Below are 57,481 nucleotides of genomic sequence, written 5' to 3' on the forward strand. Positions count from 1 at the left end.
ATTTTCTGCCGCTATGGCGGAGGTGGTACAGGCGCTGAGCACCAAGGGTAGGACAAGACGGAAAGATTTATTATGCATATTTATGATTTCCCAGAGGTCGAAACGTAGGCCGGATAAGGCGTTCACGCCTCCATCCGGCACCAGCACTGAACTGCCCGATGGCGCTACGCTTATCGGGCCTACAACACACGGTTAATACGCCGCGACTTCTCGCGCCATTTCCCGCGTGTACTGGCGGCTAGCGTTGACCAACATTTGCGTATACGGCGTTTGCGCCTCGCCGTTAACCAACGCATCCACCGTTAAGGTTTCCAGAATTTTGCCGTACTGCATCACCGCCACCTTCTGGCACAGATGGGCAATCACCCCGAGATCGTGGGTCACCATCAGATAGGTCAGATTTGACTCTTTTTGCAGCTCAGCCAGCAGGTTTAAGATCTCCGCCTGCACCGAGACATCCAACGCCGAGGTCGGTTCATCAAGCAGCAGCACCTGCGGTTCAAGGATCAGCGCGCGGGCAATCGCCACCCGCTGGCGCTGGCCCCCGGAAAGCTGGTGCGGATAGCGATTGCGGAACGCCCGATTGAGCCCCACGCGGTCTAGCAGCGTATTAATGCGCCGGTCGCGATCGTTGATGCCGTGGATTTGCAGCGGCTCTTCCAGAATGTCGCCAATAGTGTGGCGCGGATGCAACGAACCGTAGGGATCTTGAAATACCATCTGCACTTTACGACAGCGTTCGCGGCTAATCTGGCTCGCCAATCGCTGGCCGTTGATCGCAAGCTCCCCTTGCCAGTGGTTAAACAGTCCCGCAAGGCACTTCAACACCGTGGTTTTCCCGGAGCCAGACTCCCCGACCAAACCGTAAATTTCACCCGGCTGAACGTGGAAATTTACGTCATACAGCACCTGGTTACGTTTGTCGCCTTCGCCAAAAACCAGGTTCAGGTTTTTCACTTCAATCATCGTGCGCTCCTTATTCCGTCAACCAACTAGCCTGACGCTGCAGCACCGGCAATACCGGACGGCGGTGTTGCATATCCGGCAGCGCGCTGATAAGCCCCTGCGTATACGGATGCTGCGCGTTATCGAGATCACAAGCAGCGATGGACTCCACCACTCGCCCGGCGTACATCACCAGCACCCGGTCGCAAAAGCTGCGAACTAAGTTGATGTCGTGGCTGATAAAAATCAGTCCCAAGCCTCGTGATTTCACCAGATCGTCGAGCAAGCCCAGCACCTGCAGGCGTACCGAAACATCCAGCGCGGAAGTCGGTTCATCGGCAATCAACAGCTCCGGGTCGGTAATCAGCATCATCGCTATCATGATGCGTTGGCCCTGCCCGCCGGATATCTCGTGCGGGTAAAGGTTGTAAACGCGCTCAGGATCGCGAATGCGCACCACGTCGAGCATCTCTAGCGCTTTGGCTTTTGCCTCAGCTTTATGTCCCGGATGGTGGGTGAGCCATGCTTCGGCAATCTGGTCACCCACGCGCACTACCGGGTTCAGCGAGTATTTCGGGTCCTGCATAATCATCGAAATGCGCTTACCGCGAATGGTGCGCATCTGCGCCTCGCTGGCGTTTAGCAGGTCGATATCACCAAACTGCATCCGGCTGGCGTCAATGCGTGCTTTTTTCGGATGCAGGTGCAGTAGCGCGCGCCCGACGGTGGATTTCCCTGAGCCGGATTCGCCGACGATCGCCAGCTTCTCACGCCCTAACTGGAAGGAGACACCGCGCACCGCGTGGGTGACCGCACTGCCATTGACGAACTCGACGTTTAAATCGCGCACGTCGAGCAGCGGTGCAGCATTATTCGCTGCGAGGATCGAGGATGTCACGTAGGCCATCTCCTAAGAAGTTGAACGCCAAGCTGTTGATAAGAATCGCCAGCCCCGGAATTGTCACGACCCACCAGCACTCCATCATGTAGGTGCGACCGCTCGATATCATCGCCCCCCACTCCGGCTCCGGCGGCTGTGCACCAAGGCCCAAGAATCCAAGCCCAGCGGCAGTCAGAATGATCCCCGCCATATTCATGGTGATACGAATGATCACCGACGGCAGGCACAGTGGCACAATGTGGCGCCACAGCACGCGCGCCGGTGACGCGCCTTGCAGACGCACGGCGGAGATAAAATCAGCCTGACGCAACGAAAGGGTTTCAGCACGTGCCAGGCGGGCAATTGGCGGCCAGGCGGTAAGGGTGATGGCGATAACCACATGCTCAAGCCCCGGCCCTAAGGCCGCAACAAACGCCAGTGCCAGCACTAGGCTTGGGAAGGAGATAAAGATATCGGTTACGCGCATCAGCACCATATCGACTTTGCCGCCGAAGTAGCCAGCACATACGCCAAGCAGCAAGCCTAACGGCCCGACGGTAACCGACACCAGCAGCACGATGTACAGCGTAATACGCGAGCCGTACACCAAACGGCTGAAGATATCGCGGCCAAACTCATCGGTGCCGAACCAGTGCAGCGCATTCGGCGCGATGAGCGCATTATTTAAGTCCTGCACCAGCGGTTGATACGGCGCAATCCACGGGGCAAAAATCGCGACCACAATCAGCAGGAAGATAATTCCCCCGCCGATAGCGGTCAGCGGATTACGCGCCATCTTGCCAATAAAACCGCCCGCTCGCGTTAAGCCGCGCAGCAGACGCTGGCGGCCTTCGCCAGCCCCGCCCGCAAGCGATGTATCCAGAGAAACCGTCATGATTTTGTCCTCGGATCGAAGAATTGATACAGCATGTCGGAGAGCAGATTGAGCATCACAAAGATAACCCCCACCAGCAGCACGCAGCCCATCACCGCATTCATATCGCCCAGCAGTAAGCTGCCGGTGAGATAAGAACCAAAGCCCGGCCACGAGAAGACGGTTTCAATCAGTACCGCCCCTTCCAGCAGCGAACCGTAGGCCAGCGCCACCACCGTCAGAAGCTGTACCAGAATGTTGCGGAAGGCGTGATTCCAGATAACCTGCCGTTCGGTTAACCCTTTCACCCGCGCGGTGATGATGAACTCCTGCGACAGCTGCGCCAGCATAAAGCTGCGGGTCATACGGCTGATGTAGGCCAGCGAGTGGAAGCCGAGCAGTGCCGAGGGCAGAATCAAATGGTTAATCGCATTCCAGAACACCTCGCTGTTGCCCGCCAGCAGCGCATCGACGGTCATCAGCCCGGTGCGACGCGGAACAATGCCGTCCAGCCCCAAATCAACACGACCGGCTCCACCAACCCAGCCAAGCCAGGCGTAGAACACTAAAAGCCCCATCATCCCGACCCAGAAAATCGGCGTTGAATAGCCAGCTAGGCTGATAATGCGCACCACGTAATCGGAAATGCTGTTACGCCGCGCCGCCGCCAGCACGCCCAGCGGAATGCCGAGACCTGCACCGACGATAATCGCCATCGTCGCCAGCTCCATGGTGGCCGGGAAGACGCGAATGATATCGTCCAGCACCGGTTTCCCCGTCAGTAACGCATTGCCTAAGTCGCCGTGCAGCAGATTGACGAAATAGATACCGAACTGCGTCATCAGCGACTGATCAAATCCCAACTGGTGATAGACCTGCTGATAGGTGCTGTGGTCAGCGTCTGGGCCGACAATCGCCAGCACCGGGTCGATAGGCATCACGCGACCGATAAAGAAGGTCAGCAGCAGCAGGCCGAACAACGTAATCGCCACCTGCATCAACCGTTTTGAAAAGCGCCGGGTACGAGAGCCGGGCGCGAGAATGGCCGTACTCATCCTTTATCTCCTTCGCTGACTTTGTAGACTTCCCGCAGGAAGGTGCTGGCCGACGGATGCGGTATGTAGTCTTTCACTTCATTGCGCACCACGACCGAATCCACCATCTGCGAGACAGGAACCATCGCCGGGATCAGCAGGTCAAACCGCGTCTGAATCTCCTGATAATCAGCAACCTGTTTTTGCGGGTCACGCTCTAAGAGCGCGCTATCGATCATCTCGTTGAGCTGTTTGTCGTAAAACCCTGTACGCCAGCCTTGGAAGTTAGTGAGCTTTGCCGCGTCGCTGTTGTCCGGGTTGTAAACCAGCGCACGTAAGCTGGAGTGCGGGTGCGGTTCCATGCCGCTGCCGCCGCGCCCCACAAGCATGTCAAACTTACGTTCCCGCATCGCGCCGTAGATCTGGTTGCCGGTGCCGGTGATGATTTTGGCGTTGATCCCCGCCTGCATCAGCGTCGACTGCACGGCGATGGCGATATTGAGGAACGGCTGATCGGAAAGCACGCGCAGCGTTGTGTCAAAACCGTCAGGGTATCCCGCCTCCGCCAGCAGTTTTTTCGCTCGCGGCAGATCGAAGGTGTAGCCAGGGTCCGGCAGCGTTGACGGCATTCCTGCTTTGATAGGCCGCTGGTGCAGCACGCCATAGCCCGGCATCAGCGCTTTATTGATGCCCTGATAATCAATCAGGTAGCGCACGGCCTCACGCACTTTTGGGTTGGCAAAGTGCGCTTCTTTCATGCTCATCGCCACGTAGTACATCGTGCCGCGCTGCACCGCATCGACGGTCAGCGCGGGGTCTTTACGCAGGGCGTTGATATCGGAAACCGCCATATTGTTGGCGATATCGAGGTCACCCTTTTCAATCATCAGACGCAGCGTCTGCGACTCCTGGAAATGGCGCAGCACCACGCGGCTCATCTTCGGTTCGCCGCGCCAATAGTCCGGGTTACGCTTCATGCGCAGCACATCTTTTGCCTGCCAGGTTTCCAGCATAAACGGCCCAGAACCGGCCTCGTGAGTGGTCAGCCAGCGGTTGCCCCAGTCGTTATCCTGCTCATGGCTCTGCACGGTTTTACTGTCTAGGACGCCGAGGTTGCCGAGCGCGCCCAGCGAGTAAATCACCAACTGCGGGTCGTTGGCTTTTGGCAGGACAATTTGCACCGTGTAGTCGTCCAGCGCGGTGACCTGTTTATCGACGTTCTTCTTACTAAAGCCGTAGGATTTCCACACCGAGGCCTGCGCCAAGTTAAGGTGCAGAATACGTCGCATCGACCACACCACATCAGCGGCGGTCAGCGAATTGCCGGAGTGAAACTTAACGTTATTGTGTAGATGGAAGGTCAGCGTTGTGCCGTCCGGGCTGATATCCCAAGACTTGGCGAGCGCCGGTTTGACGTTGGTCAGTTGCTTTGGGTCGAGCTCCACCAGTGAATCGTAGAGATTGACCACAATTCCCACCACTTCGTTACCGGTCATCGCGGCCGGGTCGAGGGTCAGGAGATTGTTCATGTTCATGCCGATAATGAGCTGGTCGGGCGGCGTTTTCGCCAGTACCGATCCGCTCCCCATCGCCAAGGTGAGCGCGAGCAAACACGCTCCCAGTAAGGAGGTATTTTTCATTTATAATTTGCCTGTACTGTAGGGTACATGTTGCCGGATGGCAGCGTTTACGCCTTATCCGGCCTACCGGGCCTTGAACCCGATTAGCGTAACGCCATCGGCATTATTATTTTTTGTCAGTCGTGGCTGACGGTGTTGGCTTCGATAAAGGCAAAATTGATGTCTTCGCCCAGTCCCGGACGTTGTGACAGATGCACAAACCCATCGGCATCCATCGGGTCGACGATGCTGTTCAGGTAGGCCGCTGGCTGGTCGTAGTCGAGGAACGGGTGCAGCAGGCCGCGCTCGTACCAGCGACAGTTACGAATCGCACCAATCACCGCCAGACTCGCCGCGCCGTTACCGTGCACTTCGCAATCCATACCAAACGACTCCGCCAGCGCCGCAACCTTCATGGTTGGCGTAATGCCGCCGACACCGTTGGCACCTGCACGTAGGATGTCGCATGCCCCAGCTTTAACCCAGTCGGCGCGGCTGTGATGCTTACCACCAAAACTCTCCGGCCCAATAATCGGAATCGACAGGTTTTCTGCAAGCCAGGCGTAAGACGACATGCTGTCCTCTTCCATTGGCTCTTCAAACCACGCGAAGTCGAGTTTTTCCAGCTCTTTACCTATCCACAGTGCTTCGGTGCGGCTGTACCAGTGGTAGCCGTCAATCATCAGGTCGATATCTGGCCCAACCGCTTCACGCACCGCGGCGCAGGCTTTGATATCCATTTTCGGGTTCGGCGCAAAGGAGACCGGTGGCATCCAGGTGTGCAGCTTAATGGCCTTGTAACCGCGCGCCACCAAGGTCTCGGCAAACGCAGCGTACTCTTGCGGCGTCGAAAGTCCGCCCTCTAAGTCATCGCCACACATGGTGCTGCCATAGGCCGGCACTTTATCGCGATAGCCGCCCAGCAGTTTGTAGACCGGCATATTGAGCTTACGCCCGGCCAAATCCCACAGCGCCTGTTCGACAAACGACAGTGCACGCTCGGTGAGCTGATGCGCACTGCCGCGCTGCCAATGCACCAGATCCTGCCAGATTCGTTCACGGTTGAATGGGTCCTGACCGACCAGCACTTTGCGGAAAAAGGTATTCACCACAAACGGGCGCACGATTTCCGGTGGCGCAAAGGAGTAGCCTTTGGTGCCATCATCGGCGGTAATCGTCAGCATCGCCATTTTCGCCAAGCTCTCCGGCCCTGGATGGGAGTGTCCGGCGCTGTCGGAAACGCGGCGTGTGGGATGCTGGAAAACGGTGACATTTACAGATTCAATTTTCATTATGTGTCCTTAGTACAACATTCGAAATGGCGCTTTTTACACCACAATCCTGTGTCTAACACCGAACTGACAAGATGGTTTCAAGGAATTGAAAAGGCGTTTCATGACTAATCTAAGCACAAAATTGCACCGCTTCCACGGACAAATTCCGCTAACACCGGGCTGTTTTTTGTGCAAGCGCACAACAGGACGTGATGTTTTTCACAAAAGGGGGATGAACTGTGAAGAGGATCGGCCCCCGCTGCCGAACGGCTGCGGGGGCGAATATTTACGCGAAGGTCACTTTGCTATCGAGGTAAACATCCTGCACGGCATTAATCAGCGCAACGCCGTCCGCCATCGATTTTTTAAATGCTTTACGGCCAAGGATAAGCCCCATGCCACCTGCGCGTTTGTTGATTACCGCCGTGCGCACGGCATCGGCGAGATCGGTTTCGCCGCCGGCGGCACCACCGGAGTTAATCAGCCCCGCGCGGCCCATATAGCAGTTCGCCAACTGGTAACGCACTAGGTCAATCGGGTTATCGGTGGTTAACTTGCTGTACACGCGGTCGTCGGTATAGCCGAAGTTGACCGCCTTGTAGCCGCCGTTGTTTTCCGCCATTTTCTGCTTAACGATATCCGCGCCGATGGTGGCTGCCAGATGGTTCGCCTGACCGGTAAGGTCTGCGGAGACGTGATAATCCACGCCATCTTTTTTAAACGCTGGGTTACGCAGGTAGGCCCACAATACGGTGACGAGGCCCAGTTCGTGCGCCCGCTCAAAGGCGGCAGAAATCTCTTCAATCTGGCGCCTAGACTCTTCCGAGCCAAAATAGATGGTCGCCCCAACCGCCACCGCGCCCATATTGAACGCCTGCTCGACGCTCGCGTACAGCGTCTGATCGAAGGTATTGGGGTAGCTCAGGGTTTCGTTGTGGTTGAGTTTGACGAGGAAAGGAATGCGGTGCGCATAGCGGCGCGATACCGATGCCAGTACGCCGTAGGTGGAGGCCACGCAGTTACAGCCGGCTTCAATCGCCAGCTCAACAATATTCTTCGGATCAAAATACAGCGGGTTGGCGGCAAACGACGCCCCGGCTGAGTGCTCAACGCCTTGGTCGACCGGCAGAATCGACAAATAGCCGGTCCCGGCTAAACGTCCGGTATTATAGAGCGTCTGCATATTTCGTAGTACGGCAGGTGGACGGTTGTTATCCGTCATCACCCTATCAACGTAGTCGTGCCCGGGTAAATAGAGCTGGTCGGCTGGAATGGTCATACAACGATGCTGTAAGAGTGTGTCGGCATCTTTGCCAAGCAGCTGCGCAATATCAGTCATAGCTATGCTCCCGTGAGCCGACATCATGTCGGCGTGAATTTCCCGCCCCGAATTTTTGGGCACGGTAAGTCTGGTCCCGGATACGGGATTTTTCCATTCTGCGGGCATCTTTAAGTGCAATCTGCTGGCACGATTCATGGACGGCAAAGTGTTACAGCGGTCAAACTTTCACCCCAAAGGTATTTAAAAGGTATTATACAATGGTATTGTCTATACGTACCTTACCTGTCATGAAGGATTTAAAGATGAAAACTACAGCAAAGCTGTCGTTCATGATGTTCGTTGAGTGGTTTATCTGGGGCGCGTGGTTTGTTCCCCTGTGGCTGTGGCTCAGCAAAAGCGGATTCACCGCCGGTGAAATCGGCTGGTCGTACGCCTGTACCGCTATCGCTGCGATCCTCTCGCCAATCCTGGTTGGCTCGCTGACCGACCGCTTCTTCTCGGCACAAAAAGTGCTGGCGGTGTTGATGTTCGTCGGCGCAATCCTGATGTACTTCGCCGCCCAGCAGACCACCTTCAGCAGCTTCTTCCCGCTGCTGCTGGCCTATTCCCTTACCTACATGCCAACTATCGCGCTGACCAACAGTATCGCCTTTGCCAACGTGCCGGACGTCGAACGTGATTTCCCGCGTATTCGAGTGATGGGCACCATTGGCTGGATTGCCTCGGGTCTGGTCTGTGGCTTCCTGCCACAAATGATGGGCTATAGCGATATTTCGCCAACCAACATTCCGCTGCTGATCACCGCGGGAAGCTCGCTGCTGCTGGGTATTTTTGCCTTTGCGCTGCCCGATACGCCGCCGAAAAGCACCAGCCGGATGAGCCTGAAAGTGATGCTGGGATTGGATGCCTTGATCCTGCTGCGCGATAAAAACTTCCTCGTCTTTTTCTTCTGCTCTTTCCTGTTCGCTATGCCGTTGGCCTTCTACTACATTTTTGCCAACGGCTATCTCACCGAAGTGGGAATGCACAACGCCACCGGCTGGATGACGCTCGGTCAGTTCTCTGAAATCTTCTTTATGCTGGCGCTGCCGTTCTTCACCAAACGCTTTGGCATTAAAAAGGTATTGCTGCTTGGTCTTATCACCGCGGCAATCCGCTACGGCTTCTTCGTTTATGGCGGCGCGGAACAATACTTCACCTACGCGCTCTTGTTCCTCGGCATTCTGCTGCATGGCGTGAGCTACGACTTCTACTACGTCACCGCCTATATCTACGTTGATAAAAAAGCCCCCGCACATATGCGTACCGCCGCACAGGGCTTGATTACGCTCTGCTGCCAGGGGTTCGGCAGCCTACTGGGCTACCGTCTGGGAGGCGTGATGATGGAAAAGATATTCGCTTATAAAGAGCCGGTGAACGGGCTGACCTTCAACTGGGCGGGAATGTGGGGTTTCGGCGCCATCATGATTGCCGTTATCGCCGTGTTGTTTATGATTTTCTTTCGCGAATCGGATAAAGAAATTACCGCAATTGCGGTGCCAGACTCTCCATCCGATGCTGCGCTGACACAAGGGGAAGTAAAATGAAAACGCAACGAATTCTCGGGGCACTGTATGGCCAAGCTTTAGGCGATGCGATGGGCATGCCATCGGAACTGTGGCCGCGCACGCGGGTGCAGGCGCACTTTGGCTGGATTGACCGTTTTCTGCCGGGGCCGGCGGAAAACAATGCCGCCTGCTACTTTCAGCGCGCCGAATTCACCGATGATACCTCGATGGCGCTGTGTCTGGCGGATGCCATCATTGAACGTAAAGGGGCTATCGACCCGGATCTGATTGGTCGCAACATCCTGGCTTGGGCAGAAGGTTTTGATGCTTTCAATAAAAACGTGCTCGGCCCAACGTCAAAAATTGCCCTCAATGCCATTCGCGAAGGCAAACCGGTGAGCGAACTTCAAAACAACGGCGTGACCAACGGCGCGGCAATGCGCGTCTCGCCGCTCGGCTGCCTGCTGCCGCCAACCGACCTCGATGCGTTTATTGACGACGTGGCGCTAGCCTCCAGCCCTACGCATAAGTCCGACCTCGCTGTTGCAGGTGCAGTAGTGATAGCGTGGGCCATATCAAAAGCCATCGACGGTGAAAGCTGGCAATTCATTGTCGATGCGCTGCCCGCCGTAGCCCGCCACGCTCAGCAAAAGCGGATAACCACCTTCAGCGCCTCACTTGCCTCTCGCTTGGAGCTCGCGCTGCAGGTCGTGCGTCAAGCGCCCGGCAGCGAATCCGCCAGTGAGCAGCTTTACCAACTGGTTGGCGCGGGAACCAGCACCATTGAGTCGGTTCCCTGTGCAATTGCAATGGTCGAACTGGCTCAGGGCTGCCCGAATCGCTGCGCTGTGCTGTGCGCAAACCTCGGCGGCGACACCGATACCATCGGCGCGATGGCGACCGCCATTTGCGGCGCGCTGGGCGGCATTTCGTCCATCGACCTCGCGCTAAAACAGCAGCTTGATGAGGTAAATCAGCTCGACTTTAACCGCTACGCCAACGCGCTGGCCCAGTACCGTGAGCAACGGGAGGCCTCATGAACCTAGCGAGCCTGCACAACCAGCGGCCAATCACCGTCGTCGGCGCGGCGGTCATTGATGTGATTGCCGACGCCTACGCGCTGCCATGGCGTGGCTGCGATATCGAATTGCAGCAACAGAGCGTTAACATCGGCGGCTGCGCACTGAACATCGCCGTGGCGTTAAAACGTCTGGGAATACAGGCCGACAACGCGCTGCCGATTGGCCAAGGCATGTGGGCGGAGATTATCCGTAATAATCTACGTAAAGAAGGGCTAGTGAGCCGCATTGACGGAGTGAGCGGCGATAACGGCTGGTGTTTGGCGCTGGTCGAACCGGACGGTGAACGCACGTTTATGTCCTTCAGCGGCGTTGAAAATCAGTGGAACGCCGACTGGTTGGCACAGTTGAACATCGCCCCGCATAGCCTGCTGTCGCTATCGGGGTATCAGTTGGCCTCGTCATGTGGCGAGGTGCTGGTGAGCTGGCTGGAAAGCCTGAATGACGTGACGCCGTTTATCGATTTCGGCCCGCGCATTGCCGATATTCCTGAATCATTAATGCAGCGAATTATGGCCCGCAGACCTATCGTGTCGCTTAATCGTCAGGAAGCGGAAGACGCGGCGCGACGTTTTAGTCTCCCGACCACCACCGAAGCGTTCGGCAAAGCGTGGTTAGAGGTGTTTTCCACACCGCTTATCGTGCGCCATGACAAAGAAGGCGCATGGTACTTTAGCGCCCAGGAGCAGGGTCTCACCGCACCGTTTACCACCGTGGTGGTGGACACTATTGGCGCCGGAGACAGCCATGCTGGTGGCACGCTGGCCGGGCTGGCATCCGGCTGGACGCTTGGAGAATCGGTACGGCTCGGCAACGCCGTTGCCTCTTGGGTGGTAGGCCATCGCGGAGGAGACTGTAGCCCAACGCGCGAAGAATTACTCCTCGCTCACAAAGACATATAGATCGCTACGGCAGTGGCTGATGCTGTATTCAATCGGCCGCTGCTGCTGGTCAAGCGCCACCTGCTTGATGACCAATACCGGGATTTTATCATCCATACGAATGTGCGACTGAAACTCCGCGTCCGGCATCCGGGCGCTAACCCGCGAGCGGGTATGCTGCGGATAAATATGCTGGCTGCGGAAATAGTCGTACAGCGACACGCCAATCACATCCACATCATGAATAAGCTGAGCGGGAACCCAGGATTCTTCAATGGAAACCGCTTCGTCATCGACATAACGAATACGTTTTAGCAAAAAGACATCGCTTTGCGGAGCGACGGCGAGTTGTGTCGCCACCTCTTCCGGGCAGGGAACAACGCGTTTGTTGACCCACAGCGTGTCGGGCTTTTTCCCCCTTAACACCACTTGCTGGGAAAACCCGTGCGCCGCTTTGAGCGAGTATTCAAAGATGTTATTTATTTGCGTGCCGTAGCCGCGCGCACGGGTGACTACACCCTCATCTTCCAGCGTCTGCATTGCTTTGCGCACGGTGATCCGCGACACACCGGTAAGCTGGCTCAGGTCACGCTCGCCGGGCAGAATATTGCCGTGCTCTAGCACGCCGCTGCGCACGGCGTTCTTCACCGTCTCGGCAAATTTCAGATACAGCGGCGTATTATCCGCCGCAGCAATGCGCTCATTGAGTTGTGCTACCAGCCGGGTATGCGCTTGTTCCATCGTGGATTTCCTGGTGAAAGGTCTGGCGAAAGTACTGATTTGAAGTATACGTTCCGCCCGACGCGAAGACTACCACCAGTCGTGGAAATGGTGCACCGGGCCAATCCCGCCACCGACCTCCAGCGTGTCCGCCTGCGCCAGCGCCTCTGACAGCCAGGCTTTTGCCACCGGCACCGTTTCCTGCCAACTGGCATGGCGTGGCCTTAATGCCGCAAGTGCCGCTGATAACGTACAACCGGTGCCGTGGGTATTTTTGGTCATCACTCGCGGCGCGGTAAAGCGCATTTCACCAGCGGCGGTAAACAGCCAGTCCGGGCTTTCAGCGTCATCAAGATGCCCGCCTTTCATCAGCACCGCTTCACAGCCTAACGCACGTAGCGCACGCCCCTGCTCAAGCATTTCCCGCTCGTTGCGAGCATGCGGTGCATCGAGCAGCGCAGCGGCTTCCGGCAAATTAGGGGTAATCAACGACACCTGCGGCAACAGGCGCTGACGCAGCGTCTCGACCGCCGAGGACGACAGCAGCGGGTCGCCGCTTTTCGCCAGCATCACCGTATCCAGCACCACGTTCTGAATCCGGTAGCGTGCCAACCGTTCGGCTACCGCTTCGACAATATCCGTCTCTGCCAGCATGCCAATTTTGGTGGTGTCGATGCGCACATCGCTAAAAACCGAGTCTAGCTGTGCAGCGACAAAATCAGGTTCAATACGATACACCGACTGCACGCCGCGCGTATTTTGCGCCACCAGCGCGGTAATCACTGAACAGCCGTAAGCACCCAGCGCGGAGAAGGTTTTCAAATCGGCCTGGATGCCCGCACCGCCGCTGGGATCGGTGCCGGCAATGGTCAATGCATTAATACGTTTCATGCATTCACCTCCATGTGCTGCGCATGCAGCGCGTCGACGAAAGCGGGGATGAAGCTCCCCGGTCCGCGCCCCTCGGCGGCCTGCGCCCCGGCATGTTTCATCATCGCGCAGGCGGCGGCCACATTGTGCAAACGCTCACCCGGCAGGGCACAGCAGGCCGCCACCACTGCCGACAGCGCACAACCGGTACCCACCACTCGCGTCATCAGCGGGCTGCCGCCGTGTACGGCAAGCGTTTGTTGCCCATCGGTGATGTAATCCACCTCGCCACTCACCGCAACAACCGCCCCGCTTTCGCGAGCCAGCCACTGTGCCGCAGGCAACGCGGCGGCTGCCGTATCCGTGCTGTCAACGCCCCTACCGCCGGAGCTCGCACCGGCCAAGGCCATAATCTCTGAAGCATTGCCGCGTATAGCCGCCGGATGCAGATGCACAAGTTCACGGCAGAATTCACTGCGCAGACTGAGCGCCCCAACCGCCACCGGATCAAGCGTCCACGGAGTTCCGGCGCGGTTAGCGGCATCTACCGCCGCGCGCATCGCCTGCGCTCGTGGCTGGGTTAGCGTCCCAACGTTGACCAGCAGCGCGCTGGCAATCGCGGAAAACTGTGCGGCTTCACCGGCGTCAATCACCATCGCAGGCGACGCGCCCAGCGCGAGCAGTACGTTGGCGGTGAAAGTCTGCACCACGTCGTTGGTCATACAGTGGACAAGAGGGGCATGTTGTTGGAGGAGATGTGCGGTGCGCGTGCGATGCGCAGAATTTAGCAGGTCGGCTTGCATGGTTTGCTCCTGCCTAACGCGAAGAAGCAAGACCTGACGGTCGCTGACTTCCCTACGCTGGCATTATCCAGATCAGGTGGTACGGGTATTTCTCAGCCTTCACTAGGAAGGGCACCCCGAGTCATTTAAATCATTATTAAAGCGTTGCGATTAACATTCCGCTTTTTTGGATCATGCCAGCCGCAGAGCTGACAAACAAGCCTTAAATCTGCTCTGCGCCCCACGCCGTGTTTCAGTTCTTGATCTCTAACCCCATCGATACCTACCGATGAAATCGCCGCTGCTCTTTGCCATTTTTGGCAAAATACATCGCCTGGTCTGCGTATTCGAGCAGGTGGCGCTCGTCATTACCATCTTGCGGATAGTGTGCTGTGCCGATACTGGGCACGATGCTCAAACGGTGACCGTCTAGATTAAACGGCGAGTTAAAAGCCTCATCGATTTTCTCGACGACCAGGGCGGCATATTCCGGTGATGCCCTGCCCTGAATCAAAACCACAAACTCATCGCCGCCAACGCGCGCGACGGTATCCGACTCGCGTACGCACCGTTTGAGGCGCACTGCGGTTTCTTGCAGCAGTAAATCGCCAATGCCGTGACCCAGCGTATCGTTAACCTGTTTAAATTTGTCGAGATCGATGAACAGCACGGAGAGCTGCTGTTGCTCGCGGCGTGCGGTGGCAAGCGCCACTTTTAGGCGGTCGTACAACAGCCCACGGTTGGGTAAGTCGGTCAGTTGATCGTATTGCGCCATATGCTGCAACCGCGCCTGCATCTGCTGGCGTTCAATAACCGTCGCAATTTGCGTTGAAACAAACTGCAGCAACTCTTGATCCTGCTCGTTGTAGCACACCCCGCCCGGATAGCTTTTCACCATCAGCACGCCAATGGTGCCCTTATGTGATTTTAGCGGCACGCCCAGCCAGCAAAATGGATTCATGCCAAAAGAGATGTGCAGCTCTTCCAGACGGTCAACCATCGTCTCTGGCGTAAGCAGCAGCGGCTGACCGCTATGGATAACCTCAGCGTAAAACGTACCCGGAAGAAGAGAAAAAGGGTCCGGCGTCTGCTCAAACTCATCTACATGATAAGGGAAGCTCAACTGGTTTGTTTCATCGTCATAGAGCGTGACCGAAAAGTTATCGACAGGCAGGAGCGTGCCGACGATCGCGTGAATGCGCTGAAACAGCTTGAGCAAATCTTCGGCGGTATGTGCGGCTTCGGAGATGGAATAGAGTGCAGATTGTATCGATTCGGAACGTTTACGCTCGGTGATATCACGCGCCACGCCAATGCGTAACTGGTCGGCCGGTGACCAGCGCGCCGACCACATGATATTGACGACGTGTCCATTCTTATGGACGTAGCGGTTCTCAAAATGGAATTGCGGATTGCCCGACATGACTTCCACTACCGAGTTTCGGGTGATTTCCCGATCTTCCGGTAGCATCATGTCAAACATGTTTGTGCCGATAATTTCTTGCGGTGTATAACCGAAAATACGCTCGCATGACGCGCTCGCATAAACGATATTGGCATCAGCATCAACGGCAAAAACAGCATCCAGCATGAGATCGATAAAACTGCTCAACGGGGCGTGAGAATTCGATTCCATAGAGATATTCAAAGCCTGAATATAAAAGAGAGTACGACTTCAAAAGACTTCCGTCGCCCATTAGCGCTACTGGCCATGCTCTGCACTACCGGTTAAAGATAGTACAGGTTTAGGTCACGATACAATGAAAAGAGTCACATAGCGGGTCAATCATCAGGCCCCCAAATGAAAGCCTGATAGGTGAAAGGGAATACGTCGTGCGGTTATTGCGCCTGATAAATCCGTTTACCCTCAAACATGGTCCACACCACCTTCGCATCCCGCAATTTTTCGATGCTCGGCATCGGCTTTGGCAATGCGCGGGAAAGCGCGACGGAATTGGCGATCTCTGCCAACGTGGGATTCAGATGAAGGGTTTGGCTGATGTAGTCCATCGCCTTAAAGACAGGCTTGCGATGATCCTGTTGCAGAGTAGGCATCTCGGGGCCGCCTAGCTATGACATAAAAGTAGACAGCCAGTATGCCAAATAATTTTATACTCATCATGGGTAAATCAAACTCTCAAACTAATATTTAATTATTAATTAACAACAATAAATTAGGAATAATCTGTTTCCCTGCTTAATTCTTTCATACGAAGCCTTCCCGCCTTCGTCGCATTGCGATTAAATAACGATCAAAGAAAAATAAAATATAATTAAATCAATGTACTCCGTCATATAACTGCCGCCAAAAATCATCTTGGTCGCATGATAGCCAACACGCAAATCAATCGAGGGAGAATAAGTCAACTTATTGTTTTTAAACACAAATAACAATAAAAACACTTTTCAAACAAGACACTATCGCTTTCGATTTCCGACATGATCTAAGTCAATATTAATATAATCAACTTAGTTGATAGTTGCCTCGTGCAATAAAAAGCAAACAGTTTAAGTTTGCCGCACGCATAAATAGCTAATATTCAAAATTGTTATTTGCTTAAAAAAAGCAAAAACACTTGGCAATGTTCAGTAATAAATAAGGTCAATGATGAAAGCAAAACTGATGGTGTTAACGGGGCTGATGAGCGCCGTATTTCTTGCTGGCTGCACTTCCCCAGCACAACGGATGGCAGCATGTGAAGCACAAGGCGTTTCTAAAGACACATGCTATTTATCAGAGCAAAACCGGCAACAGGGTATAAATAATGCGTCACTCGCAGCGGCCTATGCTAACGCGGCCAATGCGACCCGCCCGGCTGAGCAGCATGCCCAGGCAGCGCATGTCGCAGACCCGATGCGTGAAGCAACCCTCTCTTCAAACGTCCTGAAAGCCACGCTTTCCAATGGTTTTTTCACTGCCACCGTTAATGGCAAGAAAGCCACGGTGAAACGGTTTAATGCCAATTTCTATGAAATTCACGGCGCGGGCTACGTTATCTCCGTCAGCATGAATGACGACGGAATTGATAGCGCGTCTTGGAATAAAACGCATGGCCGCGATCATGGCGTTCTGACTGTAACCCAGAAATAAGACGTTTGATTAAAGGAGGCGTTGCGCCTCCTTTATCCCTCCCCCTCACGGAGCTGCTTTAGCAACAGCGTGAAGCACGCCTCAATCATCGGCGGCAGCGCCTGCGGGCCACGCATCAGCGCTACGGTACGGGTGAGCGCAGGTTGCTGAAGCTGGGCCACGCGCAGTGCGGGGTCCTGCAAGTGGGTGGTGTAAAGCTGCGGTAGAATGCCCACCGCCAGCCGTGAACGCACCAGCCCATACAGCGTTTCAATATAATCCACCTGATAGCGGACATTAAGGGTTAGCCGTTGGCTTTCAACCAACGCCCCCACCAAACGCTGAATATTCCCTTTCGAGAACATCGCGATATCCCGCCCCGCTAGCTGCTTCCACGGCAGATGCGGCTGAGCGCCCTGCGGGTCATCAACGTGCAGCACCGCCACCAGCGGATCTTCACGCAGGGGGAAAAGCTGGAGCTCTTCCGGCAGCGCGCTGTCTATGGCCCCAATACCAAAATCAATCTGTCCGCTTTGCAGGTCACGGGCCAGCGCATCGTTGGTGCGATCATGAAACTCAACCTTCAGACGGGGAAACGCCTGTGCTAGCGCATCGGGAAGCAGAGGAAACAGCAGCGAGCTGACTGACGGTACCAGCCCAATGCGCACGGTGCCGTCACCGCCCGCTTCGACAATCTGCTGGATATCCTGAAATGCCATCTGCGCCACGCTTAGCACACGCTGGGCATGCGGTAAAATCGCGGCACCCAGTTCGGTCAGCGTCACCGCCGAGGCGGTACGGTTGACAAGCTTGCCGCCGAGCACCGTTTCAATTTGCCGCAGCGCGCTGCTGAGCGCTGGCTGACTTATCGCTAGCCGATTGGCGGTATCGGTAAAGTGACGTAGCTGGGCCAGCGTGACAAAATACTGCAATTGTTTAAGCGAGAGCGCAGGCAGTCGCTGCCAAGGTTCTGTCATATTGAGCTTCACTCGTGGCAATCACGCAGAATAAGCCGAAGTTATCAGGTGATAAGTTTTTTCATCTGGGCAACCGTTTGCTCTGCCCCTAAAGTAGCGCACATTATCCCTGTGCCGGAGTTGTTATGTCCAGCGATGCTGAAAACCGCCGCCGCGCCATCCAGGCCGCCCGAGGCGAAGTCCCGTTCGATCTTTTGCTCACCGACGCTCGAATTGTCGACATGGTGACCGGCGAAATCCGCGATGCCGATGTCGGTATCGTAGGCGAGATGATTGCCAGCGTGCACCCACGCGGCAGCCGCCACGATGCGCTCGAACGTCATTCTCTGCCGGACGTCTATCTCTCTCCGGGGCTGATGGATACTCACGTTCACCTCGAAAGTTCCCACCTGCCGCCAGAGCGTTACGCTGAAATCGTGCTGGCGCAGGGCACCACCGCCGTCTTCTGGGATCCCCATGAACTGGCGAATGTGCTGGGCGTTGCCGGCGTGCGCTACGCCGTCGACGCCAGCCGTCACCTGCCTTTACAGGTGATGGTCGCAGCTCCGTCTAGCGTCCCGTCAACGCCTGGGTTGGAGATGTCCGGCGCTGATTTTGCCGGTGCAGAGATGGAAACCATGCTCAGTTGGCCGGAAGTGCGCGGCGTGGCGGAAGTGATGGACATGCACGGCGTGCTACACGGTAGCTGTCGCATGCAGGAAATCGTCCAAGCCGGGCTCAACAGCGGCAAACTGATTGAAGGCCACGCGCGTGGTCTTAGCGGCGCGGCATTGCAGGCCTATCTCGCCGCAGGTGTCACCTCCGATCACGAGCTCACTTCCGCCGATGATGCGCTGGAAAAACTGCGCGCCGGTCTGACCTTAGAAATTCGGGGTTCGCACCCTTACCTACTGCCGGATATCGTCAAGGCGCTGAAAACGCTGCCGCACCTCTCCTCGCAAATCACCGTCTGCACCGATGACGTGCCACCGGATATGCTGCTGGAAAAAGGCGGCATCATCGCCCTGCTGAACCTGTTGATTGAACACGGTCTGTCAGCAACCGATGTGCTGCGCTTTGCGACGCTCAATGCCTCAATACGTTTACAGCGCAACGATCTTGGGCTGATCGCCGCCGGACGCCGTGCGGACCTCGTGGTCTTTGACTCGCTGGATAAATTAGAAGCCCGCGCGGTATACGTTGCCGGTAAGCAAATTGCCCGCGACGGGAAGCTGCTCCAGCCGATTGCCGCCGCCGACGGCGTCACCCCGCCGCGCGATACCCTGCGCCTAGCGCCACTTATTGCCGATGATTTTGCACTACGGGTTGGCGATATCGAGCATGGCGTTGCACGTCTGCGCCATATTCGCGGCGCGCGCTTTACCCAATGGGGCGAAATTGACGTCGAGATCCGTGACGGCAAAGTGCAGATCCCCGCCGGATTTAGTCTGATTTGGGTGAAGCACCGCCACGGTCGTCATCAAGCTAAGCCACAGATTGCGCTATTAGAAGGCTGGGGCGAGCTGCGCGGTGCGATTGCCACCAGCTACTCGCACGACTCGCATAATCTGGTGGTACTGGGGCGTGATGCGAACGACATGGCCATAGCGGCTAATCAGTTGATTGCTTCCGGCGGCGGGATGGCGCTGGCACAAAACGGCAGCATCCTTGCCCACGTCGCGATGCCGATTGCCGGTATGCTCTCGGACCAACCGCCGGCAGAGCTTGCCGCGGCATTTAGCAACCTACGTTCCCTAAGCGCCAAAGTCGCCGACTGGGAGCCGCCGTACCGGGTATTCAAAGCCATTGAAGGCACCTGCCTTGCCTGTAATGCCGGGCCGCATTTAACCGATTTAGGGCTGACCGACGGCACCACGCGACAGATTGTCGATCCGGTCATTTCGTCACAACACACCACACAACAATATCAGGGAGCGCCACACAATGGCCGATAATACCCTTCAATCTGCAACGTCTGGGAACTGGCTGGAGCGGCGCTTTGCCCTCTCCTCACGCGGCAGCTCGCTGCGTACCGAATGTCTGGCAGGCGTCACCGGATTCCTCGCTGCCGCCTATCTGCTGGTGGTAATCCCGGGCCTTTTAGCCGTGGGCGGTATGGATAAAGGCGCGGCCACTACTGGCACCATTCTGGTGTTTGTAGGCGGTACGCTCTTGATGGCGTTTTACGCCAACCTGCCGTTTATCGTCGGCCCCGGTATTGGCGGCTCGGTGCTGGTCGGCGTGACGCTTGCCGGCAGCGAACATATCGGTTGGCAGATTGGTCTGGGCATCGCCTGCTGGTCGGGTATTCTCTTTTTCCTGCTGACTAAATTTGGCCTGCGCGAGGTGGTCACTCGCTCGGTTCCGCAGTCTATTAAGCTGGGATTAACCGCCTCTATCGGTCTGTTTGTCGCCGTGCTGGGCTTTCGTAACGCTGGGCTGGTGCTCGCGAACGCCAAAACCAACGCATTGATGCTGGGTGATTTCCTCGCGCCGGGCGCACTGGTAGCGCTGTGTGGATTGTTTTTGGCCATTGCGCTACAGGCACGTCGCGTTCCCGGTGCCATTCTATGGGCCATTCTTATCGCCACCTTGGTCGGCATTCCGGCTGGCGTCACGCATCTGCCAACCCGCTTTATTGATATGCCGCATTCGCTGGCACCGGTACTGGGGCACGTCGATATGCTGGGCGCGCTGAATATCGCTTTCCTACCGTTCCTGTTCGTCTTTTTCGCCTCAGAGTTTTTCTCCACCATGGGAACGACGCTGGCGGTTGGTGGCGAAGCGGGTTTACTGGATGAAGAAGGCAATATGCCGCATATCAACCGCCCGTTTATGGTTGACTCCATTGCGGCGGCCGTCGGCCCGTGGCTGGGCATTCCGGCGGCAACTGCGCTGATTGAATCTTCAGCGGCAGCGGAAGCTGGCGGCAAAACCGGCCTGACGGCGCTGGCTGCGGCGGTGATGTTCCTGCTGATGCTGCTGTTCACCCCGGTTGCGCTGATGATCCCTAAAGAAGCTACCGCCCCGGCGCTGATCTTGATTGGGCTAAATATGTTTGGCGGGCTGCGTAAAGTGGATTTAGCCAACTTCACTGACGGATTACCGGTGTTGATGATGGTGATGATCACCTTAATCGCCAATAGCTTTGGTACTGGGATCGCCGGCGGCCTGCTGTTCTATATCATGATCAAAACCGTCGCCGGGAAATGGCGCGAGATCCCGATTGGCCTGTGGATCTTGGCGGTGCCGCTGGTGTATTACTTCGCCACGCTGGTCAGACACTAAGCGAGTTTTTATCTGGCTAATTGCGGCTAAGAGCAGATTGTAATTATTTTAAAATCCGGATGGCACAAGCTACCAGATGATAATATATTTTCAGTTTGTTCTTAGCTGTGAGTAATAACATGTCAGAACCATCAGACCTTAAACTAAGACCGCTTGAGCGGGAAGATTTACGCTTTGTTCACCAACTCGACAATAATGCCAGCGTGATGCGTTATTGGTTTGAAGAACCCTATGAGGCCTTTGTTGAACTGAGCGATCTTTACGACAAGCACATCCACGATCAAAGTGAGCGCCGTTTTGTCATCTCCTACAATGGCAATAATGCGGGTCTGGTGGAACTGGTTGAAATAAACCATATTCACCGCCGCGCCGAGTTTCAAATAATCATTTCGCCTGAATATCAGGGCAAAGGCTTAGCCACCCGAGCCGCCAAGCTGGCAATGGATTACGGATTTACCGTCCTCAATCTCTATAAGCTGTACCTCATCGTCGATAAAGAGAATGCCAAAGCCGTTCATATTTATCGCAAACTGGGTTTTATCCAGGAGGGGGAATTAATCCATGAGTTTTTTGTGAACGGTGAGTACCGTAATACGATCAGAATGTGTATCTTCCAGCACCAATATCTGGAAAACAACAAACCTGCCAGCGCGATTTTGAAGCCGACGGCGCAATAACATCTTCGCGACGAAAACCCGGCGACGCGTTGCTCGGCCGGGTTACGCCAGTGGGGAGATCACTTTACGCAATGCTCCCTCACCTCTTCATATAATAACCGCACCGCCGTAGAGAGCTGTTTGCGGTGCGGGCAAATCATATTCAGCGGCACGTTGTCGCCCAAATAGTTCGGCAGCAGAACTTTTAATCGGCCTTCCTGCAGGTCACGACTGACATCCAGCATCGATTTAAAGGCAATGCCCTCTCCGGCCACGGCCAGCCGACGGATGACCTCGGCATCATCGCTGGTTATGCTGCCGGACACCTGCACCTGATGCTCAACGCCATCAAGGCTCAGCGACCAGCGGTCGAATAACCTGCCGCGCAGTACGTAGGTAAGCGCGTTGCATTTCTCAAGATCCGCCAGCGTTTTCGGCTCGCCATGACGCGCGATCCATTGCGGCGAAGCCACCAGTACGCGGCGATTTTCAGGGGCCACGGGAAGCGAAATAAACGATGCGTCGTCATTTTCTCCATAACGGAAAGCCACATCCACCGGGTCTTTAAAAATATCGGTACGGTGATCGGAAAACAAAATTCGCAGACGGAGCGCCGGATGGCGTTCACGAAACCGGCGGAAAACCTCCAGCAGTAAGTTACGTCCCAAATCGGAGGGCACGGCAATTTGCAGCGTGCCGCGCACTTCATCGTCCGGGGTATGGATTTTTTGCAGCCCGTTCTCCAGCGTATCGAGCATCTGGAGCGCGAACGGCAGCCAAGTCTCCCCTTCCACCGTCAGGCGCAGGCTGCGAGTTGAGCGGGCGAACAGGCGAATGTTGAGCGCGGTCTCCAGACGTTTAATCGCCGAGCTGACCTGCGCCGGGGGAATACTGGCTTCGCGCGCCGCCTCGCTAAAGCTGCTTAAGGCCGCAGCACGGACGAACAGTGATAAATCTTCCAGCCTGAACATGGGGGTCCTCACCTAGGGCAGAATAATCCTCAAAATGGAGGCAACCGCCGTTTGCTTACATTTTTTAAGAAAGCAGCACTTGCCATCACGCCCGCGCTTCAGGAATCATACGGGGCGATAATTTTATATCCAGGATAATAATGGGGATAGTATGCGTAAAACAAAAATGATGCTTCTGGGCGTACTGTTGGCAACCGCGAGCGCCGCGTGGGCGGCACCGGCAACGGGCATCCAGAAATATGAATTAAAAGAGTTTATTGCCGATTTCACGTCATTCAAAATCGGCGATAACGTACCGGCTATGTACCTGACACCCGAATACAACATCAAACAATGGCAGTTACGTAACCTACCTGCGCCGGATGCCGGTACTCACTGGACATACATGGGCGGTAACTATGTGCTGATTGGCGATACCGACGGCAAAATTAGCAAAGTTTACGACGGTGAAATTTTCTACCACCGCTAGTTCCGATGGCCAGCGGCGTGCTTTCGCCGCTGGCTTATTCATTAAGTTAATCATAGTAGATGTTCTTCTGCTGAATATATTCGTTCACACCGGCTTCCGCGGCCAGTTTTTCATACAACAAAAGAATACTGAATAATAGATCTCCGCCGCTTCTTAATAAGTCATCCGGCGCAACCCGTTGTTCTTTATCAACCAGAAAAATCAACTGTTCAATCAGATCACAATATTCACCGTAGACGCCAATTGATATTTCATGCTCAATGACCGATTCACGGCAATAGTGCAGCGCATCGGTCGCCTTCTCGCGCAGGGTGCGGTTATGCATCATCACGACAAGCAGTTCGCGCAAGTTGACCATCAGATTGTTATTCATCACCCCTCCATTTCTGAATTATTTATAATTACCAGAAATAAGAATGATGTTATCAAACGGCACCATCGATTAACATGAAATTAACCAAAGACGACCACCAATAAATGCTATAGATTTATTGAATAACATTCACATGATGGATGATTATTAAGAAAGGGAATTGGCAGGAAAATAATAAATCCGTACGGCGGGAAATCACCGTACGGATAATGCCAGAGCGTGGAGAATTACACCGCGCGGAAAGCAATCTCGGTTGGAATGACTTCACCCTGCCAGTAGAGCTGCGCCGCAACGCGCCCCGCCAGCTGACGATAAATCTCGGTGAACTCACTATCCGGACGCGCAACCACCGTCGGCGTGCCGTTATCCAAGTCTTCACGCAGATTGATATGCAGCGGCATCTGACCCAGCAGCTGGGTGTGATATTTCTCGGCCAGCTTCTCAGCGCCCCCGGTGCCGAAGATAGGCTCGTGGTGACCACAGTTGCTGCAGATGTGCATGCTCATGTTTTCCACGATGCCCAGTACCGGCACTTCGACTTTCTCGAACATGACGATGCCTTTTTTGGCGTCGATCAGCGCAATATCCTGCGGCGTGGTCACTACCACCGCCCCGGTAACCGGGATGTTCTGCGCCAGCGTCAGCTGAATGTCACCGGTGCCCGGCGGCATATCGAGAACCAAGTAGTCGAGATCCGGCCACAGCGTTTCCTGCAGCATCTGCATCAGCGCTTTACTGGCCATCGGGCCACGCCAGACCATCGCGTTATCGTCGGTTACCAGATAGCCGATGGAGTTGGTCGCCACGCCGTGGGCCATGATCGGCGCCATGTGGGTGCCGTCCGGCGAGGTGGGACGCTGGTTTTCCGCGCCCAGCATGTTCGGGATTGAAGGGCCGTAGATATCGGCATCAAGAATGCCCACTTTGGCACCTTCTGCCGCCAGCGCCAGCGCAAGGTTGACGGCGGTAGATGATTTACCGACCCCACCTTTACCAGAACTCACCGCGATAATGTTTTTGACGCCGTTGATACCCGGCTGGTTTTTCACGCGTTTTAAGGTCGCGATGCTGTGCGACAGCTTCCAGTCGATAGCTTTTGCCCCGGTCACCCGCAGCAACTCGGCGCTGGTTTGCTCTTTTAATTCCTCAAAAGCGCTGTGCCAGACGAACGGCATCTGCAATTCGATATGCACGGTGTCGTCAAGCCAGGCGACGTGGTGCAGCGCTTTCAGCGCCGTTAGGTTGTGTTTCAGGGTTGGGTGCTGGAAATTCGCCAGCGTGCCGGCCACCATCGCACGTAAACGCTCAGGGGATTTGGCCTGGGATTCTGCGTTCATCCCGACTCCTTTTGTTATTTTGACATGCTTTCAGTGTCGTTAAGTCTACCACAGCTAACGGGCATCCATATATGGCGCACCCACTACCCTTTTGGTAATATCAAAACCCCTTTTTGCAACAGAAGAAGTAATACCCACTATGACTCAAGTCGCGAAGAAAATTCTGGTAACGTGCGCGCTGCCGTACGCCAACGGCTCCATCCACCTCGGCCATATGCTGGAGCACATCCAGGCTGATGTCTGGGTCCGTTACCAGCGAATGCGCGGCCACCAGGTCAACTTCATCTGTGCGGACGATGCCCACGGCACGCCAATCATGCTGAAAGCACAGCAGCTCGGCGTAACGCCTGAGCAGATGATTGCCGAAATGAGTCAGGAACATCAGACTGATTTTTCAGGCTTTAACATCAGCTACGACAACTATCACTCGACGCACAGCGATGAGAACCGCGAGCTGTCTGAGCTGATTTATGGTCGCCTGAAAGAAAACGGTTTTATAAAAAACCGCACCATCTCTCAGCTTTACGACCCGGAAAAAGGCATGTTCCTGCCGGACCGTTTCGTAAAAGGTACCTGCCCGAAATGTAAATCACCGGATCAATACGGCGATAACTGTGAAGTATGTGGCGCAACCTACAGCCCAACCGAGCTTATCGAGCCAAAATCCGTGGTTTCCGGCGCAACGCCTGTGATGCGTGAGTCCGAGCACTTCTTCTTCGATCTGCCGTCATTCAGCGAAATGCTGCAGGCGTGGACCCGCAGCGGTGCGCTGCAAGAGCAGGTCGCAAACAAAATGCAGGAGTGGTTTGAATCTGGCCTGCAGCAGTGGGATATCTCCCGCGATGCGCCATACTTCGGCTTTGAAATCCCGAACGCACCGGGCAAATATTTCTACGTCTGGCTGGATGCACCAATTGGCTACATGGGTTCCTTCAAGAACCTGTGCGACAAGCGCGGCGATACCACAAGCTTTGACGAATACTGGAAGAAAGATTCTACCGCCGAGCTGTATCACTTTATCGGTAAAGATATCGTCTACTTCCACAGCTTGTTCTGGCCGGCGATGCTGGAAGGCAGCAACTTCCGCAAGCCAACCAACCTGTTCGTTCACGGCTACGTAACGGTAAACGGCGCGAAGATGTCCAAATCTCGCGGCACCTTCATCAAGGCCAGCACCTGGCTGAATCACTTTGATGCCGACAGCCTGCGCTACTACTACACCGCCAAGCTCTCTTCACGCATCGATGATATCGACCTGAATCTGGAAGATTTCGTGCAGCGCGTGAATGCCGACATCGTTAACAAAGTGGTTAACCTTGCGTCCCGTAACGCTGGCTTTATCGCCAAACGCTTTGATGGCGTGCTTTCCGCCGAGCTTGCCGATCCAGAGCTGTACAAGACCTTCACCGACGCGGCAGCCGCCATTGGCGAAGCGTGGGACAGCCGCGAATTCGGTAAAGCTATCCGTGAAATCATGGCGCTAGCCGACGTGGCAAACCGCTACGTTGACGAACAGGCTCCGTGGGTCGTCGCCAAACAGGAAGGCCGCGATGCCGACCTGCAGGCTATCTGCACCATGGGGCTGAACATGTTCCGCGTACTGATGACCTGGCTCAAACCTGTGCTGCCAGAGCTGACCGCACGTACCGAAGCGTTCTTAAATACCGAGCTTAGCTGGGATGCCATCAATCAACCGCTGATTGGTCACAAAATCAACACTTTCAAAGCGCTGTATAACCGCATCGAGATGAAGCAGGTTGAGGCACTGGTTGAAGCGTCTAAAGAAGAAGTGAAAGCGCTGAACAGCACGCCGGTGACTGGCCCGCTGGCAGATGATCCTATTCAGGAAACGATCACCTTTGACGATTTCGCCAAGATTGACCTGCGCGTAGCGTTGATTGAAAACGCCGAGTTCGTGGAAGGTTCCGACAAGCTGCTGCGCCTGACGCTGGATCTGGGCGGCGAGAAGCGTAACGTCTTCTCCGGCATTCGCTCAGCGTACCCGGACCCACAGCCGCTGATTGGTCGTCTGACCGTTATGGTTGCCAACCTGGCGCCGCGTAAAATGCGCTTCGGCATCTCGGAAGGGATGGTGATGGCAGCAGGCCCTGGCGGGAAGGACATCTTCCTGTTAAGCCCTGACGACGGTGCACAACCCGGTCAGCAGGTGAAATAACCCGCATAAAAAAACGCTGCTTCGGCAGCGTTTTTTTTATATCAGATGTAGGCCGGATAAGGCATCGCCGCCATCCGGCGGTAACGTGCACCCAATGCCTGATGGCGCTTCGTTTATCAGGCCTACAAAGACGTTGTTAAGATTTTGCCGCGTGCTCACGCACCGCCAGCCCGCGTAGGAAATAGCGCAGGAACTGGTCGCCGCATTCGCGGAAGTTTTTATGCTCTGGCGCGCGCATCATGGCGGTGATTTCCGGCATCGAGATACGGAACTGCTGCTGGGTCATGATCGCCAGAATATCATCGGTTTTCAGCGAAAAGGCGATGCGCAGTTTTTTCAACATGATGTTGTTGTTAATACGGCGCTCAACCGCCAGCGCTGGCGCAGATTCATCGCGGCCGCGTTTTTCATAGATCAGGCCATTAAGAAAGCGTGACAGCAGGATATCCGGACAGCGAACAAAGCCCTCTTCATCCTCTTTGCGCAGCCACGGAACCAATTGCTCCGCCGTTGCTTCGACTTCGCCCAGCGCAAAAACACGCACCAGATCGTTGTTATTGAATTTCAGGATATAGCGGACGCTGCGTAAAATATCGTTACTGACCATAGTGCCTTCGGTGATGATGAAAAATACGGTGGCTAAGTTTACACGAATTACAGCCCCAGCGCTTCCTTCAAACTTTTCAGATAGCGGCGGCTCACCGGCACGGTCTGTCCGTTGCGCAGCAGCAGCTCGGCTTGACCGTTGTCTTCAAGGCGAATTTCTTTGAGGTGCGACATATTGACCAAATGCTGACGATGGCAGCGGATAAGCGGCGTTCGGTTCTCCAGCGTGCGCAGCGTTAGCTCGGTAAAGCCTTCTTTTCCCTCACCGCTGGTCACGTACACGCCACTAAGGCGGCTGCTGACGAAAGCTACATCATCCATCTGCAACAGATAAATTCGACTGTGACCCGTACAGGGAATGTATTTGAGCGCCTGCTGGTTTTCTCCCAGTACCGACACATCCTGCACCGCCCGCTCTTGGCGCAGACGCAGCAGCGTTTTATCTAAACGCTTCTCTTCTATCGGCTTAAGCAAGTAATCAAACGCATGTTCCTCAAACGCTTTCACCGCGTACTCGTCGAAGGCGGTCAGAAACACGATATAGGGCCGATGTTCCGGGTCCAGCATACCGACCATCTCCAGCCCGCTGATGCGCGGCATCTGGATATCAAGAAACAGCACGTCAGGACGCAGCTTATGGACCGCGCCAATGGCCTCGACTGCGTTTGCACACTCCCCGACAATATCGAGGTCATCGTGAGTTTGCAGCAGTACGCGCAGGTTCTCCCGCGCCAGCGGTTCATCGTCGACAATCAGCACTTTTATCATGCGTTCTCCTCCAGAGGTAACCGCAGAGTCACTCGTGTAAAGCAGTCCGGTTCGCAGGTGACGGCAATCCCGCATTCATCACCAAAGCGCATTTTCAGGCGCTTATCGACCAAACTCATTCCCAGGCCGCTGGCTTCATTCGTGGGCTGATACAGCCCGGCGTTATCTTCAATGTCCAGCACTAAGTGTTGCCCCTGACGGCTCGCGCGCAACGTAATTTCGCCGACGTCCAGCAGCTGCGAGGTGCCGTGCTTGATGGCGTTTTCGACAATTGGCTGGAGCGTAAATGCCGGAAGCTGTTGGCCTGATAGCTCGTCAGGGATATCCAGATGCACCACAAGGCGCGACTGAAAACGCGCTTTTTCTATTTGCAGATAGGCATTTACGTGTTCGATTTCATCCGCCAAGGTGACAATTTCCGACGGACGCTTCAGGTTCTTACGAAAGAACGTCGATAGGTACTGCACCAGTTGGCTAGCTTGTTCACTGTCGCGGCGCACCACCGCCTTTAGCGTATTGAGTGCGTTAAACAGAAAATGCGGGTTCACCTGCGCGTGCAGCAGTTTGATTTCCGACTGGGTCAGCAGCGCCTTTTGCCGTTCATATTGTCCGGCAAGAATTTGCGCCGACAGCAGTTGAGCAATCCCCTCGCCCAACGTTCGGTTGATGGAGCTAAACAGGCGATTTTTAGCCTCATACAGCTTAATGGTGCCAATCACCTTTTGGTTCTCACCGCGCAGCGGGATCACCAGGGTTGAACCCAGCTTGCAGTTTGGGTGAATCGAGCAACGATACGGCACTTCATTGCCGTCCGCGTACACCACCTCGCCGGTTTCAATGGTTTTTTGCGTATAGCGCGAGGAGATAGGTTTACCCGGCAGATGGTGATCTTCCCCGATGCCGGTAAAAGCGAGCAGCTTTTCACGGTCGGTTATCGCCACCGCGCCGATATCCAGTTCCTGAATCAGCACCTGCGCCACCTTCATGCTGTTCTCTTCGTTAAAACCTTTACGCAGGATACCTTCCGTCGAGGCCGCCACCTTTAGCGCCGTGGCTGAGAACGCCGAGGTGTATTTTTCAAACATGGCGCGCTTATCCAGCAGGATGCGCATAAATAGCGCGGCGCCCACGGTATTGGTAACCATCATCGGCGCAGCGATACTTTGCACCAGATGTAAAGCATCTTGGAACGGGCGGGCAATTAGCAGGATTATCAGCATTTGCACCAGTTCGGCGACCAGCGTGATAGCCCCCGCAGTCCACGGGCTGAACACTTTATCCGGGCGGCCGCGGCGAATAAGCACGCTGTGCACCAGTCCGCCAAGCAGCCCCTCCACCATCGTGGAGATCATGCAGCTAAGGGCAGTCATCCCGCCCATCGAGTAGCGGTGCAGACCGCCGGTAAAACCGACTAAACCGCCAACCACCGGGCCGCCAAGCAGCCCGCCCATCACCGCACCAATCGCGCGGGTGTTGGCAATCGAGTCTTCAATATGCAGGCCAAAGTAAGTGCCGAGAATACAAAAGATAGAGAAGGTCACGTAGCACAGCAGCTTATGCGGTAGGCGTACGGTCACCTGCATCAGCGGGATAAACAGCCGCGTCTTGCTCATGAGCCAAGCGATGACCAGGAAAACGCACATCTGCTGAAGCAGCAGCAACACCAGATTAAACTCGTACATACCCAATCACCACAGGAGAAATAAAACTGCGTAACATACACATAGTTGGCATAACTTTCTTTGAAACCTGGCAAAAAAAGTGCGAAAAATGCTACCGATCACATTTTATCCATTACACAGAGAAAGGGAATGGATAAAAAATCGCCAGCGCAGGTTATCTCGGCAAACCCGGTCTAAAGTTAAAGGGGGGATGACATGCCGGAGGAACGATGGCGCTTTACACGATTGGCGAAGTGGCACAGCTTTGTGATATCAACCCGGTCACGCTGCGCGCGTGGCAGCGGCGGTACGCGCTGCTCAAGCCGCAGCGCACCGACGGTGGCCATCGACTGTTTAACGACGCGGATATCGACCGCATTCGTGAAATCCAGCGTTGGATAGAAACCGGCGTGCAGGTCAGTAAAGTCAAAAACCTGCTTTGTGAGCAGCCGGAGGGCTGGCGGGAACAGCAGGAAATCGCGCTGCGTGATTTACGCAACGGCAATCTCAACCACCTACGCCAATGGGTGAAAGAACTTCGGCGCAGCGATAGCGCGCGTACCTTAGTCGATAACCTTTTCACGCCGTTACGCCTACGCCTGCAAAGCACGCAGTTGCCGCTGCACACCCTACTGGGACTGCTCGACGGCGTGCTCATCAACGATATCGCGCTGAGTCTCTCCTCTGCCCGGCGTAAATCTGGGCCGCAGGCGCTGGTGGTCGGCTGGAACGTCACCGATATTACCCGTTTATGGCTGGAAGGCTGGGTGGCCTGTGAACAGGGCTGGCGCGTGGACGTCCTCGCGCATTCGCTCAGCCACGTGCAGCCGGAGCTCTTCCCCGGTCAAACCTTACTGGTGTGGTGCGGTGCGGCGCCAAGCGCTGTGCAGTTGCAACAGATGGCACGCTGGCAAGAAGAAGGCAGCGCCTTCGCCCTTCCCGCAAATTAATCGTTCATTAACAGCCCGGCTTCGCGGTATAATCTTTTGGTTAACAAAAGGAGTACACCATGAAGTCAGCTAAATTCGCAGCGATTGTGCTTTTCGCCTTTATGGCCATTAGCGGCATCGGTGGCGTTATGCTTGCAGGATATTCATTTATTGTTCGTGGCGGTGTTGGCTGAGCCGCAGGCTAAGTCGCTCAAAGGCGCGGTCGACGATGATCGCCGCCAGCGCCACCAGAATCGCCCCCTGCACCACATAGGCCGTATTAAACCCGCTCAGGCCGATGATTATCGGCGTGCCCAGCGTATTGGCCCCTACCGTTGACGCGATGGTCGCCGTACCGATATTCACAATCACCGATGTGCGCACACCCGCCACGATTACCGGTGCCGCCAGCGGCAGTTCCACTTTCCACAGCCTTTGCCAGCCGCTCATGCCCATCCCTTCTGCCACGCTTATTGCCGCCGCAGGTACCGCCGCCAGCCCGGCCAGCGTGCCCTGAAGCACCGGCAAAATACCGTACAGGATAAGCGCAATAATCGCCGGTTTTTCACCAAACCCCATCACCGGCACAGCCATTGCCAGCACCGCAACCGGCGGGAAAGTCTGCCCCATTGCCGCCAGCGTTTCGACCAGCGGACGAAATTCACGCCCTGCCGGACGCGTAACGATGACCCCGGCACTGAGGCCAATCACAATCGCCAACAGGCTGGAAATCCCCACCAGTTCGGCATGCGCAAGGGTGAGTGTGAAAAAGCTCGCCTGTTGGTAAAGCGGACGCGGCTGCTCGGGAAAAAGCGCATGAAAAAACGGCTCGCTGTGCGGTAGACCAATGAGCAATAAGGCGAACAACACCAGCAGCCAGAACAGCGGATCACGGAGCACGCGCATCGTTCGGCTCCTCGCGCAATAGGTCGGAAAAATGCAGGCTGCCGCAGGGCCTCCCTTGACTGTCAACAACTGGGAGCACCGTTCGCCGCTGGGTCATGAAACCCGATAGCGCATCACGCAGCGACAGTGTGTCGGCCAGCGGCTCTCCTTGGACATTCTCATCGGGGCGGGCGTAATCGGCAACCCGTCGCAGAGACAACAGCCGCACCCCAAGTTCGCTGTGACCAAAAAAGCGGCGGGCAAACTCGCTCCCCGGCGCGCTGAGCATGCTGAGCGGCGTCCCCTGCTGCACGACTTCACCGCCGTCCATCAAAATCAGGTTATCCGCCAACCGTAACGCTTCATCAATATCGTGCGTCACCAGCACGATGGTGCGTCCCAAGAGTTGATGGATACGCCGCATCTCCTGCTGTAGCGCGCCGCGGGTCACCGGGTCCAGTGCGCCGAAAGGCTCGTCCATCAACAGCACTTCCGGATCGCCCGCCAGCGCTCGCGCCACGCCAACACGCTGCTGCTGACCACCGGAAAGCTGATGGGGATAACGCGCGCGGAGATCCGGCTCCAGCCCTAATAGCGCCATCAGTTCATCAATACGGGCGTTCGTCTTCGCCTTCGGCCACTTTAACAGCTGGGGAACAGTGGCAATATTTTGCGCCACCGTCCAATGCGGGAACAAGCCGATGGATTGGATGGCATAACCCATCCGTCGGCGCAGCGCCAGCAGCGGCAGCTCGCGAATGTCTTGGCCTGAGAAATGGATAATCCCGCTATCCGGTTCAACCAACCGGTTAATCATCTTGAGCGTCGTCGATTTCCCGGACCCGGAGGTGCCAATCAGCACGGAAAACGCCCCTTCTTCCAGCCGTAAAGACAGATTTTTGACCGCCGGATGGTCGCCAAACGCTTTATTCACCTGCATAAATTCAATCACCGGCCTCTCCTTGAATCAGTGTGGCAATAAGGCTAAACAGCGCATCCGCAGCCACCGCCAAGGCAATCACCGGGATAACGCCCAGCAGCACCAGATCCAGCGCGCTGCTAAGAAGCCCCTGAAACACCAGCGCACCAAAGCCACCGGCGCCAATTAGCGCGGCGACGACCGCCATCCCTACCGTTTGCACCACCACCACCCGCAGACTGCGCAACAGCACCGGCAGCGCCAGCGGAAGCTGGACGCGGAAAAAGGTCTGGCTGCGGCTCATGCCCATCGCCGTTGCGCTTTCCAGCACCTGCGGCGACACCTGCTGCATGCCGGCCACCACCCCACGCACCAGCGGCAACAGCGCATAAAGCACCAGCGCAATCAGCGCAGGCGTCAGGCCCGTACCGGCAATGCCTAGTCGGGCGAGCCAAGGGAAATGCTGGACCAGCCCGGCCAATGGCGCAATCAAGACGCCAAACAGCGCAACCGATGGGATAGTCTGAATAATATTGAGCAGCGTAAACACACCTGACTGACGCCCCGGATGCCGCCAGCACCACAGGCCGATGGGAATTCCCAGCAACAGGCCCGGCAGCAGAGTTCCCCACAGCAGCGACAGGTGCTGATGCAGCGCATTGTCGAAGGTCTCCTGGCGGTTGGCATACTCTTTCATCAATGACAGTCCGTCCAGCGCGCCGCTCCACAGCAGCGCGCAGGGTAATAGCCAAAGCTGGGCGTTCAGCAACCAGCGCCATAGGGCGTGAGCGGTGAGACGCCGAATCGCATCGCTGCAAATAAGCAGCATCAACAGCAGCGATAGCCACAGCCCACTGCCGGGTGAAGTCCGCGCCAGTGGACTGCTGGCTTCAGCCAGCCGATGGGCCGCTTCACCGCTAAGCCACAGCAAAAGCGTGAATCCGCCCTGCGCCAGCAGCAGAATCGACAAACTCGCCGGGCGTCCGGGAAGATAGCTCAGGCCAATAAACGCGAGGGGAAGCAGCAGCAATATTAACGGAGGAAAAGGCCAAACCTGCCACAGCCACAGGCCATCGCCCGAGACCAGACGGTTCGGGGCAAAATTCACAAACGGCAGCGCGGCGGCGACCAGCAACATTAGCGCAAGCAGCGCCACCACGCGGTTATGACAATAAGGCACGCGATTAACCGATTACTTCGCCCACCCTTTTTGCTTCAGATAGCCTGCCGCCACGCTCTTGGCATCCAGCCCTTCTACCGCAATTTTTGCATTCAGGGTTTGCAGGGTTTTCTCATCAAGGCTGGCAAAGACCGGCTTCAACCACTGCTCAAGCTGCGGATAAGCCTTCAGCACGCTTTCACGCACCACCGGCGTTGGCGCGTAAATCGGCTGGACTCCTTTCGGATCGCTAAGCGTTTGCAGCCCCAATGCCGCCACCGGGCCATCGGTGCCGTAGGCCATCGCCGCATTTACCCCAGAAGTTTGCTGTGCCGCCGCTTTAATAGTGACTGCGGTATCGCCGCCCGCCAGCGATAACAACTGCGGCTGGTTCAATTTAAAATCGTAGGCTTTTTCAAACGCCGGCAGCGCATCGGCGCGCTCAATAAATTCAGCAGAAGCGGCAAGCTTGAAGGTGCCGCCGTCTTTCAGGTAGCGACTCAAATCAGCAAGCGAGGTCAGCTTCTCCTTTTGCGCGATATCTTTGCGTACGGCGATGGTCCAAGTATTGTTTGCCGGAGCCGGCGTCAGCCAGACGAGGTGATTTTTCTCGGCATCCAGCTTTTTCACTTTCTCATACCCGGCTTGGGCATTTTTCCACGCGGGGTCGTTTTCGTCTTTAAAGAAAAAAGCGCCGTTGCCGGTGTATTCCGGGTAGATATCCAGTTCGCCAGACGTTATTGCGCCACGCACCACCGGCGTGGTGCCAAGCTGGACTTTATTGACGGTTTTGACGCCGTGGCTTTCCAGCACCTGCAGAATAATGTTGCCCAGCAGCGCCCCTTCAGTATCTATTTTTGAGCCAACCTTCACCGGCTCAGCGGCCTGCAATGGCAGACTGACCGCTGCCAGCAGAACCAGTGGACCGCTCCATCCCCGTAAAATCGTCATACGCATTCCTCTGTATTGCGCTCAATAAATACGGCGCTTCGCCAAAAAGCGTAGACGATTTTTCGCCAATTAGCTGTTTTCTGACATTTTTAACGGGATGGTCAGTAAACTGGCGGCGAAATAAAGCAGCGCAATCACCCATAGCGTACCTTCAACACCCAGCGGATTAATGCACAGGGTTACGATAAGCGGGCCGACAAAATTGCTCAGTCCTGAGCCCAGGTTGAGGCAGGAGATTGCCGCCCCTTTGTTGTCGGGCAGCAGCGAGGGTATGAGCGCGCTTAACGGGCCAAATGCCCCAAGGCCGACGGCATAAATCGCCAGCGCTGCAATCATCGCCGCGCTGCTGTGACCAAACAGCACCGGCGCATAGCACACAGCCAGCGCCGCTATACCGCACAACGTCCCAGCAAACCACATCACCGTATTTCGCCAGCCGATGGTGTCGCCCAGCCAGCCGAAGAAGTAGTTGGCGAAGATATTCACCACGTTGACCAGTCCCCAAATGGTGAGCCACTCCTCGATGCTAAAACCAAAGCGCGGCAGGTAGACCGGCATGAGGATCACCAGCGAAAACTTGCCGATATCGTTGATGGTTTTCACCACCACCGCGATGCGCATTTTCGGCTCGCGTACCAGCACAATAATGCCTTCCGCAAGCGCGGCACCTACCGCCACATTCTGCTGCCACTGCGGTTTATCGCGATTGAGCAGCAGCGCGCAGCCGCAGCCCGCCAAGACAAAAATAAAACCTGAAAGTAAGGTCGCGGTCTCCCCCGCTCGCGGGATCATAAACCCGGAGAACCACGGTCCGACGATCGTCATGCCGACGCCAAAGGCAATCCAGAACCAAGAGACGGCGCGCCCCAGGATGCGCGCCTCACAGCGCTGGTTAATCCACACTAAAAATGAATAGGCAAACAACGGATAGGCCATACCGCGTATTGCGTAGGTCACCATCATCAGCGGATAGTTGACGTCCGGTAAAGCGACAAAAATAAACGGCAGCGAACCGACAAAATAAAGTCCAGTCGCCAGCCACATCAGCCGGCGCACGCCCAGCACACCTGCACCGATGCCAGAAAACCACGAAATAGCGGCAACACACAGACCAAATACCGATAACAACAGGCTGATGTTTACGGCGTCGAGGCCGCGTTGCTGGAGTAGTGACGCCAGCCAGCTTTGTTCGATAGTGGCTCCGGTAATAAACAAGAAGACGCCAATAAAGCCCCACACCAGCTCACGCGGCAGGCCTAATCGCGCCCAGATACCCTGCTGAATAAATAAAGTCCGATCGGTCATCTCTCTTACCCAAAAAAATCCCGGGGTCGCAACGCTCGCCCGGGGTAGTTTTATGCGTTACGCCATTGCGTCTGTTGCTGTTTAGCTTTCAGCAGGCTGCGGTTTACGTGGCCCACGGTGTTGTCGCCCCAGCACTGTTCGTACGGCATACCGGTCAGGCTTTCGATAACCTCTTTCGTTTGTGCCGTGACGGTGGCTTTGCTGCCGCCCTGTTTCAGGCGCGCCACTTCCTCATTGAGCACCGCGTGAGTCCGGCTGTTCACTTTGAACTGGAACGCCGACCAGATCCCCCAAAGAGTCAGCATCACCGGCAGGATTATCATGATCGCGAGGATCATGTTGATAGCCGACTGCGGCTGGCTGCTATGGCCGGTAATAAACCCAGACATTTGCAGCGCAACGCCGACCAGGAAAATAGACAGCGCCTGAGAGGCTTTACGCAACAGGCTCATAAAGCCCGCGAAGATCCCTTCACGACGGTTACAGGTCAGGATTTCATCGACATCCGCTACGAAGGTGTAGTTGTTCCATGGAATCGAGTAGATACCGCCACGCGCCAAACCCGCCACGCCCGCCGCCAGATACAGCATCGCCATACTGGTGGAGCCGTAGAAATAGGTAAGCGTAAACAACGCAAAAGCCACCAGCGCCATCAGCGCCTGAGTGGCAAACGCCCGGGACGGCGAGTAGCGCAGCGTCAGCCAGGTCGCTACGCCAACACCGAAGAATTGCAGGCCGTTTATCACGCTTAGCAGATTGCTGGCGACCACTGACGAGGTTGCCAGTGCAAAGACCACGAAGTAGGTAAAGACGGAGTTAAAGATATCCTGGGCCACCGAACCGCCGAGATACATGCCAAGGTGCGAGCGGAAGGTTTTGATTTTCAGCGTCGAGACAAAATCGTAGTAGATATCAAATATCCGCGTCGTCAGCGGCTGTTTCTCTGTGGTTTCAACACTACGTTCATACTGTTCAATCTCTTCCAACGAGCGCTCCCAGGTGCCGAAATAGACGAAGAACAGCACCACCATAAAGGCGACGGTGAAAATCGCCCCAGCGTAGAAGAATGAGATAGCCGAGTCAGAGCCGAAATAAGCCAGCAAACGCCCTGGCAGAAATGCGGCGGTAAAACCAGCAAACTGGGCGATATACATGCGGGCGCTGGTGAGCTTCGAGCGCTTGGTGAAATCGGAGGTCATCTCCGCCGACAGCGTGTCGTACGGGATTAAAATCATCGAATAGACAATTTCGAACAGAATATAGACCAGCAGGTACATCCAGTAGTTGAAGCCCTGCACCCACAGCAGGCTATAGACCGCCACCAGCGGAATGCTCAACAGCAGGAAGAAACGGCGACGCCCGAAGCGGCGGCCAAGGCGTGTTTTGTGGAAGTTATCAGAAATGTAGCCCATTAGCGGACACATAATCACATCGACGATGCGCGCTACGGCGAACAGCGACCCCGCTTCAATCGGCGTCAGGCCGCAAAAGGTGGTTAAAAAGAACAACAACCAGGCGCTGACCAGCGTAAACGCACCCGACCCGATCACATCCGCAAGGCCATAGCAGACGTAGTTGTGGAGTTTTATTTCCCGCACTTTTTTTATCATTTTCCATCCCCTTGAACAGAGCAAAACGGCGCAGTCTTTTGCCACGCCGTCATCAAATAACATCAGGCGTCGGCGTTTTCCTGCACGATTTCGCGGCTATTCCAGTCCGGCGGCAGCGGCTGCGGACGGCGAATGTGCAGCGAATTCAGCGTCAATCCCCGCACACCGTTGGCATACAGCGCAGGCAAGCCGCCAGGATAGGTGTCCACGCCCCAGGCGCGGCCGGTTTGTGGATTCACACGATAGGCGTTATCCGTCCCCATCCCGGTGGGATTGGCGGGATTACACGGTGGGCGAATGTCGTAGCAGCGCTGCTCGTCAGAAGGGCTCGCTACCTGCTGCAAGGAGACGGTATTAAAGCTCACATGGCGAATATCACCCGGCGTCTCGCTGTGTAAATTGATAGCTCCTTCCGCCACGCCGGAGAGTTGGCTGAAGGTAATGTCCTCCACCCAGCCCGGACGTATTTGCGGGTCACGGTGACGCACCGAGACAAACACCGGATCGGCTTTCCCCCAATGGCACGGATGACCGTGGCGGCAGTCGAACAGGATGTTGCTGAAAATCATCTGGCTAAACCGACCGCCGTCGCGGGAGACAAGCCCAATGCCGCGATTGGACTCAAAAATAGAGCAGTTATGAACCGCGATATGGCTGATATCGGCGTAGGTTTCGGTGCCAACCTTAATGGCGCAACTTTTCGAGCGGATAAGGCAGTTATTGACCACCACGTGGCGCGTGGCCTGTTGCAAGCTTTCCGGTTTGCGAGTGGTTTTGATACAGATCCCATCATCAGCGGCGCTGAAGTAGCTGTCGCTGATATGCACATGCTGGCAGCTGTCGATATCCAGCGCGTCGGTATTCGACAGCGCCAAATCATTATCGATGGTCAAGTTGTGGATGAAGACCTGATTGCAGCTGACTAAATGCGCCGTCCACATTGGTGAATCGCTGATGGTGATATCGCGAATACGCACCTGCTGACAGCCTTCCAGCACCAGCATACGCGGGCGCATGGTTTTCGGCTGGTAATAACCCTGGTCGTCGGCGCTGGCGGCAAACCACGCGCTGGCCCCGCCCACGAGAGCCCCTTCGCCGCTGACGGTTAGGTGGTGACAGCCATGTGCGTAAATCAGCGCCATCCGCGAGAGTTCGGCGACGGTTTGCGTCATCTCTGCCGGGTAATCTTCCACGTGAGGGCTTGCCAGCAGACGAGCACCGGCTTCTAGATGCAGGGTAAAATTCGATGGCAGAACCAGCGTACCGGTCATCCAGTCTCCGGCTGACACCACCAGCGTGCCGCCACCTGCCCGGTCAATCTCATCAATAAGCTGTTGAAGCTGTGCGGTCAGCGGCGTTTTGCCGCTGCGGTCTAGAGACGTGCTATGCAGTGAAATCTTCATGTCGCTACCTGCTGATATTGAGATAGCTGCATTTAACGCGGTTTCCCTATTCGCCTCGTCGGGCAAATGCGCGCTTTTTTACGTATTAGTGAATGGCATCACGCCTGCTCTGATGCTGCGAGAAGCCTTTTGATCTCACGCACAAAACGGCGATACGCGCGGAAGACATGTCGTGACATAAGTCACATAACGTACGCAAGAGCGGATAAAAAACAGGCTATTTGGCGCAGATGAGAGATGGCGGGAAGATAAATCGCGATGGGGTTCACAAAGTGATACAAGAGTTGGGCTTGGGGGATTGCCCCTCACCCTACCCCTCTCCCCAGAGGGGAGAGGGAACCAATAGTGCGGCGTATCAGCGTTGTAGGCCGGATAAGGCGCAGCCGTCATCCGGCAATCAGGCGGTATTTTACAGCAGTTCGAATTCGCCCTGCTTCACGCGAGCAGAATCAACGCCGATAAAGACGTTAAATTTGCCCGGCTCCGCTGCGTACTTCATCTGCTGATTCCAGAACTTCAGCTGTTCTACATCGATTGGGAAGCTGACCGTCTGGGTTTCGCCCGGTTTCAGGTTCACTTTTTCGAAGCCTTTAAGCTGTTTAATCGGGCGGCTCATCGACGCCGTGACGTCCTGCAAATACATTTGAATGACCGTCGCCCCTTCACGTTTGCCGGTGTTGGTCACCTGTACGCTGGCGGTGACGCTGCCGTTTGCCTTCATGCTTGGCGCTGAGAGCTTCACATCCGACACTGAGAAGGTGGTGTAGCTCAGGCCATAGCCAAATGGATACAGTGGACCGTTAGCCTCGTCAAAGTAGCGCGAGGTGTACTTGTTCGGCTTGTCAGCATTGTACGGACGACCGGTGTTCAGATGGCTGTAGTACTGCGGGATCTGGCCGACTGAACGCGGGAAAGACATCGGCAGCTTGCCGGACGGGTTGTAGTCGCCGAACAGCACATCGGCGATAGCGTTACCGCCTTCGGTACCGGCAAACCAGGTTTCCAAAATGGCGTCAGCTTGGCGGTCTTCTTTCACCAGCGTCAACGGACGGCCGTTCATCAGCACCAGTACCAGCGGTTTGCCCGTGGCTTTCAGCGCGGCAATCAGATCCTGCTGGCTTTGCGGAATAGAAATCTCGGTACGGCTGGAAGCTTCATGCGCCATGCCCTGCGCTTCGCCGACCACCGCAACCACCACGTCAGATTGTTTGGCGGCAGCAACCGCTTCATCAATCATCGCCTGCGGTGAGCGCGGGTCAATTTTCACCGCTTCTTCGTACAGGTTGAGGAAATCAATGATGCCTTTGTCATTGGTCGCGTTTGCGCCTTTGGCGTACACCACTTTCCCCTGCCCGGCCATCACATTCTTGATGCCGCTCAACACGGTGACCGACTGCCCGGCTACGCCCGCCGCGGACCAGCTGCCCATAACGTCGCGCTGACTATCGGCCAGTGGCCCGACAACGGCAACGGTCGCCTCTTTCTTCAGCGGCAGCGTTTCCAGACGGTTTTTTAGCAGCACCAGACTTTGACGCGCGACTTCACGCGCTTCGGCACGGTGCAGACGGCTTTCGGCATTGGTGTCCTGTGGGTCGGAATCTTTCGGCCCTAAGTGGCTGTACGGATCGTTAAACAGCCCCATATCATATTTCACGTTCAATACGTGACGGGTCGCGTCGTCAAGCTCCGCCATCGTGACTTTGCCGGATTTCACCAGCCCCGGCAGATATTTGCTGTAGTACTCGTCGCTCATGCTCATATCAATCCCGGCCTTCAGCGCAACACGCACTGCATCTTCCGGGTCAGCCGCTGTGCCGTGCTTAATCAGCTCCTTAATCGCCCCGTGGTCGGAGACGGTAATGCCTTTAAAGCCCCACTGGTTACGCAGCACGTCTTTGAGCAGCCAGGCATCTGAGGTCGCTGGCGTGCCATTTAGCGAGTTCAGGCCGATCATCACCGCGCCGCTACCGGCATCCAGCCCGGCTTTGTATGGCGGCATGTAGTCGTTGAACAGGCGCTGTGGGCTCATATCGACGGTGTTGTACTCTTTGCCGCCCTCAACTGCGCCATAGGCGGCGAAGTGCTTGACGCTGGTCATCACCGAGTAACGATCCGCCGGGCTTTTGCCCTGCATCGCTTTCACCATGGTTTCGCCCATGATGGAAGTCAGATAGGTATCTTCACCAAAGCCCTCGGAGGCGCGGCCCCAGCGCGGATCGCGCGAGACATCGACCATCGGCGCCCAGGTCATATTCAGGCCGTCGTCCGCCGCTTCATAGGCCGATACGCGGCCAACGGTTTTCACCGCATCGAGGTTAAACGTCGAGGCCAGACCGAGGCTAATTGGGAAGACGGTGCGCTGGCCGTGCACCACGTCATAGGCGAAGAACAGCGGGATTTTCAGGCGGCTCAGCGACATCACCTGATCTTGCATGGCGCGGATATCTTTACGGGTCACGGTGTTAAAAATCGCCCCGACTTGGCTATCTTTGATCATGTCGCGAATGGCTTCTTTCGGGTTGTCCGGGCCGACGCTAATCAGACGCAGCTGGCCGATTTTTTCATCGACGGTCATCTTCTTCAGCAGGTCGCTGACAAACGCATCGCGCGCTTGCGGGGTAAGCGGATGGTTACCAAACAGATCCTCCGCCAGAGCGGGTTGCAACGCCAAGCTCACGGCGACGCTAACAGATAAAAGCCATTTCATATTCTTATAGTCTCTTGAGTCTATGCCGGTTCAAGCGGCGAGGTCCGATGAAAAATCGCAGTTTGCCATAAACTTAAAGTACAGAGGCATAAAAGGCGAAGGTTATTCTCTGATTTTTAGAAACATTCACTCCCTAAATGGTCATACAAAGCGCTATTCTTAGAATCGACAAAATTGTCCCACCACAAGGAGTGGAGAATGTCTTCTCAAACTACAACTGATAATAATGCGTTGATTAACGAGCTCTCCCGCCTGGTTGGTCATGCTCACCTGTTGACCGACCCCGCTAAAACCGCCCGCTATCGCAAGGGCTTTCGTTCTGGACACGGCGATGCGCTTGCCGTGGTCTTTCCCGGTTCACTGCTAGAACTGTGGCGCGTACTGAACGCCTGCGTAACCGCGGACAAAATTATTCTGATGCAGGCCGCCAACACCGGTCTGACCGAAGGTTCTACGCCAAGCGGTAACGACTACGACCGCGATATCGTCATCATCAGCACTCTGCGCCTCGACAAACTGCATCTGTTGGATAAAGGCGAGCAGGTGCTGGCGTGGCCTGGCACCACCCTCTATTCGCTGGAAAAAGCGCTGAAGCCGTTTGGCCGCGAGCCGCACTCGGTGATTGGGTCGTCGTGCATCGGCGCGTCGGTTATCGGCGGTATCTGTAATAACTCCGGCGGTTCGCTGGTGCAACGCGGCCCGGCCTATACCGAAATGTCGCTATTCGCACGCATTGACGAACAGGGCAAGCTGACGCTGGTTAACCATCTCGGCATCGATCTGGGCGACACCCCTGAGCAAATTTTAAGTAAGCTCGACGATGAACGCGTGAAAGACAGCGACGTTCAGCACGATGGTCGTCACGCTCACGATTATGATTACGTGAACCGCGTGCGCGACGTTAACGCCGATACCCCAGCGCGTTATAACGCCGATCCTGACCGTCTATTTGAGTCCTCCGGCTGCGCAGGCAAGCTGGCGGTATTCGCCGTGCGCTTAGATACCTTCCCGGCGGAAAAACGCCAGCAGGTCTTCTATATCGGGACCAACCAGCCGGACGTGCTGACCGAAATCCGCCGCCATATTCTGGCTGAGTTTAAAAACCTGCCGGTAGCGGGCGAATATATGCACCGCGATATTTACGATATCGCCGAGCAGTACGGCAAAGATACCTTCTTGATGATCGACAAGCTTGGCACCGATAAAATGCCTTTCTTCTTCACCATGAAGGGCCGTACCGATGCCGCACTGGAGAAAGTGTCGCTGTTCAAACCGCACTTCACCGATCGCTTTATGCAGAAGCTGGGCCACGTCTTCCCGGCGCACCTGCCAGCGCGCATGAAAACCTGGCGCGATAAATACGAGCACCATCTGCTGTTGAAAATGTCCGGCGACGGCATTGATGAAGCGCAGGCGTGGCTCACCGAGTACTTTAAGGATGCCGAAGGCGATTTCTTCGCCTGTACGCCAGAAGAAGGCAGCAAGGCGTTCCTGCACCGTTTCGCGGCGGCAGGTGCGGCAATTCGCTATCAGGCGGTTCACGCGGACGAAGTGGAAGATATCCTGGCGCTCGACATCGCGCTGCGCCGTAATGATACGGAATGGTTTGAACATCTGCCGGCGGAAATCGACAGTAAGCTGGTGTACAAACTCTACTACGGTCACTTTATGTGTCACGTTTTCCACCAGGATTACATCGTTAAAAAAGGCGTCGATCCACATGAGCTGAAAGAGCAAATGTTGGTGCTGCTGCGCGAACGCGGAGCGCAGTATCCGGCGGAGCATAACGTGGGTCATCTGTATGAGGCCGATGACAATCTCAAACGCCACTACCGCGAAAACGATCCGACCAACAGCATGAACCCAGGAATTGGCAAAACCAGTAAGTTGAAATATTGGGGCGAGAAAACCGACGCCTGAGCCTATAGGCCGGATAAGGCAGCGAAGCCGCTATCCGGCAATAGATGCACCGTGCCTGATGGCGCTACGCTTATCAGGCCTACGCTAAATTACAGCGCCATATCGTGCTGCAGTGAAGCGCTCGGCTGGCTTTTTTGTAGGCCGGATAAGGCAAAGCCGCCATCCGGCAATCTGCTCCGGGTGCCTGATGGCGCTACGCTTAGCGGGCCTACTATGCCCAATTTCACGAGAGTAACCACAAGGAATTTGCTCATGTCTACGCTTGATGTCACCTGTGACGCCGATATTGAAATCCGCGCAGCCCAGGCTGACGATGTTCAGGCCATTGCCGCACTGTACGCTTGGCATGTCCTCAATGGACGCGCCTCGTTTGAAGAAGTCCCGCCCTCTATCGATGAAATGCGCCAACGCATGGAAGAGATCCAGCAGCAGGGTCTACCTTGGCTGGTCGCGCTCTATCGCGGCGAGATTGCGGGGTACTGCTACGCCAGACCGTACCGCCCTCGCCCGGCCTACCGGTATACGCTGGAAGAGTCTATTTACGTCGATACCAACATGACTAAACACGGTATCGGCAGCCATCTGCTGACGGCGCTGATTACCATTTGTGAACAGGGGCCGTGGCGACAGCTGCTCGCGGTCATTGGCGATGGCAATAATAATATCGGCTCGCTGCGCCTGCATAAAAAGCATGGATTCGAGGTGGCAGGTCAGCTGCGTAGCGTTGGCTACAAGCTGGGGGACTGGCGGGATACGGTGATTATGCAGCGCCCACTCAACGATGGTGACTGGACGCTGCCTGAGTAATTTACATGTCATCCTGCAAGCTGTATTGGCGTTGGCAGCGATAACTCGCCGCCTTCGTACAGCTTGCAAGATTTGTGTAAGGACGATCAGTCGTCCTGGGTGGTCTGCCCGCTGCGTTGGGCCTTGGCAATATCGCCTTCCACCTGGGCTTCTTTTTGCTTTTTATAGCTCAGCGCTGCCGCAGGAACCGGCATCACCTTTCCAGTTTCTACCCACGTACGCAGACGACTGGCGTCAGCAAAGTGGGTGTATTTACCAAACGCATCCATCACCACCATCGCCACCGGACGATTGTTCATCACGGTACGCATCACCAGGCAGTGACCCGCAGCATTAGTAAAGCCGGTTTTGGTCAGCTGAATACTCCAGTTATCACGGTACACCAAATGGTTAGTGTTGCGGAACGGCAGCGTATAGGCAGGGTGCGCAAAGGTGGCGGTGTCTTCTTTGGTGGTGCTCAACTGCCCAATCAGCGGGTACTGCTTGGTGGCAATCAGCAGCTTAGTCAAATCACGCGCGGTAGAGACGTTGTGAATCGACAGCCCCGTCGGCTCGACGTAGCGGGTGCGGCTCATGCCAAGCGCTTTGGCTTTAGCATTCATTGCACGAATAAACGCATCATAGCCGCCCGGATAGTGATGAGCGAGGCTCGCCGCTGCGCGGTTTTCGGAAGACATTAGCGCCAGCAGCAGCATATTTTTACGGCTGATCTGGCTATTCAGACGGACGCGAGAGTAAATGCCCTTCATCTCTGGCGTATGGCTGATATCCACAGTCAGGATCTCATCCAGCGGTAAATGGGCATCCAGCACCACCATCGCCGTCATCACCTTGGTGATGGAAGCCATCGGGCGCACCAGATCCGGCTGGTTCGCATAAATGACTTTATTAGTATTCAGATCGACAATCATTGCGCTACCGGAAGCAATATCCGGCTGCGAGGCAACGGCGGTCACGGCCGTTTTGGCGCTTGCCTGAGGTGCAAAAGGCACAGCCAACACAAGAGCAAGGCTGAGCAGGGAAACACGAAATTTCTGCATGGTGAGTATTCTGGCGGTTATTTATGCACAATATGATAGACAACCGCTTCGCACCATACGGTTGCGAAGCGGAATGTCCCATCATAGCGCGGAGTACGCGGAATCTACCAGAAAATAATAGTGAATAAATGCTGCATTGCTGGCGTAATTAAATTCACGCCAGCAATGAGTTAAGCCCCTAGAACAATCGGTAGCCGTAGCCCCATAGCACCACGGTCAGCGCCAGCAGAACTTCCAGAACCAACACACCAATCGCCAGCGTCGAACTGGCAAAGCTGAGCCCTTCTTCGCGGTCGATATTCAAGAAGGTTGGGATACCGACATACAGCAGATAACCGGTGTAAAACAGCGCGACTGTTCCGACCAACGCACACAGCCACACCAGCGGATAGAGCGCGACAATCCCGCTTAGGAAGATAGGCGTCGCCACATAGCCGGCAAACACCATACAGCGCTTGAGCGACGGTCGGTTCGGGTAGTTACGCGCCATCCACCAGATGACTCGCCCCATCACCGCGACGCCCGCCAGCATCAGCGCATAGAACAGCACCGCCATGCCCAGACCGGTCATGATGGAAAGCCTGACCACGTTGCCGTCGCCAAAATTCCAGCCAAGTTGGGTGGTACCAATGAAAGCACAGATGACCGGAATGGCCGCCATGATCAGTACGTGATGCACATAGTGGTGAGAAACGGTTTCATTCTCGCTACGGATAATATGCATTTCTTTATCAGGGTGGGAGAAAAGTCCCCATACATGGTTCATAACGCCTCCTCTGCACGGCTTCGTACCACGTTGCTGTAAGTATAATTCACGTCAATGATTATTTTGTGTACAACGCAAAAAATAGCGGCCCCTGCGTTCTCGCTCTGAGGGTGTATGATAAGTAGTACGATGTTGTAAGGAGTGAGTGTTTGCATGGATATCAATAACCTGATTTCCCACTATGGTTACGCGGCGCTGATTATCGGCAGCATGGCGGAAGGTGAAACAATTACGCTGCTCGGCGGCGTAGCGGCACATCAGGGCCTGTTGAAATTTCCACTGGTAGTGATTTCGGTGGCGTTGGGTGGCATGATCGGCGATCAGCTGCTTTATCTACTTGGGCGACGGTTTGGTGGTCGGTTACTTAAGCGTTTCTCACGCCATCAGGCGCGTATTCGCAAAGCGCAGCGCTTAATTAAAAGTCATCCCTATCTGTTCGTTATCGGCACGCGCTTTATGTACGGCTTCCGGGTCATTGGGCCGTTGCTGATTGGCGCAAGCGGCCTGCCGCCGAAAATTTTCCTGCCGCTAAATATTGTCGGCGCGATTATCTGGTCGCTCATATTCACGACGCTTGGCTATCTTGGCGGCGAGGCAATTGGCCCATGGCTTCATCATCTCGACCTACACTTTAAGCATATTATCTGGCTGGTGCTGGCGGTTGTGCTGGTGGTTGCGCTGCGCTGGTGGATGAAACGACGGGAAGCAAAAAGGCCGCAGGAATAACGCCGGTGATAATTCAGGCCCGGGGACGCGGCCAAGCCGTCCCCGAGGTTAAACGACTTAGAAGGTGTACTGTACACCTACACGAAAACGCGTCTGGCGATCGTCGTCGGTGCTGTTCACCGAAACATTCCCAATCTGTGCGTACGGTTTCCAGTTCTTATCAATGGCATAAGCGACTTTTAAATCCAGCTCATAATCATCTTTGCCATCATTATATCTAAAATAGTTATCGCTTTTCTTATAGAGATAATTACCTTCAATTGTCCATTTCTGAACTTTATACCCTAACCAGAGATCGCCTCGATTGGTATGATCATCTTCTTTCCCATATCCGGTTTCACGCGTGTACTCGTAACGGTAGCGGGCTGCGATATAAAAACCATTTTCAAAACTATACTGACCACGTATATAAGGTTTATAAATCGCTTTCGATGACGAAGTTTCTAACGCAAATCCCGGCTGGATAGTTATCTCGGGAGCCGCATTAAATTGATAGCTCAGCACATATTCATCGCCATTATCGACAACATCATTAAATGCTTTATCCGAGTTATCACCACCCGACTTGGTTTTGGCTTCAACCGAGAAGCCAAAACCGTTGGCAAAGCGGTGAGAAATCAGCACCCTGTCCTTTTGAGCTTCGGAGTCGTCGGTATATTCATGACGCAGGTCAATCGTAACCGCGCCCGCTGATGCACTAGCCAATGCCAGTATCCCTAGAGTTATTAATTTTTTCACGCACTCGTCCTTTGCTTTTTAGTTAAAAAATCAGAGAGCAACCGACCATAATATATAAATAACAAATATGATTATTATTAAGTTAAAAATAGAACAAGAAAGATATTGTTTTTCTGGTGGCGATATTATGGGGATAAAAAAGAAGTGTCATGCATTTAAATACGAATACGTGATCGCAAACATATTAAAATTTCACTTAGGACGGAACTTTCTAATTAAATTAAAATTCAAATAGCCGCTATTTATATTAATAAATAATATTATTTAACTGAGATATTATTTTTTCATTTCTCCCTGCATCATCGATGCAAGGAGAAATCATCACTGCAGAGGTTTATTGATTGGACTGGTGATATCCGCCGCCCAGCGCCGAGGTCAGCTGAATGCTGGCATCAAGCCATTGCCCATGCAGACGTAGCGCATTAATGCGCTCTTCCAGCGCGGGCAGTTTAGCCACGCTAACCTGAGCACCGGCAATAATCCCAGCATTCATGCGCTGTTGGGCCAAATTCACCACCCGCTGCACATCTTTTTCGACCTGCGCCTGCTGTTGATTTTTCGCCATAAGGGTTTCGACTTGGCTTGCCGTTTTAGCCACCTGATTAACCGCATCAACCACCGCTTTGTTGTAGCTGGCGATGGAAAGATTGTTCTGCGCGCTGGCAATATCCAGATTGGCATTCAAACGACCGCTATCAAAGATTGGCAGCGTCAGCCCGGCGGTCACCCCCATCTGCTGGGCCGAATGACGGAACAGATCGCTTAAGTGCAACGCATCCTGTTGCAGGAAAGCCATCAGATTAATGTCCGGGTAGAACGCCGCTTTCGCCGCATCGATTTCGCTCAGCGAAGCTTCAATATACCAGTGCGCTTCCTGCAAATCTGGACGACGCGCCAACAGTTCATAACCTAAGGTTGCGGGCATTTTGCTGGCAACGGCAGGTAAATTCGTTTTACGCAAATTGAGCGAGCGGCTCTGGCTATTCGTCAACGCCATCAGGCGAGCCTCAATCTCTTTCATATTGCCTTCAACGTCGGCCAACTGCTGATCGGTTTTGCTGACGTTAATATCGTTCTCAGCGCCTTCGGCGGAGTTGGTTATCCCGCGCGCTAAAAGCGCGGTATCAACGGTTACGATATTGTTTTGTTCGCTTCTCGTTTGCTGAAGTACGTCGTGAATGGCCGCTTCGGTTTGCCACTGCCAATATAGGCGGGCCACGCTGCTGGCCAGCAGTTCGCTGGTTTGCGCCCGTTCAGCCACTTTCGCCTTCACTTCGCCAATCCGCGCTTCGACCTCGGCGCGATTTTTGCCCCACAGGTCCAGATCCCACCCGGCGGTTAGGCCAAAGGTCCCGTTGGTATACCACGGCCCGGTGTTGCCATCCGTATCGGTGGCAAACGGCCCCATTAGGCCCTCTGACGACATTTTCTGCCGCTCAAGATTGGCCCCAAAATCCACTTCCGGCCCCAGCGACGATTTTGACATCCGCGCCTGCGCTTCCGCGAGCTTGATGCGCTGATCGGCAATCTGCATATCCGGGGAATTTGCCAGCGCCCGGCTGATTAAGCTATTAAGCTGCGCATCGTGATAATCCTGCCACCAGTTGCTCTGTGGCCAGCCGTTTTTCACCGCCGCAGGAAGTTCCGTAGAAACCGTCGAGGCCGCAACCTGCTGTTTCATCGGAGAGCCAATATCATGCGAAGGAGCGCAGCCAGCCAGCGCGATGAGCAGGGGTAAACCAGACAACACGCGTGTTTTCAGAGTTAGGTTCATATAAGACGTCGGGTTACTTAATAAGGGCGGATATAATAATTTAAATGTACCCATTCCTTTTAGTAAAGCGTGTGGGAACATAATCCGACATACTTACTCACAGCTAAAAATAGTTTAATTTCATGGAGCGAATGATGAGTCAGAATATCTACGACGACGCCAATTTCTTCGCCGGTTACGCCACCCTCGACCGCTCGGTCAAAGGGCTGGACGGCGCGCCGGAGTGGCCAACTATCCAGCAAATGCTGCCAGCGCTTGCCGGTCTGCGGGTCGTGGATCTGGGCTGCGGTTATGGGTGGTTTTGCCGCTGGGCGCGCGACCAAGGGGCCGCGCAGATTAGCGGACTGGATCTCTCCAACCGGATGCTAGAACGTGCCCGGAAGATGACCGAGGGTGACGGTATCGACTATCACCGCGAAGATTTGCAAACGCTCTCGCTTGCCGCCAATAGCTGCGATCTAGTCTACAGCTCGCTGACGCTACACTATTTAGTGGATATTGCCCCACTTCTTGCCACGGTATATCAGGCGCTGACCGCCGGCGGTACGCTGGTCTTTTCCGCTGAACATCCTATTTATACCGCACCGCTCCATCAGGGCTGGCGGGTCGATGAAAATGGGCAGAAAAGCTGGCCGGTGAGCCATTATCAACAGGAAGGCGAGCGCATCAGCAACTGGTTTGCCGACGGCGTAAAAAAACAGCACCGCACGCTGGGCAGTTGGATCAATGCGCTAGTCGCCGCCGGGTTTGTGATTGAAAACCTCAATGAGTGGGGACCTACGGCGGAGCAAATTGCCGCGAATCCAGCACTGGATGAAGAAAAAGAGCGCCCGATGATTTTTATCCTGCGGGCGCGTAAACCTGCCTGATGGCGCTGCGCTTATCAGGCCTACGGGGATTCCGGTGCTTATATGCCTGATGGCGGCGCCGGGGTTTTGTAGGCCGGATAAGGCATAGCCGCCATCCGGCGATGGTTTAGCCTTTTAGGCTCGCCCCGTTGCTGGCAATCACCTCTTTATACCAGCCAAAACTCTTCTTCTTGCTACGCGCCAGCGTACCGCTGCCGTCATCGTTACGGTCAACGTAGATAAAGCCATAGCGTTTGGAAAGCTCCGCTTTCGAGGCGCTGACCAGATCAATCGGCCCCCAACTGGTGAAGCCCATCAGCTCAACGCCGTCTTCAATCGCTTCACGCGCCTGGACCAGATGATCGTTCAGATAGCTGATGCGATAGTCATCGTGGATGCTGCCATCCGCCTCAACGTTGTCCTTCGCCCCCAGACCGTTTTCGACGATAAAAAGTGGTTTCTGGTAGCGATCCCACAGCACATTCAACAACGTGCGCAGCCCCAGCGGGTCAATCTGCCAGCCCCATTCTGAGCTTGCCAGATGCGGGTTTGGCACCATGTTGAGGATGTTGCCACGCGCGGTCTGATTCAGCGCTTCGTCGGCGGTAACGCAGCCGGTCATGTAATAGCTAAACGAGATAAAATCAACGGTGGATTGCAGCGCTTCGCGGTCGGCGTCGGTAATGTCCAGCGTAAAACCGTGCTCGCGGAAGTAGCGCAGCATATACCCCGGATAGGCACCGCGGCACTGCACATCGCCGAAGAACTGCCAGCCTCGATTCTCCTGCAGCGTTTTGAACACGTCTTCCGGCTTGCAGCTTAGCGGGTACACCAAGCCACCCAGCAACATATTGCCAATTTTCCCCTCCGGGACGATTTCATGGCAGGCTTTCACCGCCAGCGCACTGGCGACCAGTTGATGGTGAATCGCTTGGTAAACCTCGGCTTTACTGCTGTCAGCCGGCAGCCCCACGCCGGTCATCGGCGCATGCAGTGACATATTGATTTCATTAAAGGTCAGCCACAGCTTCACTTTGCTCTGGTAACGCGCAAATACCGTGCGGGCGTAACGTTCGAAGAAGCCAATCACCTTGCGGTTGCCCCAACCGCCGTAATTTTTCACCAGCGCCCACGGCATCTCGTAGTGTGATAGCGTCACCAGCGGGGTGATGTTGTGTTTGGCCATCTCATCAAACAGTTTGTCGTAAAAGGCCAGCCCCGCCTCATTCGGCTCGGCGTCATCGCCGTTGGGGAAAATGCGCGTCCAGGCGATGGAAACGCGCAGGCAGTTAAAGCCCATCTCAGCAAACAGCGAAATATCTTGCGGATAGCGGTGGTAGAAATCGATAGCAATATCTTTGATACCGGAGTCCCCCGGCACACGCTCGACCACCTCGCCAAAAATGCCCTGTGGCTGCGCGTCAGAAGTCGATAGCCCTTTGCCATCCTCCAGATAAGCGCCCTCAATCTGATTTGCCGCGGTCGCGCCGCCCCAAAGAAACGCCTGTGGGAATGTTTTCATCTCTCTCTCCTGTGATTAATGCGTGATGGACAACAGCGGTTGACCGGCACTCACTGCGCTGGCAGCGTTGATTTCCAGCCCCGGATAGTCGTCGCTGTTGCTGATAATAATTGGCGTTGCCAGGTCGTAACCGGCATCAATAATCGCCTGACGATCAAAGGTCAGCAGCAGATCGCCAGCCTTAATTTTGTCACCCTCTTTCACATGGGCGGTAAACGGCGCACCGTCGAGTTTGACGGTATCAATGCCCACGTGAATCAACAGCTCAATGCCGCTATTGCTCAGCAGGCCAATGGCATGTTTGGTCTGGAAAATGGACGCCACTTCTCCGTCAAACGGTGCAATTACTTGGCCGACGCTGGGTATAATCGCCACACCTTTGCCTAATAAACCGCTAGCGAACGTGGCATCGGGCACCTGATCGAGCGCCAGCACGGTGCCGGCCATCGGAGCCAATACGTCGTTTTCAGAGGCTTTCGCCACCGCCACCGGAGCGTCAGTTTTACCCGGCAGTCCGGCAACCATCGTCATCACCAACCCCAGAACAAAGGCCACCAGCGTTCCGGCAAGCCCTCCCCAGAAACTGGCATCAACGCCACTTGGCGGGATCATCTGCGCCAGAGTGAAAATATTCGCTAAGCCAAAAGAGAAGGTGTAGCTGTGGCTAAATGCGGTAATCGCCCCGCCGATGGCACCCGCCACGCAGCCAAAAATGAATGGACGGCGCAGCGGCAGCGTCAAACCATAAATAGCCGGTTCGGTGATACCAAAAAGCCCTGCCGAAAACGCCGATCCTGCCAGCACTTTCTGGCGGGCGTCGCGAGTGGCGAGGAAAATCCCCAGCACCGCCCCCACCTGCGCCACCACGGCAGGTACGATGATCGGCATCATGGAGTCGTAACCGAGCACCGTCATGTTGTTAATCATCAGCGGCACCAGCCCCCAGTGCAGACCGAAGATCACGCACACCTGCCACAGACCACCGAGCGCGGCTCCCGCAAGCCAAGGCGCAACGTTGTAGACAATCTGAAAACCGTTCGCCAGCAGATGGCTCAACCAAGTGGCTACCGGGCCAATAATCAGGAACGTCAGCGGCACGACAATCGCTAGGCAAATCGCGGGCGTGAAGAAGTTTTTCATTGCCGACGGCAGTAGCGCATTGCTGCGGCGCTCAATCCAGCAGCTGACCCAGGCGGCAAGGATTATCGGAATAACTGAGGAGCTGTAGTTGATAAAGGTGACCGGGATACCGAGGAAATATTCCGCCGTCGCCCCCGGTGCCAATCCGGCTTCAAATGCCTGAATCATCAGCGGATGGGTTAGCGCACCGCCGATAACCATGGTAATAAACGGATTGCCGCCGAATTTTTTCCCGGCGGTATAGCCCAAGAAAAGCGGGAAGAAGAAGAACAGCGCATCGCTGGCAGCAAACCAGATTTTGTAAGTAGCCTGCTCGGGGTTTAGCCAACCGCAAACCACCGCCAGCGCCAGCAGTCCTTTCAACAGGCCCGTCGCCGCCATCACGCCGATAAACGGCGCGAAGATGCCTGAGACAATGTCGATAAGCTGGCCCAGCACCGAGGTTTTGTCCCCCTTCGCCATCACTGGTTCGCTGTCATCGGAAATGCCCGCTTCATAGCGCACCGCCTGCCATACGTCATGGACATGGTTGCCAATCACCACTTGGAACTGACCGCCACTTTCCACCACCATGATGACGTCGGGGTTGGCTTTTAGCGCTTCGGCATCGGCTTTATCGCTCTCTTTAAGCTTAAAACGCAGCCGCGTGGCGCAGTGAACCAGACTCACAATATTCTCTTTGCCACCCACGTGGCTGAGAATATCCTGCGCAAGTGCTTTGTATTTCATGCCCTAATTCCTTGACCGAGTTTAAAAACAAAAAAACCCGAGAACGACGCCGGTTAGCATCGCACTCAGGTTTTGCCTGCCTATGCAGTAACAATCCAATTGTGGAGGGATTAACGTCCCTCTTTTCTCACCCGTTCAATATGAATGGCGAGAAACATAATCTCTTCCGTCGTCAGCGACCGCTGGTAGCTGTTTTGCAGGTGAAGCGCCACGGTCTCCGCGCACTTCCACGCTTTGGCGTAGTTGTCCTTCACCGCGCTATGTAGCTCTGCATCATCATCTTCCACCACCGTACGCGTCAGCATACGCTGGGCGAAAAACTTCAGGTGGGTGACAAAGCGCTGATAACTTAACGACTCTTCGTTGTACTCCAAATGCAGTTGATACTTCACCAACTGCAAAATTTCCTGCATCACCCGCGTCACGTGCATCACTTCTGGCATTTCGCTGTTAAGCTGCGCGGTCACCAGATGCAGGGCGATAAACCCAGCTTCGTCTTCCGCCAACTCAACGCCAAGCCGCTTTGCAATCAATGTTCGTGCCTCTTGGCCGAGCGCAAACTCCTTCGGGTAAAGGCGTTTAATCTCCCACAGCAGCACGTTACGCAGCGCCACGCCGTTTTTTTGTCGCTCAATGGCGAAGTGACAGTGGTCGGTCAGCGTGATGTAGATGCTTTCCTGCAGCTTGCCGAGGCGCTCACGCGCTTGTTCTATGATCCGGTCGCAGGTGGTCATCACCTCTAACGGAATCTGACTGAGCAATTCACTCAAACGCCCCACCAGCTCATCGCTTTGCAGGGCAAAAATTTTCTCAACTTTCGACTCATCCAGTAAGTCGCCGACGCGCTTTTGAAAGGCGAGCCCTCGCCCCATCACGACTTGCTCACGCCGGTGTTCATCCAGAACCACCACTACGTTGTTATTTAGGACCTTGGCGATCTGCATTTATGAACCCCAGAAACAAAAAAACCTGATTTCCGACAAGTGTCAGATAATCAGGTTTTGCCTGCCTAAGCAGTAACAATCGGCCTCAGTATTTCATTTCCGGCGGCGATGGCTCAATGGAACAAATGGAAATTTGTGATGTTGATCGGATACTTTATCCTCGCCAATCGTTAATCACCCGCGAGATAAGCTTCGATTCCTGCAGGGCGCGGACGGCGGTAAACAGCGTGGTCGCTTCGTCGTACTCTTTGCGCAGGTAGCCCAGCCACTGTTTGATTCGCGCCACGTGATACAGCCCAGTGTCGCCCTGTTTTTCCAAGTGAGTGTACTTTTGCAGTAACTCAACCACCTGCGGCCACGGCAGGCGCGGTTCGTTATATTTGATGACCCGGCTCAGGTTCGGCACGTTCAGCGCTCCACGGCCAATCATCACTGCATCACAGCCGGTCACTGCCATGCACTCCTGCGCGCTTTGATAATCCCAGATTTCACCGTTAGCAATCACCGGAATAGTCAGGCGCTGGCGGATGTCGGCAATCGCCTGCCAGTTAATGCGTTCGGCCTTGTAGCCATCTTCTTTGGTGCGCCCGTGGACCGCCAGTTCTGTCGCCCCGGCCTGTTGCACGGCATCGGCAATTTCAAACTGCCGCGCATCGCTGTCCCAGCCTAGACGTACTTTTACGGTGACCGGGAGATGCGATGGCACCGCAGCACGCATCGCTTTTGCGCCTTGGTAAATCAGCTCAGGATCTTTGAGCAGCGTCGCCCCGCCGCCGCTGCCGTTCACCGTTTTCGACGGACAGCCACAGTTGAGGTCAACGCCATAAGAACCCAGCTCAACCGCCCGGGCGGCGTTTTCCGCCAGCCACTGTGGATATTGCCCTAAAAGCTGAATTCGCACGCGAGTGCCGGAGGGGGTGCGGCTGTTGTTATGCAGCTCCGGACAGAGTTTCTGGAACGATTTTACCGGCAGCAGTTGATCCACCACGCGCAAAAATTCGGTGATGCACAGATCGTAATCATTCACTTCAGTCAGCAGCTCGCGCACCAGCGAATCGAGCACGCCTTCCATCGGCGCCAGTAAAACACGCATATCGTTATCCGGAAAAAAAAGAGGCGCTATGGTAACGTCTTCACATGCAGCTTTCCACTGCCAGGAGCGCGACGGGTCTGTCGCGATTATTGACACATCAGGAGGTGAATCATGAATTCGAGAGTTATCCAGCTACAAACCACGCAGCCCCCGCGCCAGTTTAACGACGTGGAGCCGGTATTGCTGAGCGATGCCACTATGCTGGAACGCAAAAATAAGCTGCTGGAACGCATGCGCGAGGAGCGCTTCGACGCCTTGGTGATTTATGCCGATAAAGAACATGGTGGAAACTTTGAATACCTGACCGGCTTTATTCCACGCTTTGAAGAAGGCCTGCTGGTGCTGGATAAATCCGGCCACGCCACCGCTATCCTCGGCAACGAAAACCTAAAAATGGCTCAGCATTCACGGCTGCCGGTTGCGCTCAAACACTGCCCGTACTTTTCGCTGCCCAACCAGCCGATGGATAACGAAAAACCGCTTAGCCAGCTATTTGGCGAAACCGGGCTGAGCACAATGTCAAAAATTGGTCTGGTCGGCTGGAAGATGTTTACCGCCACGATCGCCGATAACACAAAGTTCTTCGACCTTCCCTATTTTATCGTCGATGCAGTAAAAAACAGCACCCATGCGGAGCTGGTGAATGCCGCCCATCTGTTTATTCGCGGTGATAAAGGGGCGAGAACGGTCAACAATGCCAACGAAATCGCCCATTATGAATACGGCGCGAATCTGGCCTCAAACTGTATGCTGAAGGCGCTGGATGCGGTCGAACCGGGCATTCGTGAAACCGAACTGGGCGCGCTGCTGGCCGACGAAGGGCAATACCAGACCGTTGTCGCTATTGCCGCCGCCGGGCAGCGCTTTGAGAAAGCCAATCTCTACCCGACCTATAAACAGATTCAGCGCGGCCAGCCGCTGTCGATGACCACCGGCTTTAAGGGCGGACTTTCCAGCCGGACGGGATTTGTGATTGCCGATGAAAGCGAACTGCCGGAAAACCAGAAAGATTATGTCGACCGCGTAGTGAAGCCGTACTTTGGCGCGGTCGTCTGCTGGCTTGAGAATATTCACGTGGGGATGCCAGGCGGCAAGTTGTATCAGTTGATTGAGGAAGTGCTGCCAAAAGAGCAATACGGCTGGCACCTCAATCCGGGCCACCTTAGCGCCGACGAGGAGTGGATGTCATCACCGGTGTATCCGGCCTCGAACGAGACGCTAAAAAGCGGGATGATCCTACAAATTGATATCATTCCATCGGTGCCGGGATATACCGGAACCAGCGCAGAGGAGAGCGTTGCCCTCGCCGATGCCACGTTACGCCAGCAGATAGCGCAAGAGTATCCAGCGCTGTGGGCGCGTATTGAGGCTCGTCGCAGCTACATTCGCGAGGTGCTGAATATTGCGCTTGCCGACGATGTGATGCCGCTGTCCAACAGCGTGGGGTA

The 57,481-nt window shown here is 55.2% G+C and carries 52 protein-coding genes, 1 pseudogene and 1 riboswitch (2 of these 54 only partly in view); of the genes and pseudogenes, 16 read left to right on the forward strand and 37 right to left on the reverse strand.

The genetic code is table 11. The features are described 5' to 3' along the window. The 8 genes from AB4K05_RS09925 to fbaB all read right to left on the reverse strand — a co-directional run. Positions 1-78, reverse strand: partial view of an ABC transporter substrate-binding protein gene (locus AB4K05_RS09925; RefSeq protein ID WP_368479818.1) — the start only. Its footprint begins 1,212 nt before the window's first position; 78 of the gene's 1,290 nt are visible here — the first part of the coding sequence; it begins with the start codon at positions 76-78; its stop codon lies off the left edge, out of view. Between the two features lie 114 nt (positions 79-192). Then, positions 193-966 carry an ABC transporter ATP-binding protein gene (locus AB4K05_RS09930; protein ID WP_368479819.1) on the reverse strand — a complete coding sequence of 258 codons (774 nt, stop codon included), beginning with the start codon at positions 964-966 and terminating at the stop codon, positions 193-195. Between the two features lie 10 nt (positions 967-976). Next, complete coding sequence (locus AB4K05_RS09935; RefSeq protein ID WP_368479820.1) at positions 977-1,843, reverse strand: ABC transporter ATP-binding protein; 867 nt, start codon at positions 1,841-1,843, stop codon at positions 977-979. Continuing rightward, positions 1,815-2,720, reverse strand: coding sequence for an ABC transporter permease (locus tag AB4K05_RS09940; protein ID WP_368479821.1), 906 nt, complete (start codon positions 2,718-2,720; stop codon positions 1,815-1,817). Before AB4K05_RS09940 ends, AB4K05_RS09935 begins: the two co-directional genes overlap by 29 nt. Continuing rightward, complete coding sequence (locus tag AB4K05_RS09945; protein ID WP_368479822.1) at positions 2,717-3,754, reverse strand: ABC transporter permease; 1,038 nt, start codon at positions 3,752-3,754, stop codon at positions 2,717-2,719. Before AB4K05_RS09945 ends, AB4K05_RS09940 begins: the two co-directional genes overlap by 4 nt. After that, entirely contained in the window at positions 3,751-5,373 is a 1,623-nt protein-coding gene (locus tag AB4K05_RS09950) for an ABC transporter substrate-binding protein (protein ID WP_368479823.1), read from the reverse strand. Before AB4K05_RS09950 ends, AB4K05_RS09945 begins: the two co-directional genes overlap by 4 nt. 116 nt (positions 5,374-5,489) lie before the next feature. Beyond that, entirely contained in the window at positions 5,490-6,644 is a 1,155-nt protein-coding gene (locus AB4K05_RS09955) for a mandelate racemase family protein (protein WP_368479824.1), read from the reverse strand. A gap of 268 nt (positions 6,645-6,912) precedes the next feature. After that, positions 6,913-7,965 (reverse strand): class I fructose-bisphosphate aldolase, encoded by a 1,053-nt coding sequence (gene fbaB / locus AB4K05_RS09960; RefSeq protein ID WP_368479825.1) that lies wholly within the window; start codon positions 7,963-7,965, stop codon positions 6,913-6,915. Between the two features lie 245 nt (positions 7,966-8,210). Between fbaB and AB4K05_RS09965 the strand changes: the two genes are divergently transcribed. The 3 genes from AB4K05_RS09965 to AB4K05_RS09975 are packed head-to-tail and all read left to right on the forward strand — an operon-like array spanning position 8,211 to position 11,436. Beyond that, positions 8,211-9,494: a nucleoside permease gene (locus AB4K05_RS09965; RefSeq protein WP_368479826.1), complete on the forward strand. Its 1,284-nt coding sequence runs from the start codon at positions 8,211-8,213 to the stop codon at positions 9,492-9,494. Continuing rightward, positions 9,491-10,495: an ADP-ribosylglycohydrolase family protein gene (locus tag AB4K05_RS09970; RefSeq protein WP_368479827.1), complete on the forward strand. Its 1,005-nt coding sequence runs from the start codon at positions 9,491-9,493 to the stop codon at positions 10,493-10,495. Before AB4K05_RS09965 ends, AB4K05_RS09970 begins: the two co-directional genes overlap by 4 nt. Further along, on the forward strand, positions 10,492-11,436 hold the full coding sequence (locus tag AB4K05_RS09975; RefSeq protein ID WP_368479828.1) for a PfkB family carbohydrate kinase: 945 nt from the start codon (positions 10,492-10,494) through the stop codon (positions 11,434-11,436). The genes AB4K05_RS09970 and AB4K05_RS09975 overlap by 4 nt, the downstream gene beginning before the upstream one ends. Here the strand turns inward: AB4K05_RS09975 and AB4K05_RS09980 are convergent. From AB4K05_RS09980 to AB4K05_RS10000, 5 genes are all read right to left on the reverse strand, one after another. After that, positions 11,410-12,156, reverse strand: a complete 747-nt coding sequence (locus AB4K05_RS09980) for a GntR family transcriptional regulator (RefSeq protein WP_368479829.1) — start codon at positions 12,154-12,156, stop codon at positions 11,410-11,412. The two genes, AB4K05_RS09975 and AB4K05_RS09980, sit on opposite strands and share 27 nt — an antisense overlap. A gap of 69 nt (positions 12,157-12,225) precedes the next feature. After that, complete coding sequence (gene thiD / locus AB4K05_RS09985; RefSeq protein ID WP_368479830.1) at positions 12,226-13,026, reverse strand: bifunctional hydroxymethylpyrimidine kinase/phosphomethylpyrimidine kinase; 801 nt, start codon at positions 13,024-13,026, stop codon at positions 12,226-12,228. After that, positions 13,023-13,808 carry a hydroxyethylthiazole kinase gene (gene thiM, locus AB4K05_RS09990; protein WP_368479831.1) on the reverse strand — a complete coding sequence of 262 codons (786 nt, stop codon included), beginning with the start codon at positions 13,806-13,808 and terminating at the stop codon, positions 13,023-13,025. The genes thiD and thiM overlap by 4 nt, the downstream gene beginning before the upstream one ends. Positions 13,809-13,840: 32 nt before the next feature. Beyond that, positions 13,841-13,937: riboswitch (TPP riboswitch) on the reverse strand. 133 nt (positions 13,938-14,070) lie between these two features. Further along, a complete protein-coding gene (locus AB4K05_RS09995) occupies positions 14,071-15,423 on the reverse strand; it encodes a diguanylate cyclase (protein WP_368479832.1) in 1,353 nt (450 codons plus the stop codon). A 203-nt stretch (positions 15,424-15,626) separates the two neighbouring features. Then, positions 15,627-15,842 carry a hypothetical protein gene (locus AB4K05_RS10000; protein WP_368479833.1) on the reverse strand — a complete coding sequence of 72 codons (216 nt, stop codon included), beginning with the start codon at positions 15,840-15,842 and terminating at the stop codon, positions 15,627-15,629. A gap of 553 nt (positions 15,843-16,395) precedes the next feature. Between AB4K05_RS10000 and AB4K05_RS10005 the strand changes: the two genes are divergently transcribed. After that, on the forward strand, positions 16,396-16,878 hold the full coding sequence (locus tag AB4K05_RS10005; RefSeq protein ID WP_368480155.1) for a hypothetical protein: 483 nt from the start codon (positions 16,396-16,398) through the stop codon (positions 16,876-16,878). 32 nt (positions 16,879-16,910) lie between these two features. Here AB4K05_RS10005 and AB4K05_RS10010 read toward each other — a convergent pair whose 3' ends face one another. Beyond that, positions 16,911-17,834 carry a LysR family transcriptional regulator gene (locus AB4K05_RS10010; RefSeq protein WP_368479834.1) on the reverse strand — a complete coding sequence of 308 codons (924 nt, stop codon included), beginning with the start codon at positions 17,832-17,834 and terminating at the stop codon, positions 16,911-16,913. Positions 17,835-17,959: 125 nt separating this feature from the next. Here AB4K05_RS10010 and AB4K05_RS10015 point away from each other — a divergent pair, with 125 nt between their 5' ends. From AB4K05_RS10015 to speG, 3 genes are all read left to right on the forward strand, one after another. Then, positions 17,960-19,768: an adenine deaminase gene (locus AB4K05_RS10015; protein WP_368479835.1), complete on the forward strand. Its 1,809-nt coding sequence runs from the start codon at positions 17,960-17,962 to the stop codon at positions 19,766-19,768. Further along, positions 19,758-21,101 carry an NCS2 family permease gene (locus AB4K05_RS10020; RefSeq protein WP_368479836.1) on the forward strand — a complete coding sequence of 448 codons (1,344 nt, stop codon included), beginning with the start codon at positions 19,758-19,760 and terminating at the stop codon, positions 21,099-21,101. Before AB4K05_RS10015 ends, AB4K05_RS10020 begins: the two co-directional genes overlap by 11 nt. A 119-nt stretch (positions 21,102-21,220) precedes the next feature. After that, entirely contained in the window at positions 21,221-21,778 is a 558-nt protein-coding gene (gene speG / locus AB4K05_RS10025) for a spermidine N1-acetyltransferase (RefSeq protein WP_368479837.1), read from the forward strand. 59 nt (positions 21,779-21,837) lie between these two features. On the opposite strand, the gene AB4K05_RS10030 is transcribed toward speG, so the two are convergent. Further along, positions 21,838-22,728, reverse strand: a complete 891-nt coding sequence (locus AB4K05_RS10030; RefSeq protein WP_368479838.1) for a LysR family transcriptional regulator — start codon at positions 22,726-22,728, stop codon at positions 21,838-21,840. A gap of 151 nt (positions 22,729-22,879) precedes the next feature. On the opposite strand from AB4K05_RS10030, the gene AB4K05_RS10035 reads away from it, so the two are divergent. Continuing rightward, a complete protein-coding gene (locus tag AB4K05_RS10035) occupies positions 22,880-23,197 on the forward strand; it encodes an RcnB family protein (protein WP_368479839.1) in 318 nt (105 codons plus the stop codon). A 46-nt stretch (positions 23,198-23,243) separates the two neighbouring features. On the opposite strand, the gene AB4K05_RS10040 is transcribed toward AB4K05_RS10035, so the two are convergent. Together AB4K05_RS10040 and apbC are read right to left on the reverse strand one after the other, a co-directional pair. Next, on the reverse strand, positions 23,244-23,570 hold the full coding sequence (locus tag AB4K05_RS10040; protein WP_368479840.1) for a hypothetical protein: 327 nt from the start codon (positions 23,568-23,570) through the stop codon (positions 23,244-23,246). A gap of 227 nt (positions 23,571-23,797) precedes the next feature. Continuing rightward, positions 23,798-24,907 carry an iron-sulfur cluster carrier protein ApbC gene (apbC, locus tag AB4K05_RS10045; RefSeq protein WP_368479841.1) on the reverse strand — a complete coding sequence of 370 codons (1,110 nt, stop codon included), beginning with the start codon at positions 24,905-24,907 and terminating at the stop codon, positions 23,798-23,800. A gap of 139 nt (positions 24,908-25,046) precedes the next feature. Here apbC and metG point away from each other — a divergent pair, with 139 nt between their 5' ends. Further along, positions 25,047-27,083, forward strand: coding sequence for a methionine--tRNA ligase (gene metG, locus AB4K05_RS10050; RefSeq protein WP_368479842.1), 2,037 nt, complete (start codon positions 25,047-25,049; stop codon positions 27,081-27,083). A 136-nt stretch (positions 27,084-27,219) separates the two neighbouring features. On the opposite strand, the gene AB4K05_RS10055 is transcribed toward metG, so the two are convergent. From AB4K05_RS10055 to AB4K05_RS10065, 3 genes are read right to left on the reverse strand one after another with little or no spacing between them, the layout of a single operon-like run. Then, complete coding sequence (locus AB4K05_RS10055) at positions 27,220-27,690, reverse strand: DUF1456 family protein (RefSeq protein WP_368479843.1); 471 nt, start codon at positions 27,688-27,690, stop codon at positions 27,220-27,222. Between the two features lie 47 nt (positions 27,691-27,737). After that, on the reverse strand, positions 27,738-28,457 hold the full coding sequence (gene btsR / locus AB4K05_RS10060; RefSeq protein ID WP_368479844.1) for a two-component system response regulator BtsR: 720 nt from the start codon (positions 28,455-28,457) through the stop codon (positions 27,738-27,740). Continuing rightward, complete coding sequence (locus AB4K05_RS10065; protein WP_368479845.1) at positions 28,454-30,139, reverse strand: LytS/YhcK type 5TM receptor domain-containing protein; 1,686 nt, start codon at positions 30,137-30,139, stop codon at positions 28,454-28,456. The genes btsR and AB4K05_RS10065 overlap by 4 nt, the downstream gene beginning before the upstream one ends. A 209-nt stretch (positions 30,140-30,348) precedes the next feature. On the opposite strand from AB4K05_RS10065, the gene AB4K05_RS10070 reads away from it, so the two are divergent. Further along, entirely contained in the window at positions 30,349-31,068 is a 720-nt protein-coding gene (locus AB4K05_RS10070) for a MerR family transcriptional regulator (protein ID WP_368479846.1), read from the forward strand. A gap of 59 nt (positions 31,069-31,127) precedes the next feature. Continuing rightward, entirely contained in the window at positions 31,128-31,241 is a 114-nt protein-coding gene (locus AB4K05_RS10075; protein WP_368479847.1) for a protein YohO, read from the forward strand. Here AB4K05_RS10075 and AB4K05_RS10080 read toward each other — a convergent pair. The 8 genes from AB4K05_RS10080 to bglX form a co-directional block, all read right to left on the reverse strand. Then, positions 31,216-31,953, reverse strand: coding sequence for an ABC transporter permease (locus tag AB4K05_RS10080; RefSeq protein ID WP_368479848.1), 738 nt, complete (start codon positions 31,951-31,953; stop codon positions 31,216-31,218). The genes AB4K05_RS10075 and AB4K05_RS10080 overlap by 26 nt on opposite strands. Continuing rightward, on the reverse strand, positions 31,937-32,884 hold the full coding sequence (locus AB4K05_RS10085) for an ABC transporter ATP-binding protein (RefSeq protein ID WP_368479849.1): 948 nt from the start codon (positions 32,882-32,884) through the stop codon (positions 31,937-31,939). The genes AB4K05_RS10080 and AB4K05_RS10085 overlap by 17 nt, the downstream gene beginning before the upstream one ends. Beyond that, on the reverse strand, positions 32,877-34,031 hold the full coding sequence (locus AB4K05_RS10090; protein WP_368479850.1) for an ABC transporter permease: 1,155 nt from the start codon (positions 34,029-34,031) through the stop codon (positions 32,877-32,879). The genes AB4K05_RS10085 and AB4K05_RS10090 overlap by 8 nt, the downstream gene beginning before the upstream one ends. 12 nt (positions 34,032-34,043) lie before the next feature. Then, on the reverse strand, positions 34,044-34,961 hold the full coding sequence (locus tag AB4K05_RS10095; protein ID WP_368479851.1) for an ABC transporter substrate-binding protein: 918 nt from the start codon (positions 34,959-34,961) through the stop codon (positions 34,044-34,046). A 69-nt stretch (positions 34,962-35,030) separates the two neighbouring features. Further along, positions 35,031-36,266, reverse strand: a complete 1,236-nt coding sequence (locus tag AB4K05_RS10100; RefSeq protein ID WP_368479852.1) for an MFS transporter — start codon at positions 36,264-36,266, stop codon at positions 35,031-35,033. A 50-nt stretch (positions 36,267-36,316) separates the two neighbouring features. Then, positions 36,317-37,876 (reverse strand): MFS transporter, encoded by a 1,560-nt coding sequence (locus AB4K05_RS10105; protein ID WP_368479853.1) that lies wholly within the window; start codon positions 37,874-37,876, stop codon positions 36,317-36,319. A 62-nt stretch (positions 37,877-37,938) separates the two neighbouring features. Further along, on the reverse strand, positions 37,939-39,279 hold the full coding sequence (locus AB4K05_RS10110; RefSeq protein WP_368479854.1) for a glycoside hydrolase family 28 protein: 1,341 nt from the start codon (positions 39,277-39,279) through the stop codon (positions 37,939-37,941). Between the two features lie 409 nt (positions 39,280-39,688). Next, positions 39,689-41,986: a beta-glucosidase BglX gene (gene bglX, locus AB4K05_RS10115; protein ID WP_368479855.1), complete on the reverse strand. Its 2,298-nt coding sequence runs from the start codon at positions 41,984-41,986 to the stop codon at positions 39,689-39,691. Positions 41,987-42,184: 198 nt separating this feature from the next. Here bglX and dld point away from each other — a divergent pair, with 198 nt between their 5' ends. Beyond that, complete coding sequence (dld, locus tag AB4K05_RS10120; protein WP_368479856.1) at positions 42,185-43,906, forward strand: D-lactate dehydrogenase; 1,722 nt, start codon at positions 42,185-42,187, stop codon at positions 43,904-43,906. Positions 43,907-43,995: 89 nt separating this feature from the next. On the opposite strand, the gene AB4K05_RS10125 is transcribed toward dld, so the two are convergent. Then, positions 43,996-44,160: a hypothetical protein gene (locus AB4K05_RS10125; RefSeq protein WP_368479857.1), complete on the reverse strand. Its 165-nt coding sequence runs from the start codon at positions 44,158-44,160 to the stop codon at positions 43,996-43,998. On the opposite strand from AB4K05_RS10125, the gene AB4K05_RS10130 reads away from it, so the two are divergent. Beyond that, positions 44,159-44,713 carry an N-acetyltransferase family protein gene (locus AB4K05_RS10130; RefSeq protein ID WP_368479858.1) on the forward strand — a complete coding sequence of 185 codons (555 nt, stop codon included), beginning with the start codon at positions 44,159-44,161 and terminating at the stop codon, positions 44,711-44,713. The two genes, AB4K05_RS10125 and AB4K05_RS10130, sit on opposite strands and share 2 nt — an antisense overlap. Before the next feature lie 86 nt (positions 44,714-44,799). Here the strand turns inward: AB4K05_RS10130 and pbpG are convergent, their stop codons facing one another. Together pbpG and AB4K05_RS10140 are read right to left on the reverse strand one after the other, a co-directional pair. Further along, a complete protein-coding gene (gene pbpG / locus AB4K05_RS10135; RefSeq protein ID WP_368479859.1) occupies positions 44,800-45,753 on the reverse strand; it encodes a D-alanyl-D-alanine endopeptidase in 954 nt (317 codons plus the stop codon). Positions 45,754-45,931: 178 nt separating this feature from the next. Further along, positions 45,932-46,519, reverse strand: coding sequence for a Yip1 family protein (locus tag AB4K05_RS10140; RefSeq protein WP_368479860.1), 588 nt, complete (start codon positions 46,517-46,519; stop codon positions 45,932-45,934). A 153-nt stretch (positions 46,520-46,672) separates the two neighbouring features. Here AB4K05_RS10140 and AB4K05_RS10145 point away from each other — a divergent pair, with 153 nt between their 5' ends. After that, positions 46,673-47,245: a DedA family protein gene (locus tag AB4K05_RS10145; RefSeq protein WP_368479861.1), complete on the forward strand. Its 573-nt coding sequence runs from the start codon at positions 46,673-46,675 to the stop codon at positions 47,243-47,245. Between the two features lie 57 nt (positions 47,246-47,302). On the opposite strand, the gene AB4K05_RS10150 is transcribed toward AB4K05_RS10145, so the two are convergent. Together AB4K05_RS10150 and mdtQ are read right to left on the reverse strand one after the other, a co-directional pair. Further along, entirely contained in the window at positions 47,303-47,983 is a 681-nt protein-coding gene (locus tag AB4K05_RS10150; protein WP_368479862.1) for an oligogalacturonate-specific porin KdgM family protein, read from the reverse strand. Between the two features lie 334 nt (positions 47,984-48,317). Beyond that, positions 48,318-49,757 carry a multidrug resistance outer membrane protein MdtQ gene (gene mdtQ / locus AB4K05_RS10155; protein ID WP_368479863.1) on the reverse strand — a complete coding sequence of 480 codons (1,440 nt, stop codon included), beginning with the start codon at positions 49,755-49,757 and terminating at the stop codon, positions 48,318-48,320. Positions 49,758-49,891: 134 nt separating this feature from the next. Between mdtQ and AB4K05_RS10160 the strand changes: the two genes are divergently transcribed. Further along, positions 49,892-50,626 carry a class I SAM-dependent methyltransferase gene (locus AB4K05_RS10160; protein ID WP_368479864.1) on the forward strand — a complete coding sequence of 245 codons (735 nt, stop codon included), beginning with the start codon at positions 49,892-49,894 and terminating at the stop codon, positions 50,624-50,626. 106 nt (positions 50,627-50,732) lie between these two features. Here the strand turns inward: AB4K05_RS10160 and AB4K05_RS10165 are convergent, their stop codons facing one another. From AB4K05_RS10165 to dusC, 4 genes and pseudogenes are all read right to left on the reverse strand, one after another. After that, the gene (locus AB4K05_RS10165) at positions 50,733-52,127 is read right to left on the reverse strand and encodes a glycoside hydrolase family 1 protein (RefSeq protein WP_368479865.1); all 1,395 of its coding nucleotides are present in this window, start codon (positions 52,125-52,127) and stop codon (positions 50,733-50,735) included. 15 nt (positions 52,128-52,142) lie between these two features. Then, positions 52,143-54,084: pseudogene (gene bglF, locus AB4K05_RS10170) on the reverse strand (PTS beta-glucoside transporter subunit IIABC). 22 nt (positions 54,085-54,106) lie between these two features. Next, entirely contained in the window at positions 54,107-54,940 is an 834-nt protein-coding gene (gene bglG, locus AB4K05_RS10175) for a transcriptional antiterminator BglG (RefSeq protein WP_368479866.1), read from the reverse strand. Positions 54,941-55,094: 154 nt separating this feature from the next. Beyond that, positions 55,095-56,033: a tRNA dihydrouridine(16) synthase DusC gene (dusC, locus tag AB4K05_RS10180; protein ID WP_368479867.1), complete on the reverse strand. Its 939-nt coding sequence runs from the start codon at positions 56,031-56,033 to the stop codon at positions 55,095-55,097. A gap of 111 nt (positions 56,034-56,144) precedes the next feature. Here dusC and AB4K05_RS10185 point away from each other — a divergent pair, with 111 nt between their 5' ends. Next, positions 56,145-57,481 carry the 5' portion of a M24 family metallopeptidase gene (locus tag AB4K05_RS10185; protein WP_368479868.1) on the forward strand. 46 nt of this gene lie beyond the right edge of the window, so 1,337 of the gene's 1,383 nt are visible here — the first part of the coding sequence; its start codon is at positions 56,145-56,147; its stop codon lies beyond the right edge, outside the window.

The organism is Kluyvera sp. STS39-E, from assembly GCF_040932435.1.
GTDB lineage: Bacteria > Pseudomonadota > Gammaproteobacteria > Enterobacterales > Enterobacteriaceae > Kluyvera.

Bases quoted from the DNA above. Each gene is read 5' to 3' on its own strand.
- AB4K05_RS09930 (WP_368479819.1), bottom strand. From the start codon at position 966: ATGATTGAAGTGAAAAACCTGAACCTGGTTTTTGGCGAAGGCGACAAA.
- AB4K05_RS09940 (WP_368479821.1), bottom strand. From the start codon at position 2,720: ATGACGGTTTCTCTGGATACATCGCTTGCGGGCGGGGCTGGCGAAGGC.
- AB4K05_RS09945 (WP_368479822.1), bottom strand. From the start codon at position 3,754: ATGAGTACGGCCATTCTCGCGCCCGGCTCTCGTACCCGGCGCTTTTCA.
- AB4K05_RS09950 (WP_368479823.1), bottom strand. From the start codon at position 5,373: ATGAAAAATACCTCCTTACTGGGAGCGTGTTTGCTCGCGCTCACCTTG.
- AB4K05_RS09955 (WP_368479824.1), bottom strand. From the start codon at position 6,644: ATGAAAATTGAATCTGTAAATGTCACCGTTTTCCAGCATCCCACACGC.
- fbaB (WP_368479825.1), bottom strand. From the start codon at position 7,965: ATGACTGATATTGCGCAGCTGCTTGGCAAAGATGCCGACACACTCTTA.
- AB4K05_RS09965 (WP_368479826.1), top strand. From the start codon at position 8,211: ATGAAAACTACAGCAAAGCTGTCGTTCATGATGTTCGTTGAGTGGTTT.
- AB4K05_RS09970 (WP_368479827.1), top strand. From the start codon at position 9,491: ATGAAAACGCAACGAATTCTCGGGGCACTGTATGGCCAAGCTTTAGGC.
- AB4K05_RS09975 (WP_368479828.1), top strand. From the start codon at position 10,492: ATGAACCTAGCGAGCCTGCACAACCAGCGGCCAATCACCGTCGTCGGC.
- AB4K05_RS09980 (WP_368479829.1), bottom strand. From the start codon at position 12,156: ATGGAACAAGCGCATACCCGGCTGGTAGCACAACTCAATGAGCGCATT.
- thiD (WP_368479830.1), bottom strand. From the start codon at position 13,026: ATGAAACGTATTAATGCATTGACCATTGCCGGCACCGATCCCAGCGGC.
- thiM (WP_368479831.1), bottom strand. From the start codon at position 13,808: ATGCAAGCCGACCTGCTAAATTCTGCGCATCGCACGCGCACCGCACAT.
- AB4K05_RS09995 (WP_368479832.1), bottom strand. From the start codon at position 15,423: ATGGAATCGAATTCTCACGCCCCGTTGAGCAGTTTTATCGATCTCATG.
- AB4K05_RS10000 (WP_368479833.1), bottom strand. From the start codon at position 15,842: ATGCCTACTCTGCAACAGGATCATCGCAAGCCTGTCTTTAAGGCGATG.
- AB4K05_RS10005 (WP_368480155.1), top strand. From the start codon at position 16,396: ATGAAAGCAAAACTGATGGTGTTAACGGGGCTGATGAGCGCCGTATTT.
- AB4K05_RS10010 (WP_368479834.1), bottom strand. From the start codon at position 17,834: ATGACAGAACCTTGGCAGCGACTGCCTGCGCTCTCGCTTAAACAATTG.
- AB4K05_RS10015 (WP_368479835.1), top strand. From the start codon at position 17,960: ATGTCCAGCGATGCTGAAAACCGCCGCCGCGCCATCCAGGCCGCCCGA.
- AB4K05_RS10020 (WP_368479836.1), top strand. From the start codon at position 19,758: ATGGCCGATAATACCCTTCAATCTGCAACGTCTGGGAACTGGCTGGAG.
- speG (WP_368479837.1), top strand. From the start codon at position 21,221: ATGTCAGAACCATCAGACCTTAAACTAAGACCGCTTGAGCGGGAAGAT.
- AB4K05_RS10030 (WP_368479838.1), bottom strand. From the start codon at position 22,728: ATGTTCAGGCTGGAAGATTTATCACTGTTCGTCCGTGCTGCGGCCTTA.
- AB4K05_RS10035 (WP_368479839.1), top strand. From the start codon at position 22,880: ATGCGTAAAACAAAAATGATGCTTCTGGGCGTACTGTTGGCAACCGCG.
- AB4K05_RS10040 (WP_368479840.1), bottom strand. From the start codon at position 23,570: ATGAATAACAATCTGATGGTCAACTTGCGCGAACTGCTTGTCGTGATG.
- apbC (WP_368479841.1), bottom strand. From the start codon at position 24,907: ATGAACGCAGAATCCCAGGCCAAATCCCCTGAGCGTTTACGTGCGATG.
- metG (WP_368479842.1), top strand. From the start codon at position 25,047: ATGACTCAAGTCGCGAAGAAAATTCTGGTAACGTGCGCGCTGCCGTAC.
- AB4K05_RS10055 (WP_368479843.1), bottom strand. From the start codon at position 27,690: ATGGTCAGTAACGATATTTTACGCAGCGTCCGCTATATCCTGAAATTC.
- btsR (WP_368479844.1), bottom strand. From the start codon at position 28,457: ATGATAAAAGTGCTGATTGTCGACGATGAACCGCTGGCGCGGGAGAAC.
- AB4K05_RS10065 (WP_368479845.1), bottom strand. From the start codon at position 30,139: ATGTACGAGTTTAATCTGGTGTTGCTGCTGCTTCAGCAGATGTGCGTT.
- AB4K05_RS10070 (WP_368479846.1), top strand. From the start codon at position 30,349: ATGGCGCTTTACACGATTGGCGAAGTGGCACAGCTTTGTGATATCAAC.
- AB4K05_RS10075 (WP_368479847.1), top strand. From the start codon at position 31,128: ATGAAGTCAGCTAAATTCGCAGCGATTGTGCTTTTCGCCTTTATGGCC.
- AB4K05_RS10080 (WP_368479848.1), bottom strand. From the start codon at position 31,953: ATGCGCGTGCTCCGTGATCCGCTGTTCTGGCTGCTGGTGTTGTTCGCC.
- AB4K05_RS10095 (WP_368479851.1), bottom strand. From the start codon at position 34,961: ATGACGATTTTACGGGGATGGAGCGGTCCACTGGTTCTGCTGGCAGCG.
- AB4K05_RS10100 (WP_368479852.1), bottom strand. From the start codon at position 36,266: ATGACCGATCGGACTTTATTTATTCAGCAGGGTATCTGGGCGCGATTA.
- AB4K05_RS10105 (WP_368479853.1), bottom strand. From the start codon at position 37,876: ATGATAAAAAAAGTGCGGGAAATAAAACTCCACAACTACGTCTGCTAT.
- AB4K05_RS10110 (WP_368479854.1), bottom strand. From the start codon at position 39,279: ATGAAGATTTCACTGCATAGCACGTCTCTAGACCGCAGCGGCAAAACG.
- bglX (WP_368479855.1), bottom strand. From the start codon at position 41,986: ATGAAATGGCTTTTATCTGTTAGCGTCGCCGTGAGCTTGGCGTTGCAA.
- dld (WP_368479856.1), top strand. From the start codon at position 42,185: ATGTCTTCTCAAACTACAACTGATAATAATGCGTTGATTAACGAGCTC.
- AB4K05_RS10130 (WP_368479858.1), top strand. From the start codon at position 44,159: ATGTCTACGCTTGATGTCACCTGTGACGCCGATATTGAAATCCGCGCA.
- AB4K05_RS10125 (WP_368479857.1), bottom strand. From the start codon at position 44,160: ATGAGCAAATTCCTTGTGGTTACTCTCGTGAAATTGGGCATAGTAGGC.
- pbpG (WP_368479859.1), bottom strand. From the start codon at position 45,753: ATGCAGAAATTTCGTGTTTCCCTGCTCAGCCTTGCTCTTGTGTTGGCT.
- AB4K05_RS10140 (WP_368479860.1), bottom strand. From the start codon at position 46,519: ATGAACCATGTATGGGGACTTTTCTCCCACCCTGATAAAGAAATGCAT.
- AB4K05_RS10145 (WP_368479861.1), top strand. From the start codon at position 46,673: ATGGATATCAATAACCTGATTTCCCACTATGGTTACGCGGCGCTGATT.
- mdtQ (WP_368479863.1), bottom strand. From the start codon at position 49,757: ATGAACCTAACTCTGAAAACACGCGTGTTGTCTGGTTTACCCCTGCTC.
- AB4K05_RS10160 (WP_368479864.1), top strand. From the start codon at position 49,892: ATGAGTCAGAATATCTACGACGACGCCAATTTCTTCGCCGGTTACGCC.
- AB4K05_RS10165 (WP_368479865.1), bottom strand. From the start codon at position 52,127: ATGAAAACATTCCCACAGGCGTTTCTTTGGGGCGGCGCGACCGCGGCA.
- bglG (WP_368479866.1), bottom strand. From the start codon at position 54,940: ATGCAGATCGCCAAGGTCCTAAATAACAACGTAGTGGTGGTTCTGGAT.
- dusC (WP_368479867.1), bottom strand. From the start codon at position 56,033: ATGCGTGTTTTACTGGCGCCGATGGAAGGCGTGCTCGATTCGCTGGTG.